This is a genomic window from Vibrio profundi, from assembly GCF_005281835.1.
Taxonomy (GTDB): domain Bacteria; phylum Pseudomonadota; class Gammaproteobacteria; order Enterobacterales; family Vibrionaceae; genus Vibrio; species Vibrio profundi.
The window spans coordinates 343128-400798 of record NZ_RZIS01000002.1 but is presented as its reverse complement, the minus strand read 5'-3'; the positions used below and the strand labels follow the sequence as shown (position 1 = coordinate 400798).

The following is a 57671-nucleotide window of genomic DNA, read 5'->3' as shown; positions in this document are numbered from 1 at the left end:
AAAGCGTTTCTTTAGCGATGAACCGAACGTGAGAGCGATTGGGACAAGAAATTTGCCAACGAATAATGATAAATGTGATGAAAAGGCGGCAATTTGTCGCTTTTTCTATTGGCAGGTTTTGCCTAAGTTGACGACAGGCTCATAAAATTAATTTCAAGATCAATGAGTTTACACTGTAAAAGGTAAGCATCTCAGGCTTAGGCACACTTTATGCTGCACTACTTCTAACGGTTAAACGCCATGCCGCTGTAACTCAATAAGCCAACCTTTTGACTATGAACAATGCAGCGCTACTAACTGGCGAGCATAAAGTAGTAAAGAGGTGCACCATGTTAAATTCAATCAAAGAACATTGGGGAGACTGTCTAATGACAGCCGTTGTATGGCTCTTCCTCATTGCCGTTGCCTTAATTTGAACGCGATATCACCACTATAAGTGGCAGCGAACACTGCCACTAGAAACGTATTCTAAACAAGGAAGTGACTCCTTAGTTAGGCATTACAATGAGCCCCATCGGCTCTAGCAACTGTTCTTGCTGCCATTCGCAAATTTTCACACCGGACAAGTCAACACGGCGAATATCGAGGCCGTCCAATTCGCAATGAGTCAAATCACAACCTTGCATTTGAAAATGCCCCCATGCTTCACGAGAAAACTCTCCACGGCTCAAGTCCGACTCTTTGAACGAAGCCCCTAACAAATTGGCATCAGTCCATTTGTTTTCAAACAGATCGCATTTCTCTAAGCATTGCTTTTCAAAATTGGCGTATGACAAATTACAGCCAGTGATAAAAGCCGAACAAAAATACACTCTGCTACTTATGTAATTAGCAAAATTTACTTGAACAAAATTCGCTCCTTTCAGATCGCATTTTCTTAACTCGATTCCAAAGGCATTCGCCCCTTTAAAGTTCGCCATCGACAACTGACAATCTTTAAAGCTCGCGTCACGCAAATCAGCGTATTCAAAGTTGCAACCTTCTATGGCCCCTTGCTCAATAAAACTGCAATCTTCAAATTTCGCTTCGCGTAAATCCGCTCGGCTGAAATCACACAAGTAAAACTTACAGCGCTTAAAATTAGCGTTCGCTAAGTCTTGTTTCGAAAAATTGTGGTGTTCAAACACCTCGCCTACTGCCTGCATTCTTTCACTCCTATTTTGTTGAGCTAAGGCTAACACTGGCATCTGGATTTATCATCAAAAACAAAACCTTGAAAAACAACAACTTAAAACACCCCAAAATCGCCATTTTAAGGGGTCAAACTAACGATTTAAGGCGGTCATTTTCAAATATTCGCACGAGCTTAGATTGAAAAAAGTTTTGTTGATTAGGTAGGCAAACAGAAAGGCAGGCAAAATAAAACCGAGCTAGATCAGCTCGGCTTCTTTTACTGAGGGTTCAGTCTTGTGGGAACTCCCCTTTACGACCTTTTTTCTCACCTTGAACTTGCCAATGCTCATTGGGATCGAAGGCTTCATCGCAAAGATCAATAGTAAATCCCATTTCAGCCACTTCTTTCAAAGTCAGGTTATCCGCCATTCTGGCGACTTCCCCTCTTTCATTATGCAGTTCCATATCTCCTCCTAGAGGGTGTCCTACAGGCATTTGCTTTCACTACTCTTTAAGTATAGTGAAAAATGCTTAGCTAGTAGGATGCAACATAGCGATTTGCCTAGAAGAGAAATATAGGAATGAGAGCACTACACTATGACTTTGGCTGCCGGAGCATATGAATAAACTGGCTGTCTTGCGAAGTCACCTCAAAACCATAGCGCTGATATAGCGAGCCCACTCGGTTACCCACTAAATAACAAAGCTTAATGTCCAGCTGCGCTGTTTCTGACTGCTCTATTACGTTTTGCAAAATACCACTGCCAACACCTTGCCCATGGAAGTCAGGCAATAGGAAAAAACGGCCAAAATAAAGATGAGTATCGAATCGCTGCAATAGAAAGCTGCCGATAGGCTGATCATCGCACTCGATAATAGTGGGACGCTCTTCCTGCCACTCTTGCTGGTGAATACACCATTGAGTCGGTTCATCCCAACCAAATACCGCTTTAATCGCGTCGTACTCCGCGGCTTTCTTTAAATGAAATAGAAATTCGTAATCACTCTCTTGAGCATCACGAGTATGAATTTTCATGTGGTTCCTTATTGTGTTCACTCGCTAAAGGTCTCTCATGCTTGATAGAAATACATAGGGGGTTGAGCAAAGCTTTACACCAAGGAAAGCACTTGCTCAATAAAAGCAGATTTCTTTTCACGATACGCTTCATGAGTTAACCCCTCACAACTCATTTTCAAAGCATTGTATTGAGCGACTAACTTAGGTGATTGGTTTAATGCATTACGAAATGCTAAAAAGCATTCGAATTCCGATCCAAGCGCAACCACCTGTAGCGCTATATCTTGGTTTAAATGTTCTAACATACACAGCGATTCTGTGCGCAACGTGTCAGGCTTTTCTTTGAACTCTAATGTCTGTAGACGCGTAACCGACGATTCAAATTCTGCTGCGGGCACCCCCACAAAGATATCCAAATCCCCTTTTGATATCGCCCCAGTAATGGACGACGCACCAATATGCTCAACCTTCGCGTTTGGCAATTGGCTTAGCACTTGCTGCCGGTAAACATCGAACTGGGATTGACACTTTTTCTGATAATCACTTGATGGATAGAACTTCATACTCACGTTTCAATACTCCCCACAAAGGTATTCAATACCTTACACACAGATAAATTAACCATCAGATTGAAGCCAAGGGCTCGATAGGTTGAATGTCTGTGCGTCGAAATCAATTTCACCTTGTACACCGATTGGCGTAACTAACATAGGGTGAGTGTGGCAACTGTCAAAACCATTGAGTATTGGGAGTGTTTGACCGGCGAGTACCTCCAATAGAACATCTAAAGGCGTTCGGCCTGTCCCTTTATCATCAAACAGTTCATGTTTGCCTAGCACGATAGCGGAGACTTTATCGAACACGCCACAAGCCTTCATATGTGCAAAAGAACGCTCTAACACTTCAATACCGTGCATACAATCTTCTATAAGAAAGATGTCGCCCTTCTTAATCTCGGGCATGTATTGGCTACCCCAAATCGCTCGCATGGTACTCAAGTTTCCACCCATCACGCGCCCTTTAATGACCCCTTCCCCCAAAAACTCCCATTGATTGTCATACACAGGCTTTGCATGCTCCTGAGATTCCCAATCAATCATCACATCGGTCCATTGCTTTGGCATCGAATACGAGTAAGGCAAGGCTGGTTGGCCCATACAAACCTCAACAAACGACTCGAATGTTTGATCAACAAGTGGTGACAACTCGCCAAAGGATGCCACCAGAGCTGGGCCATAAAATGTCGTCATGCCAGTTTGAGCATGAATGCCAAGCAATAGCGCTGTCACATCTGAATAGCCAATAATGATCTTTGGGTCGTTGCGTAGCGCCTGATAATCGATATAAGGCAGGAGCGCATTACTGTTATTACCACCGATAGTTGAAATGATGCAGCGAACCTCTGGATCGCGAATCAGCTCATTCAATTCTTCGGCTCTATCCTTAATGGAACCAGAGCGATAATAATCCGAGCAACCGGTCAAACTTCCGGCCTTTAGTACAAAGCCTTTCGATTCCAAAAAGTCTTTCGCTCGTGAAAAACGCTTTGGTGCAAACACAGTGGCAGTTGACGAAGGGGAGAAAAATCCAATTTTGTCGCCAGATTTTAATGGTTTAGGCAGTAAAGCTGTCATAGGTGTCCTTACCTTTAATTAAATCATTCAGTTAACTGCGTATTCTAATCATTTCATAATGCAGGTAAAGCTACTGTGTGGCTCAGTATCACGTATAATCACACTATTATTTCTACTACCTAAATAGCTTTGAACACTATGATTATTTTTTCGACCAATTACGGTGATATCACCATTGAACTGGATTTAGAGAAAGCACCGGTTAGCTCTAAGAACTTTCTAAAGTACTGCCAAGAGGGGTTTTACGAGCATACAATCTTTCACCGCGTTATCGACGGATTCATGATTCAAGGTGGTGGCTTCACTCAAAAGATGAAAGAAAAACCAACGCACGCGCCTATCGTGAATGAAGCAAATCGTGGCCTGAAAAATACCGTCGGTACCATTGCGATGGCGCGTACTGATGCACCACATTCAGCGACTTCTCAATTTTTCATCAACCTTGAAGATAATGACTTTCTGGATTACACAGCGACCACCAATAACGGTTGGGGTTATGCGGTATTTGGTAAAGTAACGGCAGGTATGGAAGTTGTGAACAATATCGGCAAAGCAATGACAACCACTGTCGCTGGCCATGACGACGTGCCGATGGATGCCATCACCATCGAAAAAGTGACGATTACTGACTAATCTAGGCACAAAAATGCGCTTTGCTAAGATGCAAAGCGCAGATTGCTTAAACCCCAACGGCTGAGCGGGACTGCTGTTTTATTTTTAAGAGTTACCTAAGACTGGCGGCGAATCCACTCTTGCAAAGCATCGCCCATTGTTTGCCCGGTTGCCCCCTTCATCCAACTCATAAAATCACGATCAAATTTGAACTGTTCACCTAGTTTAGTTTTGAAGTACCGACGAACATTCTGGGTAGTTTTGTAGCTATCCGTGATGATCGTATCGTCATCAATCTGATTTTTATGCCAATCAACCTTTTCCATGGATTGAAACTTCCTTTCGTATTAGGCAGGTAGAGCCTTTGGTTTTACAACCAAGCACCTAGATGGCGACACCTAACTCACATACAAAAACACGCTGGATATAGAATAACCTAACAAAGCGACTATCCCTCTTTCCCTATGATTTCCAACATAAATTTATTTGGATGCGGCCAGACTTCTTGCTCGGGCTTATCAAACTGTAAGAACTCAATCAGATCTCGACCTTCCAATATGAACGCCACTGTGACTCCTGACGCCGGGCTTCTTGGTTCCAAAACAACGTTTCTCCCCCTAATCGCATCCTTGAGGTTTTCCACGACATAACCAATATGAGGCTGTATTTTAATTATTTCGGGAAGTGAGCTGTCTTCATCAAAGTTCATCCATTCCATCGCGTAAGGTGTTTCAAAATACCCTGCGGCATGCATCTTCAACGAAGCGTTATGAGTCTCCTCAGGTAAGTAGTCTTTTGTAGGAATACCTACATGGTGGAATGTCATTTTTTGATAGGTTTTATCTGCTTTCATTTTCGAACAGTCGTATAGCTAAAGAGGTTAAAGGTTACTTGTAACGGCTGAGCGACTCTAATCTTTTGACCTTAAATAACCTTATTAATACATTAATCATGCTTGAGAAATCACGGCGTATTAAAGTAATGCAACCCTTTATAAATTAAGACATTTCCACGTTAGCGTTCACCGCAAAAAGCGTTACTGTCCGCATACAGGCCAACGGAAGTAAGGTCGCTGGCCATCCATTCGTTCAATTTCCGCACCTAACCCTTTGTAAAATTTATGAGCTTTTGTATTCAAAGGACTTGCCGTCCACGCAATATGAGAGACACCAGACTTCTCAGCCTCCACTCTCATTGCATGCATTAACTCACGGCCATAACCCTTGGAGCGTTGCTCTCCAATAATCAATAAGTCATCGAGCCAAATAGACGGCTCGCCGCTAAAAGAAGAGTAGCGATAATGAAAAAGAGCAAAGCCTAGAGTTTGCGAATCCAGCTCCAATAACAAAGCATGAGCAAATGGGTAGTCACCAAATAATGTATGCTCGATTTTCTCTTTCGTGGTTGTTATTTGGCCGTCAAACCCTTTCATGCTGCGGTCAAATTCGGCTTTTAACTTAAGTAACTGTAACAGCTGACTAGAGTCTTGTTTGGCCGCTTTCCTTACGATCATATATATTCTCCATTGCTCAAACATTCGCTGTAGGTTCACTCTGTGGTGAGGAAGGCAGCTGCGCACAACGCTCCTCACGAGTACACCGTAAACCAAAATAATAATGTATCGATAGAAGGCCTAATACCTAACGGCAGTAACCGTGACTTCAATAAGAACATCACCTTCTAACGCCACACCCAAACAGGCACGTTGAGGCCAATCATCTGGGTTGTCACCTAGCCATTCACACCAAACTTTATCCATGAGAGCTTTTTCATGCATGTTCGCGATAAACACTTGTGCGCTTACAGTTTGAGTTTTACTTGAGCCCAACTCTTCAAGATTCTTCTCGATTGTTTCTAGCGTGAGTTTTGTTTGACCCACTATGTCTAATGAAGTGTCGAACGATGTTGCCACTGTCCATACTAAATCTTTATAAGCTGAGGACTTATTTCGGCCTTGATAGGCACCTCGTTTCCTTTCTATCACTTTCTTTTCCTTGAAGCCCAACGCCTCACTAATGTTCTTTTCACACCCAATTTATCACGCCGCTGCAACGACATTTAATCGGATTACTCTCACATTAAGCGCACTGCTTTATTGCTTTTAGTTCAATATCACTGCCAGAAAAGCGACACAAAACCAAACCGCGGCTATCAGAAATAGAACTTGGAACACGCTCTCCATCCTTATCCCAGACAGCACTGTTTCCGCAGGTTTCCCAACCTCCGGTGGCTGAAATATGATTACTTAAAAGCACAGGAAAACCATGTTCTGACGCGATTCTCGATAAAATCTTTGCATCCGCGTCAAACCCATTATCAGAAATTAGAGCGCTTGCAACGTAAATGTCGGCACCCAAGCCTCGAGCTCTTTGAGAATGCTCTGGTTTGGTAAAATCGGCACAAATAGCCAATGCAATTCGATGTCCTTTGACATCAATGGCATAGTCCATCTCGCCAAATGAACAATACGTATCTTCACCAGCATGCAGATATTGTTTTGAGTAAAACTGAACCGTACCGTTAGGGAAGCAAATAACCGCGCCAATGGTTGGCTTTGAAGAATGCTCCGAACGTAACGGAACACCTGCGATCACGATGATTTCATTTTTAACAGAGGCTTGAGACAAGACTTCGAAATTCGATGACTTAGGAGAAAAGGCAAGCTTAGCCGCCAAATCAAGTTCATAGCCCGTCAGTGATAGCTCTGGAAAAACAACAACGTCAGCATTGTGAAGCGAAGATTGCTCAATCATTTGAAGGTGGTGTTCTAAGTTCGTGGGAATGTCGCCTCTTGCGACGGAGACTTGAGCCAAACTAATCGTTAAATCTGTTTTCACGTTTTCTCCTTAAAACATGGTGCTACTCGTAAGTGACAATACCATCTGAACTAACGTTTGAGCGGTAATGACTTAACTGATTTCTAGTTAAACAGCCAAACCTTATGAATCATCTCTCGTCACAGTGCTCGTGCCTTTCTTCTGGTAAATCACCCATATTTACGTCCTTATAATCCAAATGTTCGTTAGAACTGCACTGTCTAATATCCTATCGGATTAATACTCGTCATTCTTCTATTTATTAACAAGTACTTACCCGGGCTATCGTGTGGCCAGCCGAGAAAATAAAGAAACTTTTGTATGACATAGCGATGGAGAGCTGAGTAAGCCGATCTCAAAAAAACTAGTAGGCAGTATTGGATCTAACGTTCGTCGAAAAAGTCTTTGTTACGAATATATTTACTCATCAAATGGTAAGAGAAAGGCCTGATAACCCACGAACCAATTGAGCGGCTTAAACGAATAATGGTTGGCGTGTTTTCGTAGATTCGACCGTTATAAAGCCACAACAGTTTTCCGACATGCCAATAGTAACCAGGCACCATAGGCAGGAAGGTGACGATATCTAAATCGCAGCATACTCGATAGGTTTTGTGTGCTAATCCATAACGTTTTTTAAACGCCCAACCACCCACTGCAGGCTGGCCGAATGTGACTACCCTTTTGATAGATTTAGGATATTTACGTTCAACATAATCTGCCAACACACAACCTATAGAACCGCCAGAAGAATGCCCGGTAAAAGTGATGCGTTTGCCCCTTTGAATATGTGGTTCAATAATCGATAGCAAGCGCTCAACCACATTATCGCCTAATCGATCATCACGATGTTTCGGTAAGCTTTCTTGGCGAAGTAAATAATGAAAGCCCGCATGTATTGAGTAATTTAGGCCAAGATAGCGACAACTTCGTTGCCAGAACCATAAATTAAGCAACCAATCCCAAACGTTATGCGACCCTTTAATCACCACGATCACTTCATCGCTGTCATTACTCCACAGCACTCGCATTAAGGTCTTACCAAATCGATTGGCGACAATTCGCTGGCCACTTGGAGCAAAACCATAGCGTGTTTGTTTTAGCACTCTTCGATAGGCCAAATTGCATAGCACGGCATAACGCTCGTATTGGTATCGCTTTAAGTTCTTCATTTCGTAACCTTTAAAAGCACATACCTTCAGTATGGTACAGTTAAGTTACAGAGATAAATCAATTGCCACATCTACCGCCTCAACATCGTTTCAGCTAACCACTCCCGCTTGGCACGCAGCGCGTTATTTGCTCGATAAGCCAATCCGAAAACTGTTGTTCTAAATCGTTGATAGGCTGGTTCAGGCTTAACAACACGTAGTCGTGGCCAGAAGGGGCGAAACCGAACGGCGCGACTAGGTTCCCTCTTTGAATGTCATCCATTACCAAAGGATATGAGCCCATCGCCGCCCCTAAGCCATCGACCGCCGCTTGAATGCAGAAATAAAAATGCGCAAAGCTTTGATGAGTATTTTCCATAAAATGAGATAAATTCGCGCGCTCGGCCCACAAACGCCAAGCATGTGGCCGAGTTTCACTGTGTAGCAGCTTTATTTGGCTGTGATCGCTTTGTACTTTCTGCCAATACTCTGGAGAAAACACAGGGCCAACCCACTCTTCAACCAAATGAGTTTTTTTATAATCTTGAGACATTTCAAAATCATCTCGTCGAATCGCCATCGACAAGCCATTACTGCCAAGCATGACGGGGCCACCAGCCGTTGACAATCTAACGTCCCCACCCGACTTAGCATGAAAATCCGATAATCTTGGCATAAGCCAGCGCATGGTTAATGTAGGCTCGCACGATACTTCCAAACATTGGCTGCTTACTTGTTGGAGTTTACCCACGCCAGTTTCCAAGGCGTCAAATGCCTGCGCGGTGTAGGTTTTTAATATTTCACCTTCTGCGGTTAAGCGTACATTGCGCCCCTGTTTATAAAACAGTACTTGATTCAAATACCCTTCAAGCGTTTTGATCTGCTTGCTGACTGCACCATGAGTGATATTCAGTTTTTTTGCTGCGTCGCTGTAACTAGAATACTCAGCCGCTACATGGAATACATGGAAAGATTTCAAATGCCTCAACTGTGAATTTTCCTCACACTTTAATAGATATTATTTCGATTATTTAATTCGCCATCTCGCCCTACAATCTAGCGAAACCACACCACCATAACGTTTGGAGTAGATATGGAATTGTTAAGCTTGGCCGTCCTCGGAATATTGATAGTTATAAGCCCTGGGGCAGATTTTGTCCTTGTACTAAAGAATAGCCTTAATCAGGGGCGACGAGCTGGGATTTGGACAACCATAGGTGTCAGTTTAGCGATTTGTGTTCACATCGGCTATTCAATGCTCGGAATAAGTTACTTAATCTCACAGAATGAGACACTGTTCAATGCCATCCGTTATGCAGGGTCTGCCTATCTGATTTACTTGGGGCTTAAGGGCATTTTCTCAGCGAGTGGCGGTCAACAAGTAACGGCACAAGCAGAAGCACCGGTTAGTTCAAGACAACATTTCTTCCAAGGGTTCTTATGTAATGTACTGAATCCCAAAACTATGTTGTTCTTCCTGAGTATTTTCAGCCAAGTGATTTCACCAGAGACGAGCGGCAACTACTTTGCTGATAACGCACTCGCATTAACTTATGGCTTATATATGGTGGTGCTGCACGGAGTCTGGTTCGCTTTAGTAGCTATGCTGTTCACCTCAAAGGCTTTGCAGGCTCGGTTGCTGACGATGAAAAAAGCGTTGAACCAGTTGTGTGGCGCTGGGCTATTCGCCTTTGGTGCCGTGTTAGCACTCAAGTCGTAATGATGAGCTACCACCTAATTTAACCGCCAATTAGAAACAAAAAAACCACGCGAGATGATGCTCTCACGTGGTTTTTCATTTATGAGGAAGGGCTAACGGCTAACGGCTAACGGCTAACGGCTAACGAGGTAAGCTTTGCCAGTATTGGTAAAGTTCTGCAATTTTCGATGAGCACAACAGTTTCATCGCACCTTTAACTTGCTCGTCATTCCATTCCCACCATTTCATTTCGAGCAGCATGGCTCTTTCTTGCTCGGAAAATCGAAAACGAATGTGCTTTGCCGGGTTAGAGCCAACGATAGAATATGGGTCTACATCTTTCGTCACGACCGCGCGACTGGCAATCACTGCCCCATCACCCACTTTTACGCCGCTGAGAATCATCGCTTCAGAGCCAATCCATACGTCATTGCCTATCACTGTGTCACCAGCGCGTTCAAAGGCATCTTCCGCTTCGCTAAATGTTTCATCATCCTGGTAGAAAAATGGGAAAGTGCTTACCCATTGATGATTATGCCCTTGATTTCCCGCCATCATAAATACGGCACCGGAACCAATGGAGCAATAACTTCCAATGATCAATTTATCGACATCATCCCTATCTGGGATTAGGTAACGCGCGCAGTCATCAAAGCTGTGGTTATGATAGTAACCTGAATAGTAGCTGTGTTTACCCACCACTATATTTGGGTTGGTGACTTGCTCTTGCAGTGATTTGCCGACAAATGGGCTCTCAAAGTAATTCTTCAATTTCTTTCTCGTTATAGAGGTAAATACCCTTGATATTAAGGGCATTTATTTAGAACAGCGCCTACACAGGGTGAGTGTTTAAGCCAGTTTTTGGCACTTAATAAACAGAAAATTTGGGTTCTTAGACAATCGCTCGTAATGCTCTTGTGATAAAGCTTTTGCTTCCTCAGAGATTTTACCTTCCGATAACTGCGTGACAACCAAACCATTATCGGTCATCGCGTTCATGATTTCAGTTAGCGAACGACGATAAAACGTCACTTCAACCGGTTCACCAACCGTGTCCCATTCCTCAGTCACAAGTTCTCGCTCGAAATAGTTTCCAGAAATTGAGCATTCAAAATCAACAAACGGATGATGCATTGAAAAGGCCATATAACCACCCACTTTCAATACACGATGCACCTCTTTAAATACTGCGTTTAAGTCTTCAATATAGTGCAGTACCAAAGGGCAAATGATCACATCAGCACTGTCGTTCGCTTCATTCGGCAGACCCATAGCTAAGTCTTGTGAGTAAGCGGTCACTTTATCGCCAAGCTTTGTTTTTACTAGTTCAACCATTGACTCAGAAAAATCTAAACAAGTGACTTTATTTGCACCTTGCTCGACAAGGTATTGAGCATACACGCCAGATCCACAGCCTAAATCCAATACATCTTTTCCAGATAATGGGGCTAATAAGGCTTGCAAAGATGGACGCTCTAAGTGAGCGTTGAAAATATTGTTTTGGATCGCCGCATCGTATTTTTCTGCGTGCTTGGAGTACATATCTGATTTCATTATTAAGCCTTATCTTGCTGTTTTTTCGCTCGCTAGTATCACAGTTTGCCGTCAGAAATTCCGTCAATTCAGTGTCAAATTACCAAGAAGCTAGTCAAGCTCACTTTTCGCGATAATGCCCCTTTCCACTAACTGGCTCAGCACTTGTTGAGTATTCGCGCGCAGCGTATCCCGCAACAATCGAACAACAGGGGTGATCGACTGCCTGCTTGGGCAAATCAGCCACAGTTCCGATGAAGACACCCGATAGTCAGGCATCAAATGAACAACCTTACCCGATATTAAATCAGCGGCGATATCCAACCCCGACTTAACCGCAACACCTTTACCCGCAACGCACCAACGGCGAACCAGATCGCCGTCGTTTGATGCTCGGTTCCCCTTTAATCTGACCTTAAACTTTTGCGTTTCATCGTGAAACTGCCATGTATCCTGCAGCACTTCGTGAATTTGATAGAACAAACCATTATGCGCTACCAGATCATCTGGGTGCGTTGGTTCACCATGCTGCTTGAGATAATCAGGCGACGCGCACAATAGACGAGGAACATTGCAGATTTTAAAGCCGTATAAGTTGGAATCCTGTGGCGATCCGTAGCGTAGCGCCATGTCTACCGAGTCGCGATAAAAATCGATATTAGTATCGCTCACGTTAGTACGTAAACTGAGTTTAGGGTAAACATCCATTAACTCATCAATCCAAGGAATGATGAGGTTTCGCCCCAAGTCAGACGATACTGCAACTCTTAGTTCGCCATCTATGGTCTGCAAATCTTCTTTAGCGCTCTGTTTTGCTTGCTCTAATACTGCTAGCGCCTTCTCGCATTCAGGAAGGTATTTTTCACCAGCTGGAGACAATCTTAGCTGACGAGTAGTACGAATAAATAGCTCAATCCCCAGCGCGTTTTCGACGCGTTTCACCGCTGCGCTGGCAGTGGCTGTTCTCATATCCAAATTGGCTGCCGCCGCAGTGATACTACGAAACTCTGCCACTTTAAGTATGACGTTAAGATCTTCTAGAAGCATATTATCTAATTATTTTTGATAATGATTCTAAAATTATACTGTTTAAAGCATACCTAACAAGTTTTAAGATTCTTCTCGTCAACACAGACCCTATTTGAATTACAGGAATCACCATGACTCAGTTAACCATTGTTGCCAATATCATCGCGAAACCAGACCACATCGAACTCGTAAAGTCTGAGCTCATCAAACTCATCGATATTACTCGCCAAGAACAAGGCTGCGTGAACTACGACCTTCATCAAGACAACGAGAATCCTGCGCACTTTATGTTTTACGAAAACTGGACTTCACGTGAACTTTGGCAAGCCCATATGGCTAACCAACACTTAGCCGATTACATGGCCGCGACGGAAGGCTGCGTCGAAACTTTTACTTTGAATGAAATGACCCATATCGCTTAACGCATCACTGACGAGAGTTCATCATGACACACCCAATAATTTCAGACTTAGAAAGTCGTTACACCGCCAAGAAATACGATTCGTCTAAACGAGTTCCTCAGGATGAGCTCAATGTTATTTATGAAGCGATGCGCTTGTCGGCTTCTTCAATCAACTCTCAACCTTGGAAGTTCATTGTGATTGAGAGTGAAACGGCCAAACAGCGTATGCACGATACGTTCGCGCGTAAGCACCAATTTAACCAACCGCATGTCAAGGCAGCTTCCCATGTCATTCTGTTCGCACATAACCCGAACTACACCCGTGACGACTACGCCAAGGTGGTGGATAAAGGGATTGAAGACGGACGAACCTTACCTGAAAACCGTGAACAAGCGTTCGGAGGTTACGCGTTTGCAGAACTCAATACCGATGGGCACGGCAATAACGAAGCTTGGACCAAATCTCAGACCTACCTTGCACTAGGTAACACACTTCATGTTTTGGCACGTTTAGGGATCGATTCGACCACAATGGAAGGCGTCGATGGGGAACTGATTGGTGAGATATTTAAAGATGAACTGGGCGGTTTCAAATGTGAAGTAGCGCTGGCGATTGGCTACCATTTGCCAGAAGAAGACTATAACGCCTCACTACCCAAGTCGCGCCTCGCGCCAGAGCAAGTATTACAAATCTTGTAAGGTACGCGATTAGGAAAAGCCTGAGTAACTCCACACTTAGGCTTCTGAATAACAGTTATCCGCCACTTGATATCGAGTTGTCGGTGATACGCTCAAGATACCAATTGCCACGACACGGGCCATTCGTAAGGTGCCACTTCCCAGCGATTTTATTGCCTGCCACATTGCCTGAAAAACGATAGTCCCACTGACGGTGGTTGGCGTATAAACGCAAATCCCCACTTTCTGATATCCAACCTCGCAATGGCGTGCCGTTATAAGTCAGACGCAGGCTTGCTTTACCATCCACGACTTTCCCTGTGATGGTTGTGCGCTCACACAAGTTATTGTTGGTCGTATTAATGCGCCTACCGAGCCACTCTCCATCGAATGCACGAGAAACCACAAAATCAGGTGCTTCTGGCAGTTTAGGGAAAGAGTCCGAATTACCAGTGCCAAACCAGCCTTCTTGGCTACCGATAACCAAGAAACCAACAAAACCAAATGTGCCCACTAGTAAACCTGATTTCTTCATGCTTGATTCCCTTAAAAGACTCATTTATCGGTAACAGAATCAACACGCTAGCATAGAAACCATCGCGTAAAACAGCCGCATAAATAGCGTTTCACTATTTGAGACCCATAAAACAAAATCCGATGCCTAATGGCATCGGATTATTAATGACTTTCTACAGCTCTCACTCGGTTTGGCGAGAATTAGTTCTTTGGACGAATGAACGGCATGTGACGGTTCACATCTTTGTATAGCAAGTAACGGAACGGACCTGGGCCACCTGCGTAACAAGATTGTGGGCAGAATGCGCGTAGCCACATGAAATCACCAGCCTCAACTTCAACCCAATCTTGGTTCAAGTGGTAAACGGCTTTACCTTGTAGAACGTACAAGCCATGTTCCATTACGTGAGTTTCATCGAATGGAATCACAGTACCCGGTTGGAATGTCACAATGTTTACGTGCATGTCATGACGCATATCAGCAGAGTCAACAAAACGAGTCGTTGCCCAACCATCGTCAGTATCAGGCATTGAGATAGGGTCTAAATCGTTTTCGTTAGTAACGAATGCTTCTGGAACTTCTAAGCCTTCGACAAATTGATACGCTTTACGCACCCAGTGGAAACGAACTGGTTGGTCGTTATTGTTGTGTACCGTCCAGTTACAACCCGGTGGTAAAAATGCATAGCCACCTTCCGTCATGTGGTGCGGTTCACCTTCAATGGTAATGTCCATTTCACCAGACACAACGAAAATCACCCCTTCCGCACCCGGATCAAGCTCAGGTCGGCTAGAGCCACCTTGCGGGTCAATTTCTACGATGTACTGAGAAAACGTTTCTGAAAAACCACTTAGCGGACGGGCAATAACCCACATACGCATGTTGTCCCAGAACGGTAGAAAGCTGGTCACGATATCGGTCATCACACGCTTAGGGATAATAGCGTAAGCTTCTGTTAATACAGCGCGATCTGACAATAATTGTGTTTGTGGAGGAAGGCCACCTTGCGGTGAATAGTACTGGTGTTTATTCGTCATTTCTTGTGATCCTTCATACAAGACGGGTTAATCCATAATGTGCAGGCTCGGTTTGCACCACATCACCTACACATGCTCATTTTGGGGGCTGCAGCACACGACTGCAGTTATTCTTATTCAATAGCGATTAGTGTTGGAGCAACTAATTTAAGAACTCAGTCTAGTATGCCCTAAACCTTTACGATTGATAATTTAAATAATTTAATTATTATCAGTGGATATCCCACTAGTTAGGCAGGTCACACTATGCAGCATACGTTAGACCCTATTTTGCTACGCAGCTTGGTGGCGGTTGTTGATTCAGGCAGCTTTACACGCGCCGCAGAGAGCACCCATCTCACCCAGTCTACAATTAGCCAGCAAATCAAAAAGCTAGAGGCGCAACTCGGCTGTGAACTGCTCACTCGTAAAAAGCGCCACACCATCGCAACACTGGAAGGCGAGCGCATTGTCACGTATGCAAGACGCATTTTGGCGATGATGGAAGACGCCATCGCCCAAACTGCGATCAGTGCAGAGCAACGGCCAATCCGACTAGGGGTGCCAGAAGACTTCGCCACTCACGAGCTCATGCCTACCCTCACCCGCTTTGCCAAAGCCTTTCCCGAAGTGCGATTAGAAGTAAAAAGCGGCCTATGCAGTGATATTTGGAATCAGTTTCAGAGTCAAGACCTCGATCTAGCTCTAGTAAAACACCGCCTTGGCACCGCTCAAGGTGAAGCCAGTTGGTCAGAACCTCTATGTTGGATTGATGGCAAAGGCAGCGACAACTTGAATCAATCGACGGTTCCGTTAGTCGGGTTGCCTAGCACAGGGCTATATCGCAGTGAAATGGCGCATACTTTTGACTTACTCGAACGGAAATGGCGGATGGCGTACATCACCACCAGCTTGTCTGGCGTGGGCTGCGCAGTCGAAGCAGGGTTAGGGATTTCCTTGTTGCCAAAGCGCCTCGTCACCGATTCCCATCAAATACTCGGTGAAGAATCAGGGTTGCCAGACATTACTCCGCTAGAACTGCTACTTCACGTTGGGCAGCAGCAATCGACTCAAACGAAACTGCTGGCCGAATACTTAACGGAAGCGTGTGATGGTATTTTTGAGTCGGTTTAATGAACCGCTCATTCGTACTAATTAACCCAGCCAGCCTAAATACCAAAAAGCCTTAGCGAAGATCACCGCTAAGGCTTTTTGATTGGCAGTATTCACTAAGAAGCGAGTGCTAAGTTAAGCGCAAACCATCATATTTTCGGTTGTGATATCGCGTGTTTGTTGGCGATTCGCAGTGGATTTATTCGCCCATACTTTTTCATGGAAGTAGTAAGCCACTGAGTTAATGCTAGGCTCAATCATCGCGACCACACCACCAATCAACGCATCGCCCGTTAGCAAGAAAGTCACCGTGAATGCCACACTAAAGTGAACCACAGCAAAGCTAGCCGTTTTAATACGAGTCATCGCTTTGTAGCGCTTTAAAAATGGCACGGTTTGCCACACTTTTTCATGGAAGTAGAAAGCCACAGTATTCACAGAAGGCTCAATCATGGCAATCAAGCTGCCTAACAACAAATCCCCTACCAGTAAATAGGTCACCATAGTAGCGATGGTAAAGTGGATTATTGCGAATGTTATTGTCTTAATCATGATCTTGCCTCTTACTGCTCTTTCAGTGTTGAAGCTATTATTGAGAATTATTATCAATAAGAAAAATCACTTGTTTCTATCAGTTCAATCGTTAAAACCTTTTAAAATAATCTTGAACCGTACCCTCTACCCCGTTTTGCGCTCCAACTACATTACCTTACAAACCCGCCCATAGAAGCCCCTTGTTCATCAACACAGAACAAAGATAGCTTCTATACTCATTGTGACTCAGAAATAAACCCATAGCCTGGCTCACATACCGAGCAAAGATGGATGGCAAAGCGATAAGGGAATCGATGAGCGACAGTCAAAGTTCACCTGACGACTTCATGTCTATTATCGAGGACGTTTCAGACACACCAGAAAACGAGCCTCCCACACGAACTTGGCGAATATTAGTTGTTGATGACGACAAAGATGTTCACCAAGCAACCAAGCTCGCCCTAAAGGATCTGATTGTCGAAGACAGAACGCTTGAATTGATTCATGCGCATTCGGCCGCCGAAGCCAAACAACTGCTACAAACGGAAAGCGATATAGGCGTGATTCTGCTCGACGTGGTGATGGAAACCGACAGCGCTGGATTAGATCTAGTTGAAGCCATTCGTGAAGAGCTGAAGTTAAACGCGCTCAGGATCATTCTACGTACCGGTCAGCCGGGGTACGCCCCAGAAATGGAAACCATTCAACGTTATGACATCAACGACTACCGTACTAAGCCAGAACTAACCCGCATTCGTTTATTCACAATTCTCACGAGCGCGATTCGTGCATACCGGCAGATCCGTAATCAACAAATCATGCGCCAAGGGCTCGAAAAAGTTGTCAAAGCCAGTACGGAACTGGCCAATTTACATGGCCTGAGAATGTTTGCAGAAGGCGCAGTGAAACAAATCAGTGCCATTATTCAAATCGAGCCCGATGGACTGATTTGTGCACAAGAAGGCGAAGAACCAAATGTCGAATCCGCAGAAATCATTGCCGCAGCGGGGCGCTTTAGTAAGCTGGTTCATGCACCATTAGAGGATCTTGAATCGACTGAAATCAGGCAGACAATTTTACGTTGCCTCAAAGCGCGAACCAGCCAACTCGAAAATGGATTGACCTTGTATTTCTCGACCGACCAAGGCCGAGGGCTAGCCGCTTATGTCGACATTCAACGCCCACTAGAAAGCACTGATCGCCATTTGCTGGAAGTCTTCTGCGCGAACCTTTCTGTCGGTTTCGACAACGTCTTACTGTATAACAAGCTCGAAGAACAGGCGTTCGTCGACCCATTGCTTAAAGTACCCAATCTCAATCGCTTGCTCAATTATCTGTATAACTCAGAAAACAACATCGAAACCTCCACTCTTGCTTTGGTCGATTTGGATGACTTCTCCGCGGTCAACGATAGCTTCGGCCATAAGTTTGGCGACTGCGTATTAAAAGCAGTTGCAGAACGGCTGACCAAAGCCTTTACTGGCAGCTTTATCGCCAGAGTCAGCAGTGACGTTTTCGCTATTGTTGGGCTTGAAGCCGACGTCACTTCACAGCGCATTACCCAAGTATTTGAAGAAAGCTTTTTGGTTGAAGAACAGCCTTTTAAAGTCATGGCTAGCATTGGCTTGGTAAAACTCAACAAGCAATCTTCAGGGCTAACCGAACTGTTCAAAGATGCACAAGTCGCGTTAAAACAAGCGAAATCACACCATCGCGGTGCTGCTGTAACGTTTTCTGATGACATGGGGCAAAGTGCCCGTGACAGAATGCAGCTTCTCGCTCAATTAAGAGAATCGTTAGATCAGCAGGCGCTGTTTTTAATGTATCAGCCTAAGTACAAGCTCGATTCAATGGCACTAACAGGGGTTGAAGCGTTACTGCGTTGGCGAAACAAACAAGGCCAGTTAATCCCGCCAGATAAGTTCATACCACTAGCCGAGCAATCGGGAATGATGGTAAGCATTGGTGAGTTCGTGCTTGATAGAGCCTGCCAGCAGCTAAAAGATCTAGAGCAAGTCAGCGAAACCGAAATCACCATGGCGATTAATGTCTCTCCAGCACAGTTGGAAGACAGCGCTTTTGTTGCTTGTTTAGAAGGGGCTCTCACTCGCCACCACGTCGCGCCCGAACGGATTGAGTTAGAAATCACCGAAACCATGGCGGCCAACAATTTATCTTATATTTGCAAGGTATTGGACAACGTCAGACAGCTTGGTTGCAAGATTGCTATCGACGACTTCGGTACTGGTTTCTCTTCACTGAGTGTTTTACACAAGCTGCCAGCCACACGACTTAAAATTGATCGCTCCTTCGTTGATGCAATGGAACAAGACGACAGCATTGCCAAAATGATCGTTAACCTAGGTCAAACGCTCGGCTTAAACATCACCGCCGAAGGTATCGAAACTTCAGTTCAATATGAAAAGCTCAAAGCGTTTGGCTGCGAAGAAGGCCAAGGCTGGTTGTTTGCCAAAGCAATGGAAATGACTGACTTAATTGAGCTAATCAAGGCCAAGCGGCCTCAATAACCACAACGGATGGGTAGTCCGATGAATGAACCAACCAATACCAATCAAGATAATCAAACAGATTCCCCTCAACATAACGAACCGTCAGGCTCTCAACTGAGCTCAATTGTATTGATTAGGCGCTATCGTTACATGATTTACGGCGGTCTCTTGCTCATTGTGCTGCTCACTTTGGGCAACGCTTATTACCTTAGTAAGCAAATCCAGTCACAAGTGATCAATGAAGCCAGCCACCAAGGTTTCGAAACCATGCTTTCGTTAACCCAGACCATTTCGGTTTCATTAAATCACGTTAACAAAATGCGGGATTCCATCGAAACAGCTTACCAATTCCCGCAACTGGCGGCAGGGAAGCAAGCACTCAAGTTTCTTGAGCAGCAATCACAAGGTTCTCCAGACACAGCTCCGTGGGAAAATTTCCCGCCAGACGTGAAACAGAAAATCGGCCAGCTGTTAGTCGAATCTGAGGCTCGTGATTACACCGTCGACGTCGCCGCACTTCTCACCATGCTGCCAGAAGTGGTCGCCACTCATAAACAACATGACGACTTCCAGTGGAGCTATTACTACGATGCCAACAAAGTGCTCACCCAACTTTACCCTTGGCTGAGCTACAAAGATTTATTCGCGGCCACCCAAACCGATAACATGGATGATGCAATCAAAGTCATTTATGAAGCAGGCGGCACCTTTCCACTGCAATTACTCAACCCAGCCAATAACCCAAAAAGACAAAAAGTATGGACCACTCCATACATTGACGCGGGCGGTAAAGGCATGATGGTGTCCTTGGTGTCTCCGGTTTATCACGACGACACCTTTATTGGCGGTGTTGGGACCGACATTACTTTAAACGTTCTCGACAAGATCCTAACCAAGCGTCCACCTGAAATTGGCCACTTAGTATTAGTTGATGCGCAAGGTTTAGTGGTAGGGGATAGCTGGGGAGGCCTAGCAGGAAAAACCGAATCGGTTACCCAACAAGCAATACTGTCATTGGTTAAAGTGGGTGAAGCACATCAAGCAGAAACCGGGACATTACAACGTACTTCGGCCGGCTATTGGATCGCTTACCAACTGCAAGACACTCCGTGGCAGCTGGTACTAGAGATCACCGATGACGAGCTCAATCGCTATATCTTAAGCGCGATTTTGCCCTACCTGATTATGGGTGCCCTATTTGCAGCCTTGCTACTCTTCGTCGTGCTTTACCAACATTGGAACTTCAGCCAGCCTGCGTTAAGACTTGCTCAGTTTGTTGAAGAACTGCCTTCTAAAACCGATTTAACCCTACCGAATATTCCAGCGAGATGGCTCTATTGGTTCGAAAAGGCCGCCACCACTGAACAAGATAGGCGCGACTATCTAGAAACCATTCAAAAACAAAACTACGAATTAGAACAGCGAGTGGAAGAGCGCACGCAAGAGCTTAAAGATGCCCTAGAAGTATTGAAAGCCACCCAAGACGAGTTGGTTCGATCCGAAAAGCTCTCAGGCTTAGGCTCATTAGTTGCAGGTGTCGCTCACGAGCTTAACACCCCAATTGGCAATGCCTTAGTCGTCGCGAGTAGCTTAAAAGACTTTAATCAATCGTTTGTTGAGTCGATCAATCAAGGGCTAAGACGCTCCGTGCTGGATGAATATATCGAGCAAAGCACCGAATCTACCGCAAGTATTGAGAAAAGCTTACAGCGCGCGGCTGAGCTTATCTCAAGCTTTAAGCAAGTCGCCGTCGACCAATCAAGTTACCAGCGTCGCGAGTTTAACTTACCTGAAATCCTCCATGAGCTAAGGCTAACGATGTCACCAAACCTGTCACGACATAGCATCCAACTCGAAGATAAATACGATCAATCCATCGCAATGGACAGTTACCCTGGGCCGCTCACACAAGTGCTGATGAACTTGCTTTCCAACGCGCTCACTCATGCTTTCTCAGAACAAACTGAACGTGTCGTCGTGATCGAATGTTCTCTGCTTAACGACCAAACCGCGCAAATAGCGGTCTCCGATAACGGCCAAGGGATTTCGGCAGACAATATCAATAAAGTGTTCGACCCTTTTTACACCACTCGCTTGGGGCAAGGTGGCTCTGGCTTGGGGCTAAACATCGTCTACAACTTAGTTACTGGCATCCTTGGAGGGGATATCAAGGTCGAGAGTGAGCAAAATGAAGGCTGCTGTTTTACTCTCAACTTACCCCTGAAAGCGCCAGAATCGGCTGAGGTAAGTAGTTAGCAAAGGTAAGCATGCTGATAGTTAGCAAGCACTCTAGTGCTAACCAGCCTATTTTGAACATCTAACATCGATTTAGAGCGTTGACGACACAGAGATATCACCCACACAATTATTTGGCCTGCTATTTTGAATAGCAGGCCTCTGCAAATGTCACCTTATTCAAAGAAACACTAATCAGCTAAGTAATATATTTATAATTAAGACTTTACTAATTTAACACGCACAGGTCAGACCTTATTTAAAAGCCAAACGCAAACTCATGCATAACATATAATTAAAATTACGTCAGTGTATCGATATAAAGTCAGCCATTATAACTATTAGGCTTTTTACCAACTCAATAGAGATATATCGGGTAAGCTGTTATGAAAATTAAACATAAATTATTTGGCTTGGGTGGTTTATCCCTCATTGCTCTCGTTGCCATTGTTACGATCACTGAAATCAGTAACCTCAAACTCATTAAGCTTGAAAAAACGCTTATTGAAGTCAAGGATTTAGAAATTTCTCTGCTAGAGTTAAACCGCTATGAGCTAGAGTTCATCCGCTCGCCAGACCCTGCCCTTGTCACCAAATTCACTAAAGAGTATCAGCACTTTCAGAGCCTCTCTAAATTGCTACAAATGGACTTAAAAACGCTCAAAATTGCCATAAAAGAGTTACCAAAGCTCAAGGAAGAAATTTCGATATACAGAAAAGATTTTCATGAATTAGCAGGAAACTACGGACAAGATCCCGCGCATGATAAAGAACTCAAAGCGGAAATGGATTACCTGTTCAACGATATATTTAAGATCTTCCACAAAGTCGAAGATAAAATGGATGAGGAGATCGAAGCCGCACAAAACCTCATCAATACCTTCATACTTAGTTCACTGACCCTTGTCGGTTTAGTATTAATAGCGCTGACTTACTACATCACAGCGAATATTCAAAAAAGCATCTCACAGCTCAATACCACCATGTCGGACATCGCCACCAACCACAATTTAACCTTAAGAGCGAACTCCGAAAATAATGATGAATTGGCGGAAATTGCGAATCAATTAAATACACTACTATCCAGTATTCAAGGCTTAGTCAGCCAAGTTCAAGGCAGTGTGTATGGGCTTAGTGATGTATCAGAACAGTTGCAATCCAACAGTGTTAAGTCCGAGCAATCTTTATCTCAGCAACGTATCGAAACCGATAGCCTAGCCACCGCAATCACCGAAATGGGTGAAACCATTAAAGAAGTCTCCACCACCACTGAATACGCCGCCACCAATACTCAGAAGAGCTTTGGTATCGCTCAGCAAGGGTTACAAGAAATTGGTAACACCAGAGACACCGTCGACTCGCTTTCCTCTGATCTCAACAGCGCCAGCAGTGAAGTAACCAAACTCTCAGCCTTGTCAGAGGACATTAACTCTGTGATCAGCGTGATCCAAGATATTGCAGAACAAACCAATTTACTTGCCCTGAATGCAGCCATCGAGGCCGCAAGGGCAGGAGAACAAGGCAGAGGTTTTGCGGTGGTCGCAGATGAAGTTCGAACTTTGGCAAGTCGTACTCAAAAATCAACGGAAGAAATATCCAACATCATCAACTCTGTTCAAGCACAAACCCAAGCGGTTGTCTCAACCATGGCTCAGTGTAGTGAAAAAGGGAATCACAGTGTCGAAACCGCCAACTCGGCACACCACCAAATCCAATCGATTATGGGTGAAATGCAGCAAATTCTAGACAGCAGTACCCAAATCGCTTCTGCTATTGAAGAACAAAACATGGTATGTGCAGAAGTCGCGCAGAACGTGAATGCGATTCGCGATTTAACCGAAATGAACGCAAATGGAGCATCAGATAACGCGCAATCGTCTTCACAGGTAAAATCGCAATCTAACGACCTAAAGTCGGCGATTTCCCAGTTTACTGTTTAGAGATTGAGCGAGCTGGCAGGCATTGTTAGTCACTTCTCGACCTCACATTAAGACAATGAGGAGCGAAATATCGCTCCTCTTACTTTTCTATAAAGCCATATCCGCAGAACAAAACTCGTGAAACGCAGTACCCGCAGAATTCACTTCAATTAATTCTCCAGAAAGCATTGACCTTCCAGCTAGGGGAATCCTTACGCTACGCCCACTTAACCACTCCTATCACTCAATTTGGTATTTCTAAATGAACAATAAAAAGCTTTGTAAAATTATCTGCGCCTTATGCCTTGCTGTTCCAATCCTATTCTTTGTGCTAGCAGGTAACTTCACTTTAGCGGCGGTGAGCAGTGTCGCCGTCCATTTAGTACTCTGTGGCGTAATGATGATCGTCATGATGAAAATGATGGGCTGTAAAGAGCAAACACCAACAGAGCAAGATGCAACGGCAGAAGCGAAAGAAAAGCCGCTAAGCTAATCTGCCGCTAATACTTAGTTACCAAAGCGCCTCAATAGGCATTACATCATCACCAATCAAGGCAGTCCAAGCCTACTGATAAACACAAAAAAGAGCATAAGGATAACGCCTTATGCTCTTTTTATTTGAAGCGGCAAAATCAGCTAGAAAGCCCTGCAACTCGCTCTTAAAAGTAACGTGCTAGTTTTGTGATAACGATTTCACAATTGGGCAATCAGGCGATTCCCCACCTTGGCACTTATTGGCTAGCCCTTTCAGAGCCGTCAGCATCGAGTCGAGCTGCGCCATTTTGAATTCAATTTCCGAAATTTTTTGCAGCGTCAACGCTTTTACTTCACCACTCGAACGGCTTTCATTACGTTGTAAATCCAACAGTTGTCTAGTTTCATCCAGATTAAAGCCTGACTGTTTGGCCTTCACGATAAAGTGCAGCTCATCGACAATGATTTGAGTGAAAAATCGATACCCATTATCAGACCGAGGCGGTGTCGTAATTAGCTTGATACTTTCGTAATAGCGAATCGTCTTGCTCGATAAGCCAGTTTGTTTGGCTACCTGACTAATATTAAACATGACGCCCTCTCCAATATTTAAGGCTTAATGAATTAAGTAGTACTGCGATGCTAGAAAACGCCATCGCCGCGCCAGCAAGCGCTGGACTTAAGTAACCGAACGCGGCAAGCGGGATGCCTAACGTATTGAAAGCAAATGCCCAGAATAGATTCTGTTTTATTTTCGACCACGTTTTTTTAGACACGGATACCGCATCAATAATGCGCTCTGGTTGGCTCGACATCAATGTAATATTAGCGGTTTCCATTGCAACATCGGTGCCTGATCCCATGGCAATACTCACATCTGCAATCGCGAGTGCCGGTGCATCGTTAATACCATCACCGATCATCGCCACACCATTAGGGTACAATTCTCTCAGCTCCGACAGCTTATCGAGTTTCTGCCGTGGGGTTAATTGCGCGTAAGCCATGTCTATGTTGAGCGTTTTTGCGACTTTTTGCACTGCCACTTCCTGATCGCCACTTAAAATGGAACAGCTGATCCCTTCATTTTGTAGCGCTTCTATCGCTAACTTTGCGTTAGGCTTTAATGGATCAGTGAATGCTAAAATCGCCTGCACCACCTCATCAACCACCAAATACGACAAGCTGTAGCCCGCTTCTTTATGCGATACCACTTGGCTTTCCATTTCATTTGCATCTACGCCCAACCGAGCTAGCAAATTCGCGTTACCAAGCGCAACCTGCTGCCCTTGATAAAGGCCTATCAGCCCCTCACCTGGGAATACCTGAACATCCTGCGCTTGAGTCGGATCAATTTGACGTTCGCTCGCCTTTTTCAATACCGCTTTAGCTAAAGGGTGTTCACTAACACTTTGCAAGCTGGCGGCTTTTTCTAATGCCGAGTCGTAATCGCTACCGATTGCTTCAAAGACAACCAACTCAGGTTTACCTTGCGTCAGAGTTCCTGTTTTATCAAAAGCAATATGTTGAATCTTATGTGTTTTTTGCAGGCTTTCGATATCTCGAATCAATATCCCGCGCTTTGCCGCCGACCCCGTCCCCGCAACCAAAGCGGCTGGAGTCGCCAAACCCAATGCACAAGGGCACGCAATAACCAACACAGTGACAGAGCTGATCAACGCTGCTTCAAAATCACCAGTAACCCAATACCAAGTGACAAAGGTAACCGTGGCAATAAAGAGGACGACTGGCACAAATACGCAACTTATTTTATCAACTAACTGCTGAAACGGCGCTTTACCCATTTGCGCGTTTTCCACCAACTCTATAATTTTCGATAGTCGTGAGTTTTCCGCTAGCGCCGTGACTTCCACTTCAATCACGCCAGTGGTATTAATGCTGCCAGCCGTCACCCAATCCTCAACCTGCTTGACCACAGGTTCACTTTCCCCTGTTAGCAGAGATTCATCGACCTCGGTCTGGCCGCGCACTATTTGCCCATCCGCTGGGATTTTTTCACCCGCTTTGATTTGCACTTTATCACCGAGGAATACGTCTTCTATATCGAGTGACACCCATTGCTCTTCGCGCCAAACCAGTGCTGTATCTGGCCTCAAGTTCATAAGCTCAGAAATCGCCGATGTCGCGTTACGTTTTGCTCTCAGTTCAAGCCATTTACCTAAAGACACTAAGGTAATGATCAGCGCGCTGGCTTCAAAGTACAGGTGGCCTTTGGCGTGTTCGCCCATGCTCAATACGATATACACGCTGTAGAAGTACGCGGCGCTCGTGCCTATTGAAACTAAGGTATCCATGTTGGCACTGCCGCGTTTCAGCTGCTGCCACGCGCCATGATAGAAACGGTAGCCCAAGATAAACTGAATCGGTGTCGCCAGTAACCATTCCAAACCTGGTGAAACATGCCATGAAGCATTACCAGTAAACATGCCAACCATGCCGAATAACAAAGGGAGACAAAGTACCGCTGCCACGACAAGCTGCGCCATTTCTTTACGTTCTTTATTCTTCTCACTGTTTTCTGTTGGGGATTTTTCACGAGAAGTCGAACGATTCGGGGGGGTAGATTCAGCCTGATAGCCCAATTCGGTAATCCACTCTTTCACTTGAGTTTCAGAAACCGACAGAGGGTTGATTTGCACCTTTCCTGAGCTAGTTGCAAAGTTGATATTGGCGGACGATACGCCCGTTTGGGCTTCTAGCATTGCGACAATTTTACTGGCGCAACTGCCACAATTCATTCCATTAATCGTGAGGTTTAACTGGATCTGGTTACTCATAATAGTCACCTAAGGTTTCAATCGTTTGGCTCAACCTAAGGCTTCCCACCACTGGAAGGTCAAGCTCAAGCCCGGCCTTTTTTGTAAGTTTTATCCTCACCAAACTCGTTATGAAAAGCCTATTGACCTTCCAGTAACAGGAGGCTTCAAGATTTCTTTTGTCTCTTTAGGCATAAACGTGAACGGATTAACACCAAGCGTTAAATGCCCCAACCATCAATGATAATGTGAGGTAAGAATATGTATGGTTTTCATGAATGTAGCTGGATGATGCCGATTTCTATGGCACTGTTTTGGGGTTTAATCATCTACCTGATTGTCAGCGCATTTAAAGGGGCGAAATCGGATGATAAGCCTGAATCTGCCGCAGAAGTCGCGAAGAAACGCTATGCAAGCGGCGCGATCACCGCTGATGAATTGAATGAAATTAAAAAGAACCTTTAAAGCAGCGATACGAGAATTAACAACTCCCCCCATCAACTAACAAGCTCTTGAGCGCCCCCTCGCTCAAATATGCTCCTAAAAAATAAGCCCCAACATGGGGCTTATTCATTTCAGATTAGCATTCAAACGAATTAACGAAGCAAGCGTGCTTGCTATTCACAAGGGGGCGCTAAATGCACAAGAGCTAACCCGCCCAAAGACGTCTCTCGATATTTCTTGTTCATGTCCTTACCCGTTTGGTACATCGTCGCGATCACTTTATCCAACGAGATAAGACACTTACTATTGCGCTTTAACGCCATACGAGACGCATTAATGGCTTTCACCGCGCCCATCGCGTTACGTTCAATACAAGGCACCTGAACTAACCCACCAATCGGGTCACATGTCATGCCGAGTGAGTGCTCCATCGCTATTTCTGCCGCGATACAAATTTGTTCATTACTGCCACCTCGAAGCGCCGTTAAGCCTGCAGCCGCCATGGAAGATGAAACGCCAACCTCACCTTGGCAGCCCACCTCTGCACCAGAGATTGACGCATTGGTTTTATACAAAATACCAATCGCGCCTGATACCGCTAAGAAGTCTTTTAACTGTTTAACATCGAGCTCTTTGATGAAGCGGTGGTAATACATCAACACAGCTGGGATAACGCCCGCCGCGCCATTTGTTGGCGAGGTCACCACTTGACCGCCAGCCGCGTTTTCTTCACTCACCGCAAACGCGAATAGATTAATCCAATCCATGATTTCCATTGGATCGCTTTCTACAGCGGCATTCGCTTCCAATTTTTTGAGCAGGTTCGGGGCACGGCGTGTAACGTTCAAGCCACCATCTAAAATGCCTTCAGTTTCAAAGCCACGCTCCATACAACGCGACATCACGCGCCAAATCTGCTCTGCTTTTTCATCTATCACAGCCATATCTTGAAATGACTGTTCATTTTGAAGTACCAAACCACCCAAACTCATGCCATGCTTTTCCGCTTTTTTTAGCATTTCGTCAGCGCTTTTGAATGGGTGTGCGACCTCCACGGTCGTCTCGTCGCTGCCATTTTTTAGCTGCGCTTCGGTGGCAATAAATCCGCCGCCAATCGAATAATAGGTTTCAAAGCCCAGTGTCTTACCTTGGTCATCAAACGCGGTGATTGTCATCCCATTCTCATGCAGAGGTAAGTTATCTTTGTGGAATAACATATCGGTTTGATAATCAAATTCGATTTCATGATGGCCCGCAATTGCAAGTTTGTGCTCTTCTATCGCTTTGCGCATCGCTTGGTTGGCACTGGTGATTTTTATGGTATCTGGCTTATTGCCCAGCAAACCAAGAATGGTCGCACGATCGGTATGGTGACCAATTCCCGTTAACGACAAAGATCCATATAAATCAACCTGAACACGGGTAACCTTCGCGATATGAGGTTCAACTAAACGTGTGAACTCATAACCCGCAATCATTGGGCCATTGGTGTGTGAGCTCGAAGGGCCAACCCCAATTTTGTAAATATCAAAGATAGACAGCATAAACGTACCTAATTAAGAAAGAGCGCTATAAACCCAATCTGGGATAAACGCACTTGAAACAATCGTAATCACAGCGAAAACCAGCAGGCCATAATGACTTGCACTTGGTTTGGCAAAGAGCTGTTTTTGGTTTTTAAAAAATTCTGTTTGTTGGGCGTTGTTACTGCCCCAAAAATGGCTGGCTAACACACCAGTGATCAAAAAGGCGAAAGTGCCAAAAGGAGCAAACCAAGGCCAAGCTACGCCTGAAAACTTCACTGTGAAAACCACGATAATGCTCACCAAGCTTCCCGCAATGACGCCTTTTTCATTGGCGTTTTTAAAGAACAGACCAAGAATGAAAGAACCGAGGCGAATGCCAACAAAGATAGAGCCAAGGCTCGCAATCATCTTAAGAACAGACTCATTTGAAACCGCCAATAATGCTGGAACCACGACCGCCGCAGCCGCCATTAAGCTCATGTTTCGTGCGACCGATTCGTAGTGCACCTCGTCAGCATTCGGCTTAAAGAATCGCTTATAAAAATCAAACGTCGCCACGGTCGCTATTGAGTTATACGTGGAATCCAACGTCGACATCGCTGCCGCAGCCAAGGCTGAAATAACCAACCCGACCACGACAGGATTCGTGTGGTTAAACACAAAATCAAGAATCACTTCGTTGCTGTTTTCAAATGGTTGATCGTGGTAGTAAACACTTAATAGCACTCCAATCAGTGCAAAAAATAGATAGATAAAGAAAGCGCCATAACCGCAGAGCAGCATAGATTTTTGAGCCGTTTTAACATTTTTCGTCGCTAGCGTTCGCTGAATAATCAACTGGTTAGTGCCATAAACACTGAGATGAAGAAAACTTACGGCAACCACACCCGCCCATAAAGTGGTGTCTACCCCTAGGTCAAAATCGAAGTTAATAATATTAAGGTGATCACGCGTTAAATGCTCACCAGCATTGATGTCCATCGCCAAGATAACGAATATCGCCATACTGCCGATCACAAGTACCGCCGATTGCAGCATGTCTGTCCAAATAACGGTTGAGATACCACCAGCGTAGGTATATATCGCGGTGAACACGCTGATATAAATGATCGCTTCGGAAATGCCGATGGGCAGAACTTGAACCAAGATGAGCGCAACGGCGTAGAGAATGACGCCAGCAGATATACACTGCACCACGATAAAGGCAATCGAGTTTATGGTGCGGGCGTACACACCAAAACGTAGCTCTAAGTATTCATAAATGGAGGTCAACCCAAGCTTGTAGAACACGGGAACAAAAAACACGACCGTGAAGAAAATAACGATTGGATAGTTTAAATGAACGCTCATCGCTTCCATGCCAGAGCTGTATACCCACCCCGGCATTCCCACAAAGGTCATCGCACTAATATAAGTCGCTAGTATTGATACACCCGCGGTGAACCAACCAAATTGCTTGCCACCTGTAGAGAAGTCTCCACCAACATTGTAGCGCTTATTTACTAAGTAACTGATTAATATGGTTATTGACACATATAAAGCGACAATAACTAAACTTGAGTACGTAACCATTCGTGAGATTTCTCAATTCTTGATAGTCATTCATTTCACGGTCATACTACTAAAAAACCCTCCTTGTTAACCAAAAACCCACAATAACTGTGATAATTATCACTACTATTGGCTATTTATCGCCCAAAACACCGAAATTAAGATCAAAGTAGATCCAGATCACTAAAAACCACAAAATGGGTACGCACTCATTTTAAAATTGACTTTGATCACGGATCAAATATCCCTATTAACAGTATTATTTATTCCGACAGTAAGGCCGACAAGATCCTAAAAAAGATCCTCCCCCTTACCTAAAAATTAAAAATACCAAATAAAACAAGGTTTTGGTCATGAATTCTAAAAAACACATGAGCGAAGTTCCAATGATTCAAAGGGTAGCCGCTTATCTAGCGATCCTAGTTGGCTACTTTTTCTATTGCTATAACTTCGTAATAATTGACTACGTACGCCCTTATATTGTTGAAGCCTACGACGGAATAAGCCTAGCCGATACCGCCCAATTCTATACTTGGCAATCAGTAGGTGCGCTTATCGGTGCCCTTAGCTGTGCTTGGTTTGCCACCAACTTCGGTAAAAAATCCACGCTTATCGCCATTACAGCATTAAATGGCGGCGCAACCATCATCAATATGATGTTTACCGACTACGCCACATGGGCTGCGATGCGTTTCATCATTGGTCTTTCTTTAGGCGGTTACTTCACCGTTGCGGTAAGTTTGATGATCGGCCTATTTACGCCAACCGTGCGTGGTAAGTTAACCGCTTTCGCTTCATCAATGTTCTCGGTTGCTTTAATGGTAATGGGCGCGTACGCGGCATTCATCTCAAGCATCGATGCTCCTTGGCAAAGCCTAATGTGGGTTGGTGGCGTACCACCACTAGCGGCAGCAGTCATCATGTTGTTCGTTCTTCCTAGTGACAAAAAAGTGATCGCTTACGGTGAAGAAGAACAAGCCAGCGCAGACGCTGCAGGCACAGAAGTGAAGAAAGGCTCTTGGGGTGAAATGCTGAGCAAGCCTTACCGCACTATCACCATCACCTGTCTACTGCTAGCTGGTTTGAACTTCTATGGCTTCCAATTCTTTGGTGGGTTCGTTACCACTTACCTACGTGAAGTTCGTATGTTCGATGGTGCGACTATCGGCCTGATCTTCTCAATCTCGGCATTTGGTTCACTATTTGGCGCTTGGTTCTGGGGTGCGATTGCCGACAAGTACGGCCGTAAAGTGAATGCATTTGGCTTCATCCTAGCGGGCATCATGGTTTCTATCTTCTTCATCGCCCCTGGCGACGTAATGATTGGCAGCCTGAACATGCTAGCGCTACTGGGCCTTATCTATAACTTTGGCTTGTCTTCTTCTGCTGTGTGGGGCGGTTACTTCTCTGAGTTATTCCCTTCACATCTACGTAGCTACGGTGCAGCGCTATTCCACGGCGGTCGTATTCTGGGTATGTGGGCACCGATGGTACTTATCTTTATCCAAGAGCGCAGCGACCTACAAACAGCGATGTGGGGTTCTCCAATCGTATGGATTGTGGCTGGTCTTCTATGGTTCACGCTACCAGAAACCCTAAAAGGCGGTGTGTTCGACAAAAGCAAGAAAAGTGAACCAGTAAAAGCGTAATCACTAACAAACATCAGTCCGGTTGAGATTCAACCGGACACCAAATCCAAATCGAGTCCTGTTCCAAATGTTGACTCGACAACATCAAAGAGAGTTTAAAATGGCTAAATATCAAGAAGCTAAACGCGTTGTTCGCGACTATTTCGATGCAATTGAAAACGCAACTCACGAGAACGTTGCACAAGTACTAAAAGAGCACACATCAGAAGATTACCTATTCCGCGGCGTTTACCCTTTCCGCGAGCAGCAAGGCGCACAAGCGGCGGCAGACGTATTCTGGTCTCCGTTAATGAAATCCATGACGCGTATGCAGCGTCGTCAAGACATCTTCATCGGTGGTGAGAACGAAGTTACTCCAGGTGAAATCTGGGTAATGAGCATGGGTCACTTCATGGGCCTATTCGATGCTGAATACCTTGGCATGCGCCCAACTGGCAAGATCATGAACATCCGTTACGCTGAATTTAACTGCGTAGAAAACGGTAAGATCACTAAAACAGGTTTGTTCCTCGATCTACTAGGCGTGATGGATCAAGCAGGTTGCTACCCACTACCACCTTCAACAGGTAAGCACTTCGTTTACCCTGGCCCACGTAACCACGACGGCCTACTGTTTGAAGATGCAGATCCAGCTGAAGGCGTAGAAACACTCGCTCTAGTTAATCGCATGGTAGATGACTTAACAGCACTTAACGAAAGCGGTGCGATGGGCTGCCCACCAGAAGTTCTAGAGAAGAGCTGGTCTAAAAACATGGCATGGTACGGCCCTTGCGGTATCGGTGCTTCTTACACCATTCCACGTTACCAACAGCAGCACCAACTGCCTTTCCGTAACAACCTGAAAGATAAGAAATTCAACGGCCACGTTTGTCGTTTCGGTGAAGGTAGCTTCTCTTGTTTCTTCGGTTGGCCAAACCTATCAAATACACCTATCGGTGGTTTCTTAGGTATGCCTGGTGGCGAAATTCGCGCGGACATGCAAGTTGTCGACGTGTACTACCGTGAAGGCGACAAACTGTCAGAAAACTGGGTACTGATTGATTTACCTTACTGGCTAAAACAACAAGGCCTAGATGTTTTCGAACGCACACAAGCGATTCTAAACCCAAGCCTTTAATCGGCACCTAATACTGACCTAATTGGTGCGCGCCCTGTAAACATCGCTGGGAACATAATTTGATGTTTACCCCACAGGAACGTGCGAATTAGGTTGGCATATTTGCTGAGGGATCCTTCTCGCTCTCAGCAATTGCTCCACAAAAAACAGCTCCACACAGTGCCTCAGGGATGGGGCACACCCTCTGAACCATTACCAATAACGGGCGTGAAAGCACGGCGGCTTTCGACAGCCTAAATAAGTGAATATAACAATGAAAAAGTCGATAATTTCAGCAGTGGTTCTCGCTGCTTTAACCTCAGGCTCTGCCTTTGCTGCACACACTTTTACCAATGATGCCGGCGACAGCTTAACGCTAGACGGACGTTTTGATGTTCGTTACCACGACAAAGGTGGCGATCATAACGGCGAATGGAATAGTGGCAGTTCTCGTTTTGGCTTGAAGGGACAAATGGGCCTTGAAAACGGCTGGACTGGATTCGGCCACGCCGAATGGGGATACAACTCTGGTGCCAACGGCGATAACATCTACGACCGCTTATTGTACGCAGGTGTGGAACACGACACGTACGGGAAAATTGCCGCAGGTACGAAACAGTGGTCTACCTTCTACGATGTGGCATGGTTCACGGATATGGGTCGCTTGTTCGGCACGCGTGGTTCTGGTGTTTACAACTTATCAGATTGGGGCATTGCTTCAGGCGCTGGCCGTGCAGAAAACTCCATTACTTACCGCAACAGCATCAATGACGATCTGAGCTACGGTTTCACTTACCAAACCACCCGTGAAGAAGTGTCTCTTTCAGGTTCAGAAGGTAATCGCGGTACTGCAACACTGAAAAATGGTATGGGAGCATCACTCTCTTACAAAGGTTTTGAAAACATTACGTTAGGCGCTGCTTATCATCAAAATGAACTGGATGACCTTGATTCTAGTGTACAAGGTGCAGAAAACGGCGATCACATGCGTATTATGTTGCTTGGCGCTAACTACTCAGACAGCAACTTATACATGGGCGCGACTTTCCACGTCGGTGAAAATTGGGAGTCGGCAGAAACCTCTGGCTCAACCAACACCTTGATGGACACACTAGGCGGTGAATTCTTTACTTACTACCATTTCGAAAATGGCCTACGTCCGACATTCAACTACAACTATTTGGAAGATCGTGGCAACGAAGCAAATGGCTTCGAGCGCCACTTAATCATCCCGGGTGTTGAATACCACTTCAAGAAAGACAAGTTCTTAGTCTGGACTGAGTACCAGTTCGATATCGGTAACGATCAACTTGCAACGAATAGTTTTGAAAACCGCGATGACCAGTTCGCTGCGGGTATCCGATACTATTTCTAAGCTCTTAGCTCTTAGCTCTTAGCTCTTAATCAAGCCAATACCGCTTTGATTGGCAAATACCGACAAGCCCTACCCTATTGGTGGGGCTTTTTATTATGGGTATAACCCAAAATTATACGTTTGCATTAAATTGTTCCCGAATTGACAGGGAATTATAAATTACCCTTTATGAATACGTACCTATACATGATACGATTTGCTGGTTTACTTTAGTCGAGAGAAGCTGCAAGGAAATCGACATTCATGAATTCAGAAAAACAATCAGCAACGTCTAAAGATGTGGCAAAACTAGCGGGTGTCTCTCAGTCGACCGTTTCTCGTGTTTTTGTTCCGGGAAGCTCTGTTTCAGAGAAGACCAAAAACAAGGTATTTGAAGCCGCTAAGGCGCTGAATTATCGTCCGAACGCTTTTGCTCGAAGCCTGACAACCAACGAATCAAAGCTGATTGGTTTAGTGTTCCCAGATGCCGATTACCCGATTCATATGAAGACCTTACAGTTAATTTCCACAGAGCTACAAAAGTGTGGTTATTCGGCTGTGTTGATCCCGTGGCAAGTGAATAATAACGATCAACATTCTATTCCAAACATCTTCCAATATCGCGTCGATGGCGTGATTGCCGCTTCTGCCACCTTCAACAAATCTTTGTATGAAGAGTGCAAAGAATTCAACATCCCAATCGTTCAATACGCGCGCGTGGTAGAAGGCACCAAAAGTAGCCATGTGATCAGTGATAACTACACAGCAGGCCAGCTCGCAGCGCAGCATTTCCACGAAAACAAGGTTAAATCCGCGGTGTATATCACGGGTAATGTACCGACATTGACCAACAATGAGCGTGAAGTGGGCTTCTGCAATGAATTCGAAGAACTCACGGGCAATGCGGTTTCTGTTATCGAAGCCGATTACGATTACACCTTGGCTCTCGACAAAATTCGAGCCCTATTCGCGGGTGAATTACTTTCCAGCAAGCAGCATCCAGAAGCTATCTTCTGTGCCACCGATAACCTCGCCATGGCGGTCATGGACATCGCACGTTATGAATTTGGCTTAAAAATCCCTGAAGACTTACAAGTGATTGGTTTTGATAATATTCCTCAGACGGAGTGGCTGAGCTATCAGTTGACAACTTTCAAGCAGGATTTCAAACGCTTAGCGCGCGAGTCGGTGAAGATCATTGTCAATCAAATTCAAGAACATGACACCAGCCTCGTTAAGCTGATGGTGCCGGTGCAGTTTGTAAAACGGAACACCACTCGTTAGCGAGCCAAAAACGCTAGCGCTATGCATCCCAAACAAAAGCGGTGGTCACCTTAGTGACCACCGCTTTTTTGTTACAGCCTAGGCTGTGTCCCTCAATTATTTGAATCATCGTTATCGACCAAAATTTGGAGTAACAAGCAAAATTTTGAAGGGAAGAGTGGTTCTCTTTTCAAGAGATTTTGCGCCGTTAATGCGGATTTTGGTCATAACCCGTCGGGCAGACCCCTTTTCTGCACAGTACTGCTTCAAAAATCCTTTCTTTAGCCAGCTAAACCTCAGTCTTTTTTCATTGTTCTGATTGAAAGTGGCGTCTGCGATGATACCAAGATAATTACGGGACACAGCCTAGTGATTAATTTTGCTTAGTTCTCAGCAAAACTTAACCTTTGTGCTGAATGATTTGCTTCCAAATGGCTAGCTCGTCATACAATACGAACTCTCTGCGCAGGCCCCACGGGCCAAACTCGGCATGACATGCACCCATGATATAAACATCAGCACCTGTCGGTTGGCCAAACGCACCAAACCCTTCATGCTTGCCTCGCAACGACCAACGAATCGCAGCTCTAGGAGACATTTGGTCGCCCTCTAAACCGACTCGGTGGTGGATCTTAAACTCTGCATTTGGGAATGAAGAGCGCAGCTGAACCCAAAAATCGTCAGTTTCTGCGTGCGATAAAGTGGAATGCCCACCCGCGTATTCACCGATACACGCTCTATCGTACTCTTTTGGGATAACGCTGAGTTCTGCGTTCATGATCGAACGTAGAATGTGCTCGTATCTGATGCCCCACTCGTTATCATTGCCGCAACCTGAATATGGGCCGCATTGATCAACGTCTGGTGTGAATACTGGCTTGCTGTTTTCAACGCCGCCTTCTTTCTCAATCAAGTGCAACGAGTAATCATGGGGGGTGTAACCAAGTTGGCGAGCAATCGCGCCTTGATCGCGAATCAACCATTCATCGTTAATCTGGTTATTGATCGCGTGGCAATCGGCGATGATTCTGAACTTAAGCTTTTTGCCCGACTCTCTGTCCGTTGCGGTCGAGATAATTCGGTGAGAAGACAACATGCCTTGCTCCGGCGTGCCGCTCCAAATGACATCTTCGCCATAAAGCGTTCTATCCGGATACTGAGCCAACACAGCCAAAGTGGCGTTAATCACGTCCTTATTTCCGATAGAGATCGCTTGCGGTGTGCGCACTACAATATCTTCAGAGTAATAATGATGAAGCGTGTGTAAGCCACGATCTTCCCAGATCTCTTTAGTAATACCTAATATGTAATCGGGAAAATCTTTCCACTTTTCGTCAAAGCCAACCATTGCCATTGTTCTACCTTCCTTTGGTTCTTATACCGAACTCAATCACTTTTTCTTTCGCTATAGCTGTCTCTCATCTTACTGAATGCGATATCAGCACTGAGAAACAAGTTCGTTCTATCGTGCAAACTGCCTGTATTTGGCTTTGTTTAATTCTCGCATTCTTGCCAGAACATCGACGCCTAACTGGTCGTAAACGTGAAGTAAATCGACCAATACCCAGTTTTCACGGATTTTGTCTTGCTCAACTCGCCAAAAATCTAAGCTGCGCATCGTAATGTCTTTATCGGATGGCGCGATACCTAACCAACCGCCACCAGACAGCGTCATTTCCATGCCGGGCCAAGCGGTAAAGGCGACATAATTATGTTCAGCAAACATAACGCCAGCACCTTCTTTGCTGCGACGATTGGGCATCGCATTAAGAAACGGGATTTGATGCCAATTTCTAAAACCAGCGATACCACGCCCCGTCCCAATTCCTGAGGGGCCATACCAACTGGATTTAGGATGCCAATATTGATCTAAATTCATCGCTTCAACGCCACCAATCGCATGTTGCGATAAGCCCGTAAGCATATCGGAAACCACTTGTAAGCTTTGATCTGTCACCAGCGGGTTTGCCACTGATACCAAACCATCTGCTAACGCTGGTGCAGGCGGGTGCCATTCACGGCCAAGGCTTGGCGCCATCGGCCAAACACCGGCTTGCAGCATCAACTCTGGGATATCCCACAAAGACTGAATTTCGACGATCTGGCCTGCTTCTACACGGTAAAATTCATGAAATCGCATCGACACTTGGTGCCCTGTTGGCGGTATGTCCAACCAAGGCTCCATAAATGTTCCCGTATAGTAGCCAGCACACCCAACCCACTCAGAGCCATTCACCGCACCAGCCATCGAAATATAGGTACGCTTCTCTAAATCTGGAATTGCGCTGACTAAAGGTTGGTATACCTCTTCGACGAGCGCCCCCTTTCCAGACAACGTCTCAAACGGAAACGCCATTTGAATCAACGCATCGTCTGAGAGCATATCTTGAATCAGCTCACTCACGTTCCCCAATTCAAAATCGTACATGGCCGCATTTAATTGGCCAATTAGACGCTTGTTCTCTTGTAGATTTGACATGCTTGCTCCCTATGCGAATTGGTACAGCGGGTTCTCTTTAGAGTCTTTTTCTTCCCAGCCAGCGCCTGCAAATGCGTCACCACCAAGCTGCGCCATCACGGCTGGGAAATCGACCATCACATAGTTATCAACGATTTTTCCGTCCTGCACTTTCCAAAAGTCCATGTAGCGGATAATCACTTTCTTACCTGTTGGCTCAATTCCCATAAAGGTGCCAGAGTGAATCGCTTCCTGTCGGCCAAAGGCTGCACACCATTCACCTTGAGTGATGCGAGCTTCATCAATGCATACTTTCTCCGAAAATGCTTCTTGGAATGGGCGTTGCCAGTTTGATTGAAACTCTTGCAGATTGTTTTTAAAACCACAGCCTGCATTACCTAGCCAACGAAAGCTTTCCGAGAAAAAGCGCCCCATGTTGTCGATATCATGATCATTGAGGCCATCCACCATCGCATCAATCACCGACAAAGTTTCGTCCGTTTTTGAAAGATCATTATCCTTTGTAAGCAAACCTTGTTCTGGTCGTGAACCTTGTGCCGTATCCGCCTGTTTAGTTGCTGTTTGAGTAGACATTTTCATTTCCTTATTCGTGAATGGCCGCAGCCACTAATTAATGTTTAACGGCTCCGTTAGCCTTTCACTGCGCCCGCCACTAGGCCTGAAACAATCTTCTTCTGGAAGAAAATGATCAGAGCAACAATTGGCAGAGTAATCGATACCGCACCAGCGGCCGTCATTGACCAGTATTTAATGTCATCGGCACCGAACTGAGAGATCGCAACTGGCATGGTTGAAGCATTGGTTGCCGTCAATGTCAGTGGAATCAAGAATTCGTTGTACGCCAATAAGAAAGTAAACAAACCTGTGGTGATAATGCCCGGCCACATCACTGGCACAATCGCTTTTGCAAACGCTTGGAATTGGTTACAACCATCCATCATTGCCGACTCCTCCAACTCTTTTGGAATGTTCATGAAGAACGAACGCATCATCCAAATAGTGAAAGGTTGGTTAATTGCCACCAGCACCAAAATAAGCACAATATGGGTGTCATATAGGCCGACCATTCGGGTGAACTCGTAGTATGGGATCAAGAACACCGTATGAGGTAGCGAACGGAAAATCAGCGCCAGCATCAACAGCCAAAAACCGAGTTTGCCTGGGTAACGCGCTAAGGCGTAACCAGCAAAACAACCTATGGTCAGCGAGATCACAACCACACCTAATGTGACGATAACGGAGTTCCACAAGAACTCACTAAAACCGAACTCTAACCATAAGCTGGCGTAGTTCGACGCGGTGGGTTCAAACACCCATACCGGAGGCGACGAAAACGCATCAACAGGTGATTTAATGGACGTCATGATGGTCCAGAAAAATGGAAACGCGCAGAATAAAACCCACAACGACATAATTCCGTACACCATTAACTTTTGCATATTTAAGTTACTAGGGTTCATGCGCGAATTCCTTTTTGCTCACGGTAAGTCATGTATAAGAACGGGATTAACAGAACGAATATCCCTAGCATTGTCAGTACAGATACGGCACTGCCCTTAGCCACGGCGTCTTGCACAATACCGACTCGGTAGTTGTAGAACATCAATGTTTCTGTCGCGTTCAAGCCACCCGTCATCACCGCTACCGAGTCAAACAGTCGGTAAGCATCCATAATACAAATCATCGAAATGAATAAGATCAGCGGCTGCAACGCGGGGATGACTACGTGCTTAATTTGGTCCCATTGGTGTGCGCCATCAAGTACCGACGATTCCAATGTGTCTTGCGGTATTGCTTGCAAACCAGCAAAGAAAACGATGGCTGCAAATGGTGTCACCTGCCAAATACCGTAAAAGATGATCAGTAGTCGGGATTCCAGCACGTCGCTAAACCAATAGATTTCGATACCAATTAAACTCAGCAAGTAAGTTACGTAACCAAAATCTTGGAACAACCATGAGAAGATCAGCGTGCCGACCACAGGTGTCACAACAAAAGGTAATAGGGTCGCGGCCATGAAGATGCCACGTATTTTCTTATTCAATTTGTTCAGTGCCAGCGCTACGATAAAGCCCAACACGAGTACGCTTATCACCACGCTCACGGTGTAGATGAACGTAAACTCAAACGCCGACCAAAATGCTTCGTCTTGCAAAATGTCGAGGTAGTTTTCCATGCCGACATAGCGCAGTTCGCCCTTAAAGTTGAATCGGTTAACCGACAAGTACAATGTCATGACTAACGGTGCTGCCATTAACAGCACCATTGAAGCAATCGAAGGACCTGAGAAACCGAGGAAATTCCGTAAATTCATGACTGCTCCTTAGTCAATGTAGCCTTGCGATCTCGCTTCCTTGTAATAGGCATCCGCTGCCTGATTCAGTACCACTTGAATATCCGCTTTACCGCTTAACGCATCGGGTAGTCGGTTGCCAATTTGAGTGTGCGCTAAGCCGTAGTAGCCTTCGGTAGGGAAAGACTTCGCGCCTTGAGCCATCATGTCTGCAAGAGAGGTTAAGTAACGGTATTCATCACCTTGTACTTCACTCGCTGATGTTCGAGACAAAAACGCGTATTCTGCGCCGTCTTTCATGTTCTGCTTCTTGAGTGTTTCCATCATGATTTTGAACACCAGTTCACGATCATTATTCAAACGGTGCGGGAATACATAGCCATCCCAGAAGATACTGGTTGAAGGAATTGTCGTTACCGCATTCGCCGTTGGCGCCATTGCATAGTTCACTTTCCCAACCACTTTAGACACTTGCTCGTTGTCCATTTCAGCAGCGCGTGTCGCCCATACATTGCCCATTGCTGCTTTGTCTTGTTGGAAGTTGACCATCACTAAGTCGTTAGACAACGACAGCGCATTTGGCGACATCAAAGGCAATAAAGACTTCAGGATCTTGGCCGCTTCCACTCCTTTCTCGCCATCAAATAACGGCTTGCCAGATTCATCAAAGTATTCGCCACCTAAAGATAGGTAGATGTTGGTAAATTCAGTCGCAACGTTCCAACCTTTGCCCATCGCTTGTGACAATGGGTAGTTGATACCCGCTTCTTGCAAGGTCTCGCCTGCAGTGACGACCTCTTGATATGTCGTTGGTACTTTGATGTTGTTCGCGTCGAATAAATCTTGGCGGTAGAAGAATTGCTGCATATTAAGCTGAATAGGCAACGCGTAGATTTCGCCGTCATGCCTAGTTAAATCCCAAATGCTTGGCGGAATATCATCGAGTTCGTATTCATCCCAATATTTTTCGACCAAATCGGTAATCGGTTGGATCTGTTCCTTGATCAAAAACTCATGAAAAGATTGTGCAGACACTTGAATCACGTCGTACGGAGAGTTACCGCGGCGGCTTGATAATACAATTCGCGCTTGTTCCTGAACTGCACTGCCCCCTACAAGCTTGTTCTTAATTTGTAATTCTGATGATGAACATTCGCCCATTTTGTCGGAGAAGTGCTTCAATACTGGATAGCTGTTAGATAGCAAAGAGATCTTGCCTTCCGCTTTCATGTCGCCGAGGTCACAGCTCGCCAGAGCCTGACCAGAAAACATTGCTGTAGTAATGAGTGCCAGTGCTGATAATTGCTTTTTCATTTGTTCGTCCCTTTCTTTTGCCGAGTTATGCTGCGTTTTCCGTGCATAATTCTTGTTGAATACGAATTCGTTTTTCTGTCACCGAATCAAATAAGTAGGTGTGTCCGAGGTTGAATTTGAACCCAACCTGCTGGCCTATCTCTAACTCGCTATGCTTGCTCGCTCGGCAAATCACAAACCCTTCATCAACTTTCACCGTGACCAAAGTACATTCGCCAGTCATCTCCACTGAGTACACATCCGCGACTAAGTGAGCATGTTCGATATCGGTTAATTCAACATCTTCTGGGCGAACGCCGAGTGTCACGCTTTCATGAGATAAATTAGAGAAGCCTCCGATCTGGCAGTTAGAGCCTTGGAATACGCCAGCACTCAAGTCGCCTTTGATGAAGTTCATACCTGGGGAACCGATAAAGCTCGCCACAAACAAGCTTTCTGGGTTGTTGTAGATTTCTTTTGGTGTCGCCAGCTGCTGAATTTTGCCTTTGTAAAGTACCGCAACCCGGTCGGCCAGTGTCATCGCTTCGATCTGGTCGTGAGTCACGTATACCGTGGTACGTTGGAATTCATGGTGCAGGTTTTTAAGCAATGCACGCATAGACACACGTAGCTTGGCGTCTAGGTTAGAAAGCGGTTCATCCATCAGGAAAAGCTTCGGCTCACGAACAATGGCACGAGCCAGTGCTACACGTTGACGCTGACCACCAGACAAAGTGGCTGGTTTACGATCAAGTAGGTGATCTAACTCAACGCGCTGCGCGGCTTTCATCACTCGTTCATGCAGTTCATCCTTTGGCACTTTTTGCATTTGCAGTGGGAAAGCAATGTTGCCATACACGGTTTTTTGCGGATACAAACCATAGCTTTGGAACACCATCGCAATGTCTCGGTCTCGCGGATGAGTGTCGTTCACTAACTCATCGCCGATTAAAACATCGCCTTCACTAGGAGTATCTAACCCAGCAATGATTCGCATTGTGGTGCTTTTTCCACAACCTGATGGGCCAAGTAATACAAGGAACTCTTTGTCTTTGATTTCTAATGAAAGTTCTTCTATTGCCGTAAAATCATCCCAGTGTTTCTTAATATTCCGTAAAGATATTGATGCCATATCCGACTCCGTTGCTCTATCCATAAGTTTTTGCATACGAATCCATAATGACAACCCAAGCGCCGATATCAACAAAAAATTAACATCTGAAACATTTTCGCTTCAAATCTGTGCTCACGCTCAAATAGCGGTCAATAAAACGTCAAAATGCTATTTACAGTCTTGACAGTGATGAAAATACACACAGCTTTTGGGTTCGTAGTCATAGAGAGGATAGACTTATGGATAGGTATGCAAAAATATAATCCAATTCCAAGTTTGGCGTTATACCAAGAAAGAAAAGTCTAAAAATGAGGGGGAATCAATAGGCTGACGCCAGCGATATAGCCTGCTAAGTCAATACTAAGTCGAGCTTGTCTTAAGCTAATCGTTACAAAAAAAACTCTGCCTTCAATCGCAGAGTTTCTATTTCTAATCATTGATGAATACTGCCTGTTGTATACACGAGGTCAATCACTAACAGAATGATAATTAATAGGAATTATTAAATGAAATCAAAATGTTTTACGTTTATTGGATGTCTTTTATATCTTGGAGGCCAACCTTTCGCTGCAGCTAATGAAGAAGCCAAATTATCAGGAAAAGTACGTTCCTCTTCAGCCACTATTGAGGATGAAGCGAAAAAATCTTACCCCAACTATCCCACGGTCATAGCAATGGACAAAGTGGCCTCTCAACTCTCAAAAGACAAAATAGATTCAATGGCTACACCTAAATTAAAGCGACAAACGGCAGCCGCCATTTTTCTCGGGTATTACGTTTCTCACACGCATACCGTCACAGAGTATTGCCAAGATAACGAGGCAGATGTTTCTACATATACCGAAGCGTTTCACTCACTTCATCAAAAAGAATTCGAGACTGCATTATCAGTGTTATCTTTTAATCAGAAAAAATTTATTCAGTTTTACGAAAAAATAAGACCACAAATGCTCGAACATAAGGCTCTTGATATCGGTTACATTGCTAGCGAAAATAGGCTAACGCTTAATCAAGCTTGCCAATTTCTATCTGATAATGTGAAACACTGGATACCAGAAATGCATATATCAGCCATACAGCCATTTGTGTATAGCACGTTAATGCTTGAGAACTAGGCATATAAAAGTTTGGCATTGATGCGACACGCCGCTCCCCAAAACTTGGAAGGAAAAAATGAAAATTCATTACCTTGAAATAGTGACACCAGAAGTCGATGCAACTTGCGAAACCTACGCTCAGCTTCACAATGTGACGTTTGGTGAAATGGAACCTAACCTAGGTGGAGCGCGCACTGCTGCGCTATCGAATGGCGGGATAATCGGGATTCGAGGCCCACTACGCGACACAGAAAACCCTATTGTTCGCCATTACCTGCTTGTTGAAGATATTCATGCCACCGTGGCCACCGCTGAAAAATTAGGCGCCGAACTTGCCGTACCTCCAATGGAGCTGCCTGGTCACGGTACTTGTGCGATTGTGATCCAAAACGGAATTGAAAGCGGATTTTGGCAGCTTTAGCGCTCAGTGACTGAGTTAAACTACGCTTAGATTAGAAAATGGAGTGACTAATATGAAGACCCCTAAAAGGCTCGAAAATAAGCATAACGCCTACCACGCTCATGTTTATTTCGATGCTGATACTTTAGCCTTTGCATCTAGCTTGCGTGAACAGATCAGTAATGAATTTCCACTAAAAGTCGGCAAACTACATCAAAAACCAGTAGGCCCTCATACCATGTGGAGCTATCAGGTTTTATTTAAAGATACTGACTTTGACGGGTTTGTGCCTTGGTTGGAACTCAACAGAGGTGATCTAAGTGTCCTCATTCATGCCGATACCGGTGATGATTTAGCGGATCATACTGATCACGCCTATTGGTTTGGTGATGTCGTCCCATTAGACTTACGAGGCTTTTAACCTAACGCACAGTAAACCTCAAATTCACACCTAGTTTTATCCTGTCAGCAGAACTTGAAGTAATGAGTACACGAGTAAGGGGATGAAGGGGCATTATTTCAGCCCCTTAACAAAATTGATTAAAGCGTCTCTTGCTCAAAATAGCGAAGGCACATTTCTTGAGCTTGAAGGTTCTTCTGCACCTTCTCGTTCTCTCTCAGCTCTAGATAGAGCTCAACACATTGCCTAACGCTCGTTTTTAGCGATTCCTTTTCTGGTTTCGCTACTGTTAGCTCAAGTTTCTTGCTGAACTCTGGAAGACGTGTTTCAACTTTTCTAACTCCCGAAGGCGTGAGCCCTGCTTGCTTTAACGCGAGCGGCGACAAGACCGTTGTTCTAATAAACGATATGAATTCCAAGGCTTCAAAATACTCACCTCTTGCTACTTTTGTCGCGGCGTAATGAGTCCAGATCCAAAAACGGTCTTCAATCCATTGCGGATCCGGCTGAGGGTATTGAGCTTCAGCTGTTTTGAATGTATCCGACAATAGCTGTTCTCGCTCCCAAAGCACTTTGGTATCGTCTACTCGTGTCGCAGCATCTGGCAAAGAAACGAATTTAAAGTCAACGTGAATGGCATCAGGAGCATAGATTGCAATCACGAGCCTTGGCTCACCAACATGCTCTCCAGTAAATGCAGCGACCTTACCGTCGACTTTATCTACCAGTTCAAATCGCTCTGCCATTACCGATTCAAACTGTTCAGGTTTGATGGCAATGACTAAGTCTAAATCGCTGTACTTATCTAATGTATCGCTAGCATAGGAGCCACTCGCTCCCATTCCCACAATTCGAGAATCTTGCTGAAATACGCGGATGATTTGCTTTAAAAGCTGCTTATGAGAATCAGGAAGGGTTTTAGGATATTTCATATTTTACCTTTGTATCTAACTAAGAGTTAAAACTACGCAGCGGTAGTTAGTGCGGTAAAATCAACGCAGCATTACAATACCTCTCGGCTTCACTTCAAATGCAACCACTTTTAAATTGGCCGAAATACGAGCTTTCAATCACGGGGACTTACTCCATAGATAAGAGCAAATCATTGGAAGAATGTGTTCGAGCGAGAGTCACTTTAGAAGGTAAAGGCTAGGCCTGAGCAAAATCATATTCAAGCGCGGCTTTCCTGTTATGAACATCCGCTCTACACCAAACACTAGCATGGTTTGATTTTTCGATATTTCATGATTTTTCATTACATATCGGCGCTTTTTACCGATTTAATTACAGGACGTAAAATCGTTGAAGTGGACAAGCCCAGACAGCAAACCTTAGCGGTATAGCGAAGACGATGTCGACACTCAAACCATTCTATAGCTTTCTAAACGACACCAAATCTATATTTTGAGTACTGAATACCCCTCCAAAAATAAGACATAAAAATGGCGGACATCACGCCCGCCATTTCATGTTCACCTGCCAATTAATTTAAGATATTTGGTAATGTTAAAGAGATCGCCGGAATGAAGGTAATTAGCATCAGTGCCACCAGCATTGCGCCGATCCAACCGATAATAGCACGCGACAATGACTCTATTGGGACTTTCCCCACTTGGCTGGCCATGAACAAGTTTGCCCCTAAAGGTGGTGTCACAAAGCCAATCGCCAAGTTTACTATCATCACAATACCAAAGTGCACCGGATCCATACCCAGCGACATAGTAATAGGCAATAGTATTGGCGTTAGAATCACGATAGCTGCTAGGGTTTCCATGAAGGTACCCACTAATAAAAGCAAGATATTGATACTTACTAGAATCAGCCACTTATTCTCGGTAATCGATAAGATAAATTGCGCAATCTCTGTCGGCAGTCTTTCAAGAGTCAGAATTCGACCAAAAGTCACCGACGCCCCAACAATCACCAACACAGCTCCAACCAATAACGAAGACTCCAGAATGATTTTCGCGACTTGTTTGTAATCAAGTTCTTTATACACAAACATCCCGAAAAACAGACCGTATAGCACGCCAATTGCAGCAGATTCCGTTGGAGTGAAAATTCCTGAATATATGCCCCCTAAGATGATCACCGGGAGTAACATTGCCCAACTGGCGCTTTTCAACGCGTCCAGTTTTTCGGGCCAAGTGGCTTTACGGTCATTGCCAGAATAACCTCGAATCTTGGAAACAATCACGCAGTATCCGATCAACACAAGGCCAACTACTAAGCCAGGGCCGATTCCCGCCATAAACATTTTAGTGACCGACACTTCGGCCGTAATCGCATAAACGATCATCACCACAGAAGGAGGGATGATAACGCCAATACCGCCAGACGAAGCAATCAACGCCCCAGCAAAACTGCGGTCGTAGCCTTTTTTCACCATAGATGGGATCATGGTGAGACCAATCGCTGCAACGGTTGCAGAGCCAGTACCCGAGATTGATGCAAAGAACATACAAGCGACAATCGCGACGATACCTAAGCCGCCAGTAAAGTGCCCAAAAAAGACTTCCGCCACACGTAGTAAGCGTTTTGAAATGCCGCCTTGGCTCATCAAGTTACCGGCCAATGTGAACAACACAACGGCCAATAGCGGAAAAGAATCTAGGCCAGTCACTAACCCTTGAACCAAAAACTCGACATTCAAAAATGGCAGACTGAAAATAGCGATCATGCTCGCAGCAGCAAGCGCGATCCCGACTGGCACACCAATAAGCAGCAGCAAACCAAAACTGCCGAAGAGTAATGCAGAGGTCATACGCTTAGCTCCAGGAGTCGATTAGAAGTTCTGTACTTAGCTTTAAGGTGTCGGTAACGACGAGCAGAGAATCGTAGCGACGTAGCTGGTGACATGATCTGGTTAATACGCTTGTAAATGCTCACCCCCAAACGTACCGCACTCAATAACGCGCACACCAATACCGACGCGTATAAACACGCAATTGGAATTTCCATTGCTGGCGCTATTTGGCCTAACTGCAAGCTACGCTGAATGACATGGAATCCAAACCAAGCAACAATGCCACTAAACGCTAAATGGATAAGATCAGAAACAATTAGGCTCGCATGGCTCCACGCACCTGGTAATTTATCGACAATAATCCGAATTCGAATGTGGCGATCATCGCGGATGCAGTAGCTGATACTCAGGTACATCGCCCATACAAACAGATAACGGGCGAGTTCTTCTGCCCATGCGATGGTTGCGTCAAACATCCTCAACCCAATCTGGACACACAAGATTATCGTCATCAAAGATATCGATATCACGATCAGACTAGGCTCAAAATATCGATCGAGCGCTCTTAACCACTTCATATTTCCCTCCCAAAGCGACCAAAACAATGAAGGGGGCTTTCCTACCCCCTAGAATTTTTGACTACAAGTTTTCAATTTCAGCAATCAGGCTATCAAACAAATCTTCACCCGTTTTTTCTCTGAGATCTTGATAAACCGCCGCGTTCATTTGTTCTTTCATCTTGCTTTGCACTTCTGGTGATACGGTGTTGACCGTCATCCCTTTCGCTTCAAGATCTTTGATCACGTCTTTGTTTTGTTTTGCAGCCAACTGGCGCTGTTTCGCTATCGTTTCTTTGCTCACTTCATTGATCAGCGCTTGTTGCTCTGGAGGCAATGAATCCCAGAAAGGCTTGTTCATGAAGAGTACGTAGTTGGTATAGATATGATTTGTAAGAGAAAGGTATTCTTGCGCTTCGTAAAAGCGTTCGGCGTAAATCGAATAAACCGAGCTTTCTTGCGCATTAATTAGACCTTGTTGTAATGACGTGAAAATTTCACCCCATGACAAAGGGGTTGGCGCTGTTCCGACAGATTTCCAAGCGCTGATCTGAGTAGGGTTCGATGCTGAACGAATTTTTAACCCTTTTAAATCCTCGATAGTCGAAATTGGCTGCTTATTGTTGGTCACGCTACGAAAGCCCACTTCCATGAAGCCTAAACCGTGAAACCCTTTTGATTCCATCGCGTTCAATAATGGCTGGCCGATATTCTGACTATCCAGTGCTTTATGTGCCTGAGCCTCATTTTCGAATAAGTAGAACACATCCAACACATTGAATTCTGGTACGTATGGAGCCAATAGAACCGAAGCACCAAACGTCATTTGCAAGTTGCCTTGTTGCACGAGTTCCGTTGTCTCGCGTACATCACCTAACTGACGGGCTGGATAAATCTCTACTTCAATTTCACCTTGAGAACGCGATTCTAGTTCTTGTTCAAAATACAACATGGCTTTATGAACTGGGGATGTTTCTTGGCTATCGTGTGCGAGTCGAATGACACTGCTTGCATTCGTAGTCAAACTTACAAAAGATAAACCAATTGCGGTAAGCGAGGTTAGAATATGTTTTTTCATTGCTCTTCCTTGTTTCGTGAATGAAGAAGAATTTATCAATTCATCTTCAGCACATTAATCGTCTAGTTTTAGTTGCTCGCGATTCATACCAAAATATTGCATACGAATCCAAAAATAGAACAATTAAGCAACAAGTCAATAACATCTCTTCATCAAATGAACGAAGCCACACTTTAATTGATGGAAATCCAAACAAAGTCACATAAAAAAAGCCCCGCTTGAAAAGCGAGGCTCTATTTAAAATACCACCGAATTGTCCCTAGCTAGTAGCAGTGCTACCTCTTTCCACTAGTACACCTTGCTCTAACAGATACTTGCCTTCAGCATCTTGGTTGCTGTTGATACGTTCCATTAGATCTTCAACGGCAACTTCAACAATTCTAGATATGGGTTGAGAAATCGTTGTTAAATCATAACTCGGCCAGCCCGACATTGGGATATCATCGACCCCCATCACCGCATAATCACCGGGGATAGTTTTACCAAGCTGACGTAGCCCATCCATCACACCTAAAGCAAGAATATCGTTCGCGCAGAAGATTGCATCAGGCTTAGTCACGTGCCCTACTACTTCTTTTGCGGCTGCTAGCCCAGCTTCAAAGTTGTATTTAGATTGAATGAATAACGGGCTGTTAGCTTGCTGCTCTTGCAGTTTTTGAGAGAAACCAGCCCAACGTTCGTCACTGGTCATTGAGCCAGCGTCACCACTGATGTACGCCAGTTGTTTGTAACCTTTACCTAACAAGTACTCTGCCGCTTGGCGACCTGCTAAACGGTTATCAACACCAACACTATTGGCATTTACACCTTCGACATAACGGTTGATTAGGCTTAAATGCACACCAAATTTCTCACATTGTGCAAACGCACGAGAGTTCATTCGACTGGTCGCAATGATCAACCCATCGACTTGGTATTCAATGGCACGAGAGATTGCTAAATCCAAATCTTCTTTATCGATCGGGCATAACACCACTTGGCCACCACGCTTTTGGATTTCCATCGCTAGCGCTCGCGACTGCATGTCGTACATAGGGTTCGATTCGCTATCCAGCGCAATCGCCACTAAACCGGTTCGATTCGAAATTAACCCACGAGCAATCGCATTAGGTGTATAACCTAACTTAGCCGCTGCATCCATTACCATTTTGCGCTTTTTTTCGCTGATACTGGCAGTTGGGCTGAAGGCTCGGGAAACGGTTGATTGAGAGACGCCAAGCATTTTGGCTACATCAATCGAAGTAACTTTAGCTTTGATAAATCAACTCCTTGGATTCATTGGGAAGATACTTCACTTCCCTTATTATGCCCATACAATACGTGCTCTATTGCAATTAAACAAAGACAAACTTTATGTATTCATCACAAGTTTTTCATTTTTAAACCCGTCGATGATCATTTTGTGCTCTGAACCCACGCAGAAGAAATTAACACCTAATTGCGACCACTCTTTAGCGGCTTGTCCATTAGCGACGAACATACCCACTGGTTTGTTGTTTGCGTGCGCAGCTTTGATGATTCGCTTACTGGCTTTTGTCACGCATTCATCTTTCACGCTGGCTGCGCCATAAGCGACAGCAAGATCAACTTGCCCGATGAACAGCGCATCAACTCCTTCAACTTGTGCAATTTCTTCGACGTTTTCAACGCCGATTGGGTCTTCGATTTGTGCGACCACGACTGTTGACAGCTTGCTGTCAGCCAAGTGCTGAGCCATAGGTTTAGTCGCATAGTGAGCGGCTCGGCTAGAACCCGCATAGCCTCTTCCTCCCTCTCCGTAGTGAGAGATTTTGGCCAATGCCTCTGCTTGTTGTGCGCTACAGACATGCGGGATTTGGATTCCGTTGGCGCCGCAATCCAACGCATTGAGAATCGTAGACGGTTGGCTGTCCTGAACTCGGACGATACAAGGCAATTGATTGGCTCTTGCGGCCAAAATACACGAATCCAAAGTGGTGCGGTCGAACGGTGCGTGCTCAGCATCCAATACGATGAAAGGCAGCTCCGCCAAAGCTAATACCTCAATAATGTGCGGATGAGGCGTCTTAACAAAGGTGCCCAGTACATTTTTTTCATTCAGTGTCGATTTAAAAGCGTCCATTTCACTAAAACTCACTATTTTGCAAAGGTATGCAAAACTTAACACACCAAAACGTTAACAAAGAGTGAAAACAACGTGATCAAATTAACATTATTGGATAAAAACCAACCAGTAAATTATCCCCAAACACGACACCCAAAAACAAAAATAAATTAAAAACAATAAGTTAATGACGAATTCAATCCGAAAAACGCCCTCCTTGTCAAATGTTAACAGGTTGTATATTGTTGTTTTGCATTCGTATCCAAAACCAACATTCAAACACGTAACAGCGTCATCAGCCCTCAAGGAGAAACACATGGCACGTATTCTAAAACACGGAATTACAGAAGAAGCTTCAGCATCCAATGACGTACAAGTTCGTCAAACCGTTGAGAACATCCTTTCAAATATCAAAACCAAGGGTGACGAAGCGGTTAGAGAACTGTCTGAAAAGTTTGATAACTGGTCACCAGAGCAATTTCGTTTAACCGATGATCAAATCCAAGCGTGTGTCGACGCACTAGACGAGTCGACTCGCCACGATATCGAATTTGCTCAAACTCAAGTTCGCAACTTCGCGCAAATTCAGCGCGATTCAATGAAAGATGTTGAAGTTGAAACCATGCCAGGTGTGGTTCTAGGCCATAAAAATATTCCGGTGAACAGCGTTGGCTGTTACATCCCAGGTGGTAAATACCCTCTAGTTGCATCCGCACATATGAGTGTTCTGACAGCAAAAGTGGCAGGTGTTAAGCGCGTCATCGCTTGTGCGCCACCATTCAACGGCCAACCTAATGTGGCAATTGTGGCAGCAATGGCAATGGCCGGTGCTGATGAAATCTACTGTTTTGGCGGTGTTCAAGCGGTTGGCGCAATGGCCATCGGTACTGAAAGTATCGCGCCAGTAGACATGATTGTTGGCCCAGGTAACGCATTCGTAGCAGAAGCGAAACGCCAACTGTTCGGCCGCGTCGGTATCGACCTATTCGCAGGCCCTACCGAAACACTAGTCATTGCAGATAACGAGGGCTGTGATCCAGAACTTGCTGCCGCTGACTTGCTAGGCCAAGCGGAGCACGGTTACAACTCACCAGCCATTCTACTAACCAATTGCGAACAGTTTGCCGAGCAAACAATCAAAGAAATCGAACGCCAATTAACGATTCTTCCGACTGCTGAAGTCGCGGGCAAAGCGTGGGCTGACTATGGCCAAGTGATCGTTTGTGACAGCTACGAAGAAATGGTTGAAGTCGCCGATGATATTGCTTCTGAGCACGTACAAGTGATGACTAAAGATCCTAAGTACTTCTTAGACAACATGACCAACTACGGTGCACTGTTCTTAGGTCGCGAAACCAATGTGTCTTACGGCGATAAATGTATTGGTACTAACCACACACTACCAACCAATAAAGCCGCGCGTTACACCGGTGGTTTATGGGTCGGTAAATTCATCAAAACCTGTACTTACCAACGTGTAACAGAAGAAGCGTCATTGAAAGTCGGTGAATACTGCTCTCGTTTATGTGCACTGGAAGGTTTTGCGGGGCACAAAGAGCAAGCGGACATTCGAGTTCGTCGCTATAAAGGCACAACCGAAGAGGTGTAATGCATGTCTAAATTAGCCTTAGTAACAGGCGGCAGTGGTGGCCTTGGAGCCGCCATTTGCATCAAGCTTGCAGCCAGTGGTTATCGCGTAATTTTTACCTATAACAGCAACGAGCAAGCAGCAAACCAAGTACTTGAACAGCTAGAAGGCGAAGGGCATCAAACCTATCGATTAGATGTTTCTAACTCTGACAATATCAAGGCACTCGCCAACCAGGTTCGTGAATCCTCCAGTTCACTGGATCTGTTAGTCAATTGTGCAGGCATGACGAAATTCGTCGCACACAATGATTTAGAAGGGTTAGACGACGAGTTATTCGACCGCATTTTCCGCGTCAATGTCCGCGCTCCGTTTGCCATGGTGAGAGCTTTTGAACCACTACTTAACGAAGCTAAAGGGTGTGTCGTCAACATAACTTCGATTGCCGCTCAAACGGCTATGGGCAGTAACATCGCCTACTGCGCGAGTAAGTCTGCGGTCGAAAACATGACCCGTTCATTAGCGCGAGCATTATCGCCAAACATACGCGTACTCGCGGTAGCACCTGGCCTCGTCGATACCGAATTCGTTAAAGGCTTAGACGATGAATGGCGCAATCAACAAGAGCAATCTACGCCACTGAAACGCTTAGCGTTCGACCAAGAGATCGCCAACGCTGTATATGCCGCATCTGAACTTCTGACCTTTTCCACCGGAACGACCATCGCTGTGGACGGTGGACGTCCACTCGGTAACTGATTAATGCGTGGCTGAACGTCGGCCACGCTCAAGGATTTTCCAATGACCTTACAACAAAAGATAAACAGCAACCTCGTTCGCTATATGGAGCTCATTCCCGGTACCAGTGCGTTTATTGATGCACGCACACCGGGTAGCGATCTAAAAGATAACTTCTGCATTATTGGCGCAGGCGTCGCAGAAAGCAGCCGCCAACATGTTCATATTCGCGAAACGGCTGGGTTTAATATTGGTGCAGCAGGCCAACCACCCGGTATCAAAAATTCGCTGCACTCACACCACACCGCTGAACTGTTTGTGGTATTTAAAGGGCAATTTCGCTTTTACTGGGGTAACGAAGGTGAGCACGAAGCCGTGCTTTCACATGGTGATGTTATCTCTATTCCAACCAACCTATTCCGCGGCTTTGAAGTGGTAGGTCGTGATTATGGCTTTATGTTCTCAGTACTTGGCGGTGACAACTCAGGTGGTGGTGTGGTTTGGCACCCATCTGTTATCGAAGACAGCCAAGGCTACGGTTTATACCTCAAAGCCGATGGCACCTTAGTCGATACCATCGATGGTGATGCCATCCCTAATGAATCTGAGCTAATGCCTTTACTGACCAAAGAACAGCTAGCAGAGTTTGATACCTATACAGCAGAACAAATGATGCCTTATGTCGCATTGAAGGATGATTACCGTCCTATCAAAAACGACTTTGAAGGAAGCCAAGCGAAACAATACGCACTAACAGGTCACCCACTTTCCGCATACGATTTCCAAGTAAAAAGCGTAGATGATGTAAGTATTTTGGCGTACGAACTAGGTGAAGGTCAGAGCATTCCTTTACACCAGAGAGAAGCGAAGCAAGTGCTGATCAACTTCGAAGGCGATACCTTAGTAAAAGTTCAAGATGGTGACGAACAAGCGCACATTACCCTAACAACAGGTGATGTGTTTAGCGTGCCGCAAGGCGCTGCAATTGAGCTGACTAACCTAAGAGGCAATAGCTTCACTTACTGCATCCTTGGTAACGACCAGCCTGAAAAGCCGCAGGTAAAATAACCATGCCTTCACTTGAAACGAATACTTCATCAAAAGTCCTTACTCAAACTGAAGGGCAAGGAGCACCTATTCCTTTGCTTTGGCTTCCAGGCTTACTGTGTGATGAAACGTTATTTGAAGATGTGAATAAGGAGCTGCCCGATTGGGTGGCGCCTACCACAGCTTCCCTCGGTAACCTTGAATCCATGCAAGCGCTAGCCAAAGAGGTGCTTAAACATGCCCCTGATAAGTTCATTCTTGGCGGCTTGTCTATGGGCGGGATCTTAGCATTTGAAGTGTATCGCCAAGCCCCAGAGCGCGTTACAGGACTTATCCTAATGGACACTAACTCTGCCGATGAAAAGCCAGAAGTATCCAGCAAACGGGACGCATTGGTCGCGAGAGCTCAACAAGGAGAATTCGAGTCGATCACGCCAGACGTATTGATGCCAGTTTTGATTCACCCACAAAAGCTAAGTGATGACTCACTTACCGCACGAATCAGTAAAATGGCAACAAATATTGGCCTTGAGACATTTTCTTCTCACGCTAAAGCGCTTGCCTCTCGTCCTGATGCTCGCCCTTTGCTTGCCGATATTCAAGTACCCACCTTGGTTTTAACGGGTAAAGATGACTTACTGTGTCCGATCGAAAATCACTTATTAATGGCTCAACACATCCCTGAGGTCACCTTGCATGTGATAGCAGAGTGCGGCCATTTATCGACAATGGAAAAGCCTGAGTTCGTAGCCGTTCACCTTTCTGATTGGCTCCAGATCAACCAGTCTAGATTCAACTAAAAAAGCCTTACCGCATTATTTGTCGGTAAGGCTTAAAATTCCTCTTAAAATATCAATTTCGCTTTATGGCTTACAATGGAAATTCAGCTTATTACCGTCTGGATCCCTGAAATACGCGCAGTAAAAGCCACCAGAGCGAACGCCAGGATCACCTTCATTTTGCCCACCCAAACTCAACGCTTTCTGGTGAAGCCTATCAACCATTTCAGTAGACGAAGCTCGCAACGCTACCAAGGTGCCGTTTCCGTTACTCGCTTCATTACCATCGGCAGGCTTTCTGATAGAAAATACTGGCGTGCCTTCACCAAAGCTCCATGCGAGAAAGCTATCCGAATTAACCACCTGCTTCGCTTCCATCATCGCTAGTAATGGGCTATAAAACGCATTCGATGCTTGAATATTGTTCGACCCTAAGATCAGATAACCAATCATTTACACTCTCCCTGCTAAGGTACAATCTCTGATTCTAAACCACGCTATTGTAATCAAAGCCAGTAAGCAATGAGCTACTCTACAAATGAGATATCGATTAGGTTCCTTACACAAGCTCGTTTACGGTTATACCTTAGTCGCTGATTCCCATTCGGTTAGAAGCTTCATCACGGCCTCTGAGGTTTCCCAAGTTGCTTTGGGTGCTTCTAACGACTTCTTACCACTTTCGTAAGCTTCTCTGATGGCACGCACTTGGTAGTAGAAGGCATCGCCGTCAGCAGCGACTTCAATTGTTTCTTTGCTGGACTCATAAACTTCAACTTCAAATGCATTATTTTCACTTGGCAGCCAAGGGTTAGAGGTAAATGTCAGAGCGCCTTTGCTGCCAAGTACAGTGAAGCTGTGTTTAAGCCCATAAGTCTCGGCGGTGTGAAGCTGAGCATTTACTTGGTTTGCAAAACGGAACGTGGCACTCGATTCACAAATATTGCCATCTTCACCAGCTCTACCAAACGCAGAAACTTCAAAATCCATCAATTGATCCGAAGTCATTGCTTGGCTTAACACTAAATACGCTAAAGACATCGGGTAGCAGCCAAGGTTGTAGAGCGCGCCTTTACTATCTGGGTTCACAAACTGAGAGATCGCAGCAACATAAGACGCTTGCACATTCTGAACCTCACCAATTTTTCCTGAGTTCAGAACGTTTAATGCTTCTGTGATTAACGGATGGCACAAGTACATTAATCCTTCCGCGAAAAATACGTTATGTGATTTCACGGCTGCAAGCGCTTGGTGCGTTTTCTCCATGTCGATAGACAAAGACTTTTCACACAGTATCGCTTTGCCTGCCGATGCGGCTTTAATAATAAACTCGTGATGGAGGTGGTTCGGCAGCGCGATATACACCATATCCACGTCAGGGTCGTGAATCAGGTCATCATAATCGGTGAAGGTCTTCTGCACGTTATGTTTACGAGCGAAAGTAACAAGGTTCGCTTCAGAGCGCCCGCTTACTGCATACAACTCACTTTGTTCATCGCTCTTAATCGCTTCAGCCATTACGTCTGAAATGAAACTCGTACCTATGATTGCCCACTTCATACTTCGCTCCTATTTGATGTCTAGCGGGTAAGATTCACTTGCCCAGCTCAATTCAGTGATTCCTTTGTCAAAAAATGCCTGAGTATGCACCGCTTCAAAGTGCGCGCTAAAGGCCGCTTGATCTTGGTAGATCTCCCACAACACAATATTGCGTGGGTTTTGCTTATCTTGATGCGCAACCGCCATTTCACAGCCTGGCTCGCTGTTCATATCAACACAAAATTGCTGAATAGCGGCGATCCCTTCTGCAAGATCCACTTCTGGTTTAATGGTAATAACGGCACTCACCGATAACTTAGCTTGTTGCTCTGGCATACATCACATCGATTTAATTAAGGAAAGCATCAATATAATTGTCGCCTCTGGTTAGATAAACTAGACTAGAATTCATTCTTAATAAACTCAGAGTTGATAATGGACAAATTGAAAAGCATGCAGGTTTTCATTTACGTGGTTGAAAATGGGAGCTTTCGTAATGCGGCCAATCACTTTGATGTTTCCGCCACTATGATCGGTAAGCATATTCAATTTTTAGAATCGTCACTGGAAACTTGCTTGTTGAATCGAACCACACGTAAGCAATCGCTCACCGAAAGCGGGCAAATTTATTACGAAGAATGTAAGCGAATTATTAGCGACATCACGTTAGCCGAAAATCGTATCCAAACCCTAGAAAACACGCCTATGGGTACCATCAAAGTCAATTGCCCAGTCACTTTAGGCAGTGAATGGCTAGCGCCTGTTGTGGCGAGCTTTTTACA

Annotated in this window: 60 protein-coding genes (1 of these 60 only partly in view); 22 read left to right on the top strand and 38 right to left on the bottom strand. The window is 45.1% G+C overall.

What is annotated here, in order from left to right; genetic code table 11:
• Positions 1–488: 488 nt before the first annotated feature.
• From ELZ11_RS06760 to ELZ11_RS06745, 5 genes are all read right to left on the bottom strand, one after another.
• Positions 489–1145, bottom strand: a complete 657-nt coding sequence (locus tag ELZ11_RS06760) for a Qnr family pentapeptide repeat protein (protein WP_137356620.1) — start codon at positions 1143–1145, stop codon at positions 489–491.
• Between the two features lie 256 nt (positions 1146–1401).
• Complete coding sequence (locus ELZ11_RS23765; RefSeq protein ID WP_167494640.1) at positions 1402–1578, bottom strand: hypothetical protein; 177 nt, start codon at positions 1576–1578, stop codon at positions 1402–1404.
• 130 nt (positions 1579–1708) lie between these two features.
• The gene (locus ELZ11_RS06755; protein ID WP_137356619.1) at positions 1709–2149 is read right to left on the bottom strand and encodes a GNAT family N-acetyltransferase; all 441 of its coding nucleotides are present in this window, start codon (positions 2147–2149) and stop codon (positions 1709–1711) included.
• Positions 2150–2223: 74 nt separating this feature from the next.
• Positions 2224–2694, bottom strand: coding sequence for a GrpB family protein (locus ELZ11_RS06750; protein WP_137357028.1), 471 nt, complete (start codon positions 2692–2694; stop codon positions 2224–2226).
• Positions 2695–2748: 54 nt separating this feature from the next.
• Positions 2749–3765, bottom strand: coding sequence for a S66 family peptidase (locus ELZ11_RS06745; RefSeq protein ID WP_137356618.1), 1017 nt, complete (start codon positions 3763–3765; stop codon positions 2749–2751).
• 138 nt (positions 3766–3903) lie between these two features.
• On the opposite strand from ELZ11_RS06745, the gene ELZ11_RS06740 reads away from it, so the two are divergent.
• Positions 3904–4398 (top strand): peptidylprolyl isomerase, encoded by a 495-nt coding sequence (locus ELZ11_RS06740; RefSeq protein ID WP_137356617.1) that lies wholly within the window; start codon positions 3904–3906, stop codon positions 4396–4398.
• Between the two features lie 95 nt (positions 4399–4493).
• On the opposite strand, the gene ELZ11_RS06735 is transcribed toward ELZ11_RS06740, so the two are convergent.
• From ELZ11_RS06735 to ELZ11_RS06705, 7 genes are all read right to left on the bottom strand, one after another.
• A complete protein-coding gene (locus ELZ11_RS06735; protein ID WP_137356616.1) occupies positions 4494–4703 on the bottom strand; it encodes a DUF6434 domain-containing protein in 210 nt (69 codons plus the stop codon).
• Between the two features lie 122 nt (positions 4704–4825).
• Positions 4826–5230, bottom strand: coding sequence for a hypothetical protein (locus ELZ11_RS06730; protein ID WP_137356615.1), 405 nt, complete (start codon positions 5228–5230; stop codon positions 4826–4828).
• Between the two features lie 183 nt (positions 5231–5413).
• Entirely contained in the window at positions 5414–5890 is a 477-nt protein-coding gene (locus tag ELZ11_RS06725) for a GNAT family N-acetyltransferase (RefSeq protein WP_137356614.1), read from the bottom strand.
• 120 nt (positions 5891–6010) lie between these two features.
• Positions 6011–6361 (bottom strand): RidA family protein, encoded by a 351-nt coding sequence (locus ELZ11_RS06720; RefSeq protein WP_137356613.1) that lies wholly within the window; start codon positions 6359–6361, stop codon positions 6011–6013.
• Positions 6362–6455: 94 nt separating this feature from the next.
• Positions 6456–7214, bottom strand: coding sequence for a carbon-nitrogen hydrolase family protein (locus tag ELZ11_RS06715; RefSeq protein WP_137356612.1), 759 nt, complete (start codon positions 7212–7214; stop codon positions 6456–6458).
• Between the two features lie 362 nt (positions 7215–7576).
• Positions 7577–8365 (bottom strand): lipase family protein, encoded by a 789-nt coding sequence (locus ELZ11_RS06710; RefSeq protein ID WP_137356611.1) that lies wholly within the window; start codon positions 8363–8365, stop codon positions 7577–7579.
• A 94-nt stretch (positions 8366–8459) separates the two neighbouring features.
• Entirely contained in the window at positions 8460–9332 is an 873-nt protein-coding gene (locus tag ELZ11_RS06705; RefSeq protein ID WP_137356610.1) for a LysR family transcriptional regulator, read from the bottom strand.
• Positions 9333–9437: 105 nt separating this feature from the next.
• Between ELZ11_RS06705 and ELZ11_RS06700 the strand changes: the two genes are divergently transcribed.
• Positions 9438–10064, top strand: a complete 627-nt coding sequence (locus tag ELZ11_RS06700) for a LysE family translocator (protein ID WP_137356609.1) — start codon at positions 9438–9440, stop codon at positions 10062–10064.
• Positions 10065–10184: 120 nt separating this feature from the next.
• Here ELZ11_RS06700 and catB read toward each other — a convergent pair whose 3' ends face one another.
• From catB to ELZ11_RS06685, 3 genes are all read right to left on the bottom strand, one after another.
• Positions 10185–10814, bottom strand: a complete 630-nt coding sequence (catB, locus tag ELZ11_RS06695) for a type B chloramphenicol O-acetyltransferase (protein WP_137356608.1) — start codon at positions 10812–10814, stop codon at positions 10185–10187.
• Between the two features lie 78 nt (positions 10815–10892).
• Positions 10893–11597 carry a class I SAM-dependent methyltransferase gene (locus tag ELZ11_RS06690; protein ID WP_137356607.1) on the bottom strand — a complete coding sequence of 235 codons (705 nt, stop codon included), beginning with the start codon at positions 11595–11597 and terminating at the stop codon, positions 10893–10895.
• A gap of 90 nt (positions 11598–11687) precedes the next feature.
• On the bottom strand, positions 11688–12623 hold the full coding sequence (locus tag ELZ11_RS06685) for a LysR family transcriptional regulator (RefSeq protein ID WP_137356606.1): 936 nt from the start codon (positions 12621–12623) through the stop codon (positions 11688–11690).
• A gap of 113 nt (positions 12624–12736) precedes the next feature.
• Here ELZ11_RS06685 and ELZ11_RS06680 point away from each other — a divergent pair, with 113 nt between their 5' ends.
• The gene (locus tag ELZ11_RS06680; protein WP_137356605.1) at positions 12737–13027 is read left to right on the top strand and encodes a putative quinol monooxygenase; all 291 of its coding nucleotides are present in this window, start codon (positions 12737–12739) and stop codon (positions 13025–13027) included.
• A 23-nt stretch (positions 13028–13050) separates the two neighbouring features.
• Positions 13051–13707, top strand: a complete 657-nt coding sequence (locus ELZ11_RS06675) for an NAD(P)H-dependent oxidoreductase (protein WP_137356604.1) — start codon at positions 13051–13053, stop codon at positions 13705–13707.
• 55 nt (positions 13708–13762) lie between these two features.
• Here ELZ11_RS06675 and ELZ11_RS06670 read toward each other — a convergent pair whose 3' ends face one another.
• The gene (locus ELZ11_RS06670; RefSeq protein ID WP_137356603.1) at positions 13763–14221 is read right to left on the bottom strand and encodes a hypothetical protein; all 459 of its coding nucleotides are present in this window, start codon (positions 14219–14221) and stop codon (positions 13763–13765) included.
• 182 nt (positions 14222–14403) lie between these two features.
• Positions 14404–15240, bottom strand: a complete 837-nt coding sequence (locus tag ELZ11_RS06665; RefSeq protein ID WP_137356602.1) for a bifunctional allantoicase/(S)-ureidoglycine aminohydrolase — start codon at positions 15238–15240, stop codon at positions 14404–14406.
• 246 nt (positions 15241–15486) lie between these two features.
• Between ELZ11_RS06665 and ELZ11_RS06660 the strand changes: the two genes are divergently transcribed.
• Positions 15487–16353, top strand: coding sequence for a LysR family transcriptional regulator (locus ELZ11_RS06660; protein WP_137356601.1), 867 nt, complete (start codon positions 15487–15489; stop codon positions 16351–16353).
• 114 nt (positions 16354–16467) lie between these two features.
• Here ELZ11_RS06660 and ELZ11_RS06655 read toward each other — a convergent pair whose 3' ends face one another.
• Positions 16468–16884 carry a DUF2061 domain-containing protein gene (locus ELZ11_RS06655; protein ID WP_137356600.1) on the bottom strand — a complete coding sequence of 139 codons (417 nt, stop codon included), beginning with the start codon at positions 16882–16884 and terminating at the stop codon, positions 16468–16470.
• Between the two features lie 296 nt (positions 16885–17180).
• Here ELZ11_RS06655 and ELZ11_RS06650 point away from each other — a divergent pair, with 296 nt between their 5' ends.
• From ELZ11_RS06650 to ELZ11_RS06635, 4 genes are all read left to right on the top strand, one after another.
• Positions 17181–19394 carry a putative bifunctional diguanylate cyclase/phosphodiesterase gene (locus ELZ11_RS06650; RefSeq protein ID WP_137356599.1) on the top strand — a complete coding sequence of 738 codons (2214 nt, stop codon included), beginning with the start codon at positions 17181–17183 and terminating at the stop codon, positions 19392–19394.
• 21 nt (positions 19395–19415) lie between these two features.
• Complete coding sequence (locus ELZ11_RS06645; RefSeq protein ID WP_137356598.1) at positions 19416–21632, top strand: sensor histidine kinase; 2217 nt, start codon at positions 19416–19418, stop codon at positions 21630–21632.
• 365 nt (positions 21633–21997) lie between these two features.
• Positions 21998–23551: a methyl-accepting chemotaxis protein gene (locus ELZ11_RS06640; RefSeq protein WP_137356597.1), complete on the top strand. Its 1554-nt coding sequence runs from the start codon at positions 21998–22000 to the stop codon at positions 23549–23551.
• Positions 23552–23792: 241 nt separating this feature from the next.
• The gene (locus tag ELZ11_RS06635) at positions 23793–24023 is read left to right on the top strand and encodes a DUF2933 domain-containing protein (protein ID WP_137356596.1); all 231 of its coding nucleotides are present in this window, start codon (positions 23793–23795) and stop codon (positions 24021–24023) included.
• Between the two features lie 180 nt (positions 24024–24203).
• Here the strand turns inward: ELZ11_RS06635 and cueR are convergent, their stop codons facing one another.
• Complete coding sequence (gene cueR, locus ELZ11_RS06630) at positions 24204–24596, bottom strand: Cu(I)-responsive transcriptional regulator (RefSeq protein ID WP_137356595.1); 393 nt, start codon at positions 24594–24596, stop codon at positions 24204–24206.
• Entirely contained in the window at positions 24589–26799 is a 2211-nt protein-coding gene (locus ELZ11_RS06625) for a heavy metal translocating P-type ATPase (RefSeq protein ID WP_137356594.1), read from the bottom strand. The genes cueR and ELZ11_RS06625 overlap by 8 nt, the downstream gene beginning before the upstream one ends.
• A gap of 240 nt (positions 26800–27039) precedes the next feature.
• Between ELZ11_RS06625 and ELZ11_RS06620 the strand changes: the two genes are divergently transcribed.
• On the top strand, positions 27040–27243 hold the full coding sequence (locus ELZ11_RS06620; RefSeq protein ID WP_137356593.1) for an SHOCT domain-containing protein: 204 nt from the start codon (positions 27040–27042) through the stop codon (positions 27241–27243).
• Positions 27244–27395: 152 nt separating this feature from the next.
• Here the strand turns inward: ELZ11_RS06620 and ELZ11_RS06615 are convergent, their stop codons facing one another.
• Both ELZ11_RS06615 and ELZ11_RS06610 read right to left on the bottom strand, forming a co-directional pair.
• Positions 27396–28766: an L-serine ammonia-lyase gene (locus ELZ11_RS06615; RefSeq protein ID WP_137356592.1), complete on the bottom strand. Its 1371-nt coding sequence runs from the start codon at positions 28764–28766 to the stop codon at positions 27396–27398.
• A 12-nt stretch (positions 28767–28778) separates the two neighbouring features.
• A complete protein-coding gene (locus tag ELZ11_RS06610; protein WP_137356591.1) occupies positions 28779–30320 on the bottom strand; it encodes a sodium:solute symporter family transporter in 1542 nt (513 codons plus the stop codon).
• A gap of 332 nt (positions 30321–30652) precedes the next feature.
• On the opposite strand from ELZ11_RS06610, the gene ELZ11_RS06605 reads away from it, so the two are divergent.
• The 4 genes from ELZ11_RS06605 (at position 30653) to ELZ11_RS06590 (ending at position 35682) form a co-directional block, all read left to right on the top strand.
• Positions 30653–31948: an MFS transporter gene (locus tag ELZ11_RS06605; RefSeq protein WP_137356590.1), complete on the top strand. Its 1296-nt coding sequence runs from the start codon at positions 30653–30655 to the stop codon at positions 31946–31948.
• 100 nt (positions 31949–32048) lie between these two features.
• Entirely contained in the window at positions 32049–33065 is a 1017-nt protein-coding gene (locus tag ELZ11_RS06600) for a nuclear transport factor 2 family protein (protein ID WP_137356589.1), read from the top strand.
• Between the two features lie 253 nt (positions 33066–33318).
• A complete protein-coding gene (locus ELZ11_RS06595) occupies positions 33319–34419 on the top strand; it encodes a porin (protein WP_137356588.1) in 1101 nt (366 codons plus the stop codon).
• Positions 34420–34662: 243 nt separating this feature from the next.
• Entirely contained in the window at positions 34663–35682 is a 1020-nt protein-coding gene (locus ELZ11_RS06590) for a LacI family DNA-binding transcriptional regulator (RefSeq protein WP_137356587.1), read from the top strand.
• A gap of 379 nt (positions 35683–36061) precedes the next feature.
• Here ELZ11_RS06590 and ELZ11_RS06585 read toward each other — a convergent pair whose 3' ends face one another.
• From ELZ11_RS06585 to ELZ11_RS06555, 7 genes are all read right to left on the bottom strand, one after another.
• Positions 36062–37015, bottom strand: a complete 954-nt coding sequence (locus ELZ11_RS06585; RefSeq protein ID WP_208746690.1) for a nuclear transport factor 2 family protein — start codon at positions 37013–37015, stop codon at positions 36062–36064.
• 108 nt (positions 37016–37123) lie between these two features.
• Positions 37124–38140, bottom strand: a complete 1017-nt coding sequence (locus tag ELZ11_RS06580; protein WP_137356586.1) for an ester cyclase — start codon at positions 38138–38140, stop codon at positions 37124–37126.
• 9 nt (positions 38141–38149) lie between these two features.
• Positions 38150–38713 carry an ester cyclase gene (locus ELZ11_RS06575; protein WP_137356585.1) on the bottom strand — a complete coding sequence of 188 codons (564 nt, stop codon included), beginning with the start codon at positions 38711–38713 and terminating at the stop codon, positions 38150–38152.
• A 56-nt stretch (positions 38714–38769) separates the two neighbouring features.
• On the bottom strand, positions 38770–39600 hold the full coding sequence (locus ELZ11_RS06570) for a carbohydrate ABC transporter permease (RefSeq protein WP_137356584.1): 831 nt from the start codon (positions 39598–39600) through the stop codon (positions 38770–38772).
• On the bottom strand, positions 39597–40454 hold the full coding sequence (locus tag ELZ11_RS06565) for a carbohydrate ABC transporter permease (RefSeq protein ID WP_137356583.1): 858 nt from the start codon (positions 40452–40454) through the stop codon (positions 39597–39599). Before ELZ11_RS06565 ends, ELZ11_RS06570 begins: the two co-directional genes overlap by 4 nt.
• 9 nt (positions 40455–40463) lie before the next feature.
• Entirely contained in the window at positions 40464–41747 is a 1284-nt protein-coding gene (locus ELZ11_RS06560) for an ABC transporter substrate-binding protein (RefSeq protein ID WP_137356582.1), read from the bottom strand.
• A gap of 25 nt (positions 41748–41772) precedes the next feature.
• Positions 41773–42894 (bottom strand): ABC transporter ATP-binding protein, encoded by a 1122-nt coding sequence (locus ELZ11_RS06555; RefSeq protein ID WP_244291620.1) that lies wholly within the window; start codon positions 42892–42894, stop codon positions 41773–41775.
• A gap of 452 nt (positions 42895–43346) precedes the next feature.
• Here ELZ11_RS06555 and ELZ11_RS06550 point away from each other — a divergent pair, with 452 nt between their 5' ends.
• The 3 genes from ELZ11_RS06550 to ELZ11_RS06540 are packed head-to-tail and all read left to right on the top strand — an operon-like array spanning position 43347 to position 44758.
• Positions 43347–43955: a hypothetical protein gene (locus tag ELZ11_RS06550; protein WP_137356581.1), complete on the top strand. Its 609-nt coding sequence runs from the start codon at positions 43347–43349 to the stop codon at positions 43953–43955.
• A 58-nt stretch (positions 43956–44013) separates the two neighbouring features.
• Positions 44014–44358: a VOC family protein gene (locus tag ELZ11_RS06545; RefSeq protein WP_137356580.1), complete on the top strand. Its 345-nt coding sequence runs from the start codon at positions 44014–44016 to the stop codon at positions 44356–44358.
• Positions 44359–44410: 52 nt separating this feature from the next.
• Complete coding sequence (locus ELZ11_RS06540) at positions 44411–44758, top strand: DOPA 4,5-dioxygenase family protein (RefSeq protein WP_137356579.1); 348 nt, start codon at positions 44411–44413, stop codon at positions 44756–44758.
• Positions 44759–44877: 119 nt separating this feature from the next.
• On the opposite strand, the gene ELZ11_RS06535 is transcribed toward ELZ11_RS06540, so the two are convergent.
• From ELZ11_RS06535 to ELZ11_RS06510, 6 genes are all read right to left on the bottom strand, one after another.
• Positions 44878–45669: a nucleotidyltransferase domain-containing protein gene (locus ELZ11_RS06535; protein ID WP_137356578.1), complete on the bottom strand. Its 792-nt coding sequence runs from the start codon at positions 45667–45669 to the stop codon at positions 44878–44880.
• A 551-nt stretch (positions 45670–46220) separates the two neighbouring features.
• On the bottom strand, positions 46221–47501 hold the full coding sequence (locus ELZ11_RS06530; RefSeq protein ID WP_137356577.1) for a TRAP transporter large permease: 1281 nt from the start codon (positions 47499–47501) through the stop codon (positions 46221–46223).
• The gene (locus ELZ11_RS06525; protein ID WP_137356576.1) at positions 47498–48061 is read right to left on the bottom strand and encodes a TRAP transporter small permease; all 564 of its coding nucleotides are present in this window, start codon (positions 48059–48061) and stop codon (positions 47498–47500) included. Before ELZ11_RS06525 ends, ELZ11_RS06530 begins: the two co-directional genes overlap by 4 nt.
• A 61-nt stretch (positions 48062–48122) precedes the next feature.
• Positions 48123–49118, bottom strand: a complete 996-nt coding sequence (locus ELZ11_RS06520; RefSeq protein ID WP_137356575.1) for a TRAP transporter substrate-binding protein — start codon at positions 49116–49118, stop codon at positions 48123–48125.
• Between the two features lie 259 nt (positions 49119–49377).
• On the bottom strand, positions 49378–50340 hold the full coding sequence (locus ELZ11_RS06515) for a LacI family DNA-binding transcriptional regulator (RefSeq protein WP_137356574.1): 963 nt from the start codon (positions 50338–50340) through the stop codon (positions 49378–49380).
• A gap of 129 nt (positions 50341–50469) precedes the next feature.
• Entirely contained in the window at positions 50470–51219 is a 750-nt protein-coding gene (locus tag ELZ11_RS06510; protein WP_137356573.1) for an HpcH/HpaI aldolase family protein, read from the bottom strand.
• Between the two features lie 298 nt (positions 51220–51517).
• On the opposite strand from ELZ11_RS06510, the gene hisD reads away from it, so the two are divergent.
• From hisD to ELZ11_RS06490, 4 genes are read left to right on the top strand one after another with little or no spacing between them, the layout of a single operon-like run.
• Entirely contained in the window at positions 51518–52810 is a 1293-nt protein-coding gene (gene hisD / locus ELZ11_RS06505; protein ID WP_137356572.1) for a histidinol dehydrogenase, read from the top strand.
• A gap of 3 nt (positions 52811–52813) precedes the next feature.
• Positions 52814–53548, top strand: coding sequence for an SDR family NAD(P)-dependent oxidoreductase (locus tag ELZ11_RS06500; RefSeq protein WP_137356571.1), 735 nt, complete (start codon positions 52814–52816; stop codon positions 53546–53548).
• A gap of 42 nt (positions 53549–53590) precedes the next feature.
• Positions 53591–54595, top strand: a complete 1005-nt coding sequence (locus ELZ11_RS06495) for a cupin domain-containing protein (protein WP_137356570.1) — start codon at positions 53591–53593, stop codon at positions 54593–54595.
• 2 nt (positions 54596–54597) lie between these two features.
• Positions 54598–55374 (top strand): alpha/beta fold hydrolase, encoded by a 777-nt coding sequence (locus ELZ11_RS06490; protein ID WP_137356569.1) that lies wholly within the window; start codon positions 54598–54600, stop codon positions 55372–55374.
• Positions 55375–55437: 63 nt separating this feature from the next.
• On the opposite strand, the gene ELZ11_RS06485 is transcribed toward ELZ11_RS06490, so the two are convergent.
• The 3 genes from ELZ11_RS06485 to ELZ11_RS06475 all read right to left on the bottom strand — a co-directional run bounded on the left by ELZ11_RS06485 (position 55438) and on the right by ELZ11_RS06475 (position 57225).
• A complete protein-coding gene (locus tag ELZ11_RS06485; RefSeq protein ID WP_137356568.1) occupies positions 55438–55806 on the bottom strand; it encodes a VOC family protein in 369 nt (122 codons plus the stop codon).
• A 126-nt stretch (positions 55807–55932) separates the two neighbouring features.
• A complete protein-coding gene (locus ELZ11_RS06480) occupies positions 55933–56910 on the bottom strand; it encodes a Gfo/Idh/MocA family protein (protein WP_137356567.1) in 978 nt (325 codons plus the stop codon).
• A gap of 9 nt (positions 56911–56919) precedes the next feature.
• Complete coding sequence (locus ELZ11_RS06475) at positions 56920–57225, bottom strand: putative quinol monooxygenase (protein WP_137356566.1); 306 nt, start codon at positions 57223–57225, stop codon at positions 56920–56922.
• 99 nt (positions 57226–57324) lie between these two features.
• Between ELZ11_RS06475 and ELZ11_RS06470 the strand changes: the two genes are divergently transcribed.
• Positions 57325–57671, top strand: partial view of a LysR substrate-binding domain-containing protein gene (locus ELZ11_RS06470; protein ID WP_137356565.1) — the 5' portion only. Its footprint extends 532 nt past the window's final position; the window shows 347 of its 879 coding nt (coding positions 1–347); its start codon is at positions 57325–57327; its stop codon lies beyond the right edge, outside the window.

Bases quoted from the DNA above. Each gene is read 5' to 3' on its own strand.
- ELZ11_RS06760 (WP_137356620.1), bottom strand. From the start codon at position 1,145: ATGCAGGCAGTAGGCGAGGTGTTTGAACACCACAATTTTTCGAAACAA.
- ELZ11_RS23765 (WP_167494640.1), bottom strand. From the start codon at position 1,578: ATGGAACTGCATAATGAAAGAGGGGAAGTCGCCAGAATGGCGGATAAC.
- ELZ11_RS06755 (WP_137356619.1), bottom strand. From the start codon at position 2,149: ATGAAAATTCATACTCGTGATGCTCAAGAGAGTGATTACGAATTTCTA.
- ELZ11_RS06750 (WP_137357028.1), bottom strand. From the start codon at position 2,694: ATGAAGTTCTATCCATCAAGTGATTATCAGAAAAAGTGTCAATCCCAG.
- ELZ11_RS06745 (WP_137356618.1), bottom strand. From the start codon at position 3,765: ATGACAGCTTTACTGCCTAAACCATTAAAATCTGGCGACAAAATTGGA.
- ELZ11_RS06740 (WP_137356617.1), top strand. From the start codon at position 3,904: ATGATTATTTTTTCGACCAATTACGGTGATATCACCATTGAACTGGAT.
- ELZ11_RS06735 (WP_137356616.1), bottom strand. From the start codon at position 4,703: ATGGAAAAGGTTGATTGGCATAAAAATCAGATTGATGACGATACGATC.
- ELZ11_RS06730 (WP_137356615.1), bottom strand. From the start codon at position 5,230: ATGAAAGCAGATAAAACCTATCAAAAAATGACATTCCACCATGTAGGT.
- ELZ11_RS06725 (WP_137356614.1), bottom strand. From the start codon at position 5,890: ATGATCGTAAGGAAAGCGGCCAAACAAGACTCTAGTCAGCTGTTACAG.
- ELZ11_RS06710 (WP_137356611.1), bottom strand. From the start codon at position 8,365: ATGAAGAACTTAAAGCGATACCAATACGAGCGTTATGCCGTGCTATGC.
- ELZ11_RS06700 (WP_137356609.1), top strand. From the start codon at position 9,438: ATGGAATTGTTAAGCTTGGCCGTCCTCGGAATATTGATAGTTATAAGC.
- ELZ11_RS06690 (WP_137356607.1), bottom strand. From the start codon at position 11,597: ATGAAATCAGATATGTACTCCAAGCACGCAGAAAAATACGATGCGGCG.
- ELZ11_RS06685 (WP_137356606.1), bottom strand. From the start codon at position 12,623: ATGCTTCTAGAAGATCTTAACGTCATACTTAAAGTGGCAGAGTTTCGT.
- ELZ11_RS06680 (WP_137356605.1), top strand. From the start codon at position 12,737: ATGACTCAGTTAACCATTGTTGCCAATATCATCGCGAAACCAGACCAC.
- ELZ11_RS06675 (WP_137356604.1), top strand. From the start codon at position 13,051: ATGACACACCCAATAATTTCAGACTTAGAAAGTCGTTACACCGCCAAG.
- ELZ11_RS06670 (WP_137356603.1), bottom strand. From the start codon at position 14,221: ATGAAGAAATCAGGTTTACTAGTGGGCACATTTGGTTTTGTTGGTTTC.
- ELZ11_RS06665 (WP_137356602.1), bottom strand. From the start codon at position 15,240: ATGACGAATAAACACCAGTACTATTCACCGCAAGGTGGCCTTCCTCCA.
- ELZ11_RS06660 (WP_137356601.1), top strand. From the start codon at position 15,487: ATGCAGCATACGTTAGACCCTATTTTGCTACGCAGCTTGGTGGCGGTT.
- ELZ11_RS06655 (WP_137356600.1), bottom strand. From the start codon at position 16,884: ATGATTAAGACAATAACATTCGCAATAATCCACTTTACCATCGCTACT.
- ELZ11_RS06650 (WP_137356599.1), top strand. From the start codon at position 17,181: ATGAGCGACAGTCAAAGTTCACCTGACGACTTCATGTCTATTATCGAG.
- ELZ11_RS06645 (WP_137356598.1), top strand. From the start codon at position 19,416: ATGAATGAACCAACCAATACCAATCAAGATAATCAAACAGATTCCCCT.
- ELZ11_RS06640 (WP_137356597.1), top strand. From the start codon at position 21,998: ATGAAAATTAAACATAAATTATTTGGCTTGGGTGGTTTATCCCTCATT.
- ELZ11_RS06635 (WP_137356596.1), top strand. From the start codon at position 23,793: ATGAACAATAAAAAGCTTTGTAAAATTATCTGCGCCTTATGCCTTGCT.
- cueR (WP_137356595.1), bottom strand. From the start codon at position 24,596: ATGTTTAATATTAGTCAGGTAGCCAAACAAACTGGCTTATCGAGCAAG.
- ELZ11_RS06625 (WP_137356594.1), bottom strand. From the start codon at position 26,799: ATGAGTAACCAGATCCAGTTAAACCTCACGATTAATGGAATGAATTGT.
- ELZ11_RS06620 (WP_137356593.1), top strand. From the start codon at position 27,040: ATGTATGGTTTTCATGAATGTAGCTGGATGATGCCGATTTCTATGGCA.
- ELZ11_RS06615 (WP_137356592.1), bottom strand. From the start codon at position 28,766: ATGCTGTCTATCTTTGATATTTACAAAATTGGGGTTGGCCCTTCGAGC.
- ELZ11_RS06610 (WP_137356591.1), bottom strand. From the start codon at position 30,320: ATGGTTACGTACTCAAGTTTAGTTATTGTCGCTTTATATGTGTCAATA.
- ELZ11_RS06605 (WP_137356590.1), top strand. From the start codon at position 30,653: ATGAATTCTAAAAAACACATGAGCGAAGTTCCAATGATTCAAAGGGTA.
- ELZ11_RS06600 (WP_137356589.1), top strand. From the start codon at position 32,049: ATGGCTAAATATCAAGAAGCTAAACGCGTTGTTCGCGACTATTTCGAT.
- ELZ11_RS06595 (WP_137356588.1), top strand. From the start codon at position 33,319: ATGAAAAAGTCGATAATTTCAGCAGTGGTTCTCGCTGCTTTAACCTCA.
- ELZ11_RS06590 (WP_137356587.1), top strand. From the start codon at position 34,663: ATGAATTCAGAAAAACAATCAGCAACGTCTAAAGATGTGGCAAAACTA.
- ELZ11_RS06585 (WP_208746690.1), bottom strand. From the start codon at position 37,015: ATGGCAATGGTTGGCTTTGACGAAAAGTGGAAAGATTTTCCCGATTAC.
- ELZ11_RS06580 (WP_137356586.1), bottom strand. From the start codon at position 38,140: ATGTCAAATCTACAAGAGAACAAGCGTCTAATTGGCCAATTAAATGCG.
- ELZ11_RS06575 (WP_137356585.1), bottom strand. From the start codon at position 38,713: ATGTCTACTCAAACAGCAACTAAACAGGCGGATACGGCACAAGGTTCA.
- ELZ11_RS06570 (WP_137356584.1), bottom strand. From the start codon at position 39,600: ATGAACCCTAGTAACTTAAATATGCAAAAGTTAATGGTGTACGGAATT.
- ELZ11_RS06565 (WP_137356583.1), bottom strand. From the start codon at position 40,454: ATGAATTTACGGAATTTCCTCGGTTTCTCAGGTCCTTCGATTGCTTCA.
- ELZ11_RS06560 (WP_137356582.1), bottom strand. From the start codon at position 41,747: ATGAAAAAGCAATTATCAGCACTGGCACTCATTACTACAGCAATGTTT.
- ELZ11_RS06555 (WP_244291620.1), bottom strand. From the start codon at position 42,894: ATGCAAAAACTTATGGATAGAGCAACGGAGTCGGATATGGCATCAATA.
- ELZ11_RS06550 (WP_137356581.1), top strand. From the start codon at position 43,347: ATGAAATCAAAATGTTTTACGTTTATTGGATGTCTTTTATATCTTGGA.
- ELZ11_RS06545 (WP_137356580.1), top strand. From the start codon at position 44,014: ATGAAAATTCATTACCTTGAAATAGTGACACCAGAAGTCGATGCAACT.
- ELZ11_RS06540 (WP_137356579.1), top strand. From the start codon at position 44,411: ATGAAGACCCCTAAAAGGCTCGAAAATAAGCATAACGCCTACCACGCT.
- ELZ11_RS06535 (WP_137356578.1), bottom strand. From the start codon at position 45,669: ATGAAATATCCTAAAACCCTTCCTGATTCTCATAAGCAGCTTTTAAAG.
- ELZ11_RS06530 (WP_137356577.1), bottom strand. From the start codon at position 47,501: ATGACCTCTGCATTACTCTTCGGCAGTTTTGGTTTGCTGCTGCTTATT.
- ELZ11_RS06525 (WP_137356576.1), bottom strand. From the start codon at position 48,061: ATGAAGTGGTTAAGAGCGCTCGATCGATATTTTGAGCCTAGTCTGATC.
- ELZ11_RS06520 (WP_137356575.1), bottom strand. From the start codon at position 49,118: ATGAAAAAACATATTCTAACCTCGCTTACCGCAATTGGTTTATCTTTT.
- ELZ11_RS06515 (WP_137356574.1), bottom strand. From the start codon at position 50,340: ATGCTTGGCGTCTCTCAATCAACCGTTTCCCGAGCCTTCAGCCCAACT.
- ELZ11_RS06510 (WP_137356573.1), bottom strand. From the start codon at position 51,219: ATGGACGCTTTTAAATCGACACTGAATGAAAAAAATGTACTGGGCACC.
- hisD (WP_137356572.1), top strand. From the start codon at position 51,518: ATGGCACGTATTCTAAAACACGGAATTACAGAAGAAGCTTCAGCATCC.
- ELZ11_RS06500 (WP_137356571.1), top strand. From the start codon at position 52,814: ATGTCTAAATTAGCCTTAGTAACAGGCGGCAGTGGTGGCCTTGGAGCC.
- ELZ11_RS06495 (WP_137356570.1), top strand. From the start codon at position 53,591: ATGACCTTACAACAAAAGATAAACAGCAACCTCGTTCGCTATATGGAG.
- ELZ11_RS06490 (WP_137356569.1), top strand. From the start codon at position 54,598: ATGCCTTCACTTGAAACGAATACTTCATCAAAAGTCCTTACTCAAACT.
- ELZ11_RS06485 (WP_137356568.1), bottom strand. From the start codon at position 55,806: ATGATTGGTTATCTGATCTTAGGGTCGAACAATATTCAAGCATCGAAT.
- ELZ11_RS06480 (WP_137356567.1), bottom strand. From the start codon at position 56,910: ATGAAGTGGGCAATCATAGGTACGAGTTTCATTTCAGACGTAATGGCT.
- ELZ11_RS06475 (WP_137356566.1), bottom strand. From the start codon at position 57,225: ATGCCAGAGCAACAAGCTAAGTTATCGGTGAGTGCCGTTATTACCATT.